At 61.5% G+C, this 55643-nt stretch carries 51 protein-coding genes, 4 tRNA genes and 1 pseudogene (1 of these 56 running past the window's edge); 28 read left to right on the top strand and 28 right to left on the bottom strand.

Going from position 1 to position 55643, the window contains the following annotated elements; genetic code table 11:
• From rluD to J4E53_RS30985, 9 genes and pseudogenes are all read left to right on the top strand, one after another.
• Positions 1-468, top strand: the 3' end of a protein-coding gene (gene rluD, locus J4E53_RS05015; RefSeq protein ID WP_060740571.1) for a 23S rRNA pseudouridine(1911/1915/1917) synthase RluD. Its footprint begins 495 nt before the window's first position; the window shows 468 of its 963 coding nt (coding positions 496-963); its start codon lies beyond the left edge, outside the window; the stop codon is at positions 466-468.
• On the top strand, positions 465-1190 hold the full coding sequence (gene pgeF, locus J4E53_RS05010; protein WP_103311060.1) for a peptidoglycan editing factor PgeF: 726 nt from the start codon (positions 465-467) through the stop codon (positions 1188-1190). The genes rluD and pgeF overlap by 4 nt, the downstream gene beginning before the upstream one ends.
• Positions 1191-1319: 129 nt before the next feature.
• Positions 1320-3884 (top strand): ATP-dependent chaperone ClpB, encoded by a 2565-nt coding sequence (clpB, locus tag J4E53_RS05005; RefSeq protein ID WP_053125348.1) that lies wholly within the window; start codon positions 1320-1322, stop codon positions 3882-3884.
• Positions 3885-4183: 299 nt separating this feature from the next.
• A tRNA-Asn gene (locus J4E53_RS05000) sits at positions 4184-4259 on the top strand.
• 7 nt (positions 4260-4266) lie between these two features.
• Positions 4267-4343, top strand: a tRNA-Pro gene (locus J4E53_RS04995).
• Positions 4344-4348: 5 nt separating this feature from the next.
• A tRNA-Lys gene (locus tag J4E53_RS04990) sits at positions 4349-4424 on the top strand.
• 93 nt (positions 4425-4517) lie between these two features.
• Positions 4518-4594, top strand: a tRNA-Pro gene (locus J4E53_RS04985).
• A gap of 147 nt (positions 4595-4741) precedes the next feature.
• A pseudogene (locus tag J4E53_RS30990) lies at positions 4742-5512 on the top strand (MCP four helix bundle domain-containing protein); the annotation flags it as partial.
• Positions 5504-6367, top strand: a complete 864-nt coding sequence (locus J4E53_RS30985) for a methyl-accepting chemotaxis protein (RefSeq protein WP_371915892.1) — start codon at positions 5504-5506, stop codon at positions 6365-6367. The pseudogene J4E53_RS30990 and the gene J4E53_RS30985, both read left to right, overlap by 9 nt.
• A 152-nt stretch (positions 6368-6519) precedes the next feature.
• Here J4E53_RS30985 and J4E53_RS04975 read toward each other — a convergent pair whose 3' ends face one another.
• The 4 genes from J4E53_RS04975 to J4E53_RS04960 are packed head-to-tail and all read right to left on the bottom strand — an operon-like array spanning position 6520 to position 9255.
• The gene (locus tag J4E53_RS04975; protein WP_103310596.1) at positions 6520-7818 is read right to left on the bottom strand and encodes an NAD(P)/FAD-dependent oxidoreductase; all 1299 of its coding nucleotides are present in this window, start codon (positions 7816-7818) and stop codon (positions 6520-6522) included.
• A gap of 60 nt (positions 7819-7878) precedes the next feature.
• Entirely contained in the window at positions 7879-8052 is a 174-nt protein-coding gene (locus J4E53_RS04970; protein ID WP_039593877.1) for a DUF3094 family protein, read from the bottom strand.
• A 52-nt stretch (positions 8053-8104) separates the two neighbouring features.
• Complete coding sequence (locus J4E53_RS04965; protein ID WP_060740575.1) at positions 8105-8632, bottom strand: MOSC domain-containing protein; 528 nt, start codon at positions 8630-8632, stop codon at positions 8105-8107.
• Positions 8629-9255, bottom strand: a complete 627-nt coding sequence (locus J4E53_RS04960) for a DUF1780 domain-containing protein (protein ID WP_025215531.1) — start codon at positions 9253-9255, stop codon at positions 8629-8631. Before J4E53_RS04960 ends, J4E53_RS04965 begins: the two co-directional genes overlap by 4 nt.
• A 133-nt stretch (positions 9256-9388) precedes the next feature.
• Here J4E53_RS04960 and J4E53_RS04955 point away from each other — a divergent pair, with 133 nt between their 5' ends.
• Both J4E53_RS04955 and J4E53_RS04950 read left to right on the top strand, forming a co-directional pair.
• Positions 9389-10075 carry an energy-coupling factor ABC transporter permease gene (locus tag J4E53_RS04955; RefSeq protein ID WP_060740576.1) on the top strand — a complete coding sequence of 229 codons (687 nt, stop codon included), beginning with the start codon at positions 9389-9391 and terminating at the stop codon, positions 10073-10075.
• Between the two features lie 63 nt (positions 10076-10138).
• Positions 10139-10354 carry a hypothetical protein gene (locus J4E53_RS04950; RefSeq protein WP_053125334.1) on the top strand — a complete coding sequence of 72 codons (216 nt, stop codon included), beginning with the start codon at positions 10139-10141 and terminating at the stop codon, positions 10352-10354.
• On the opposite strand, the gene yacG is transcribed toward J4E53_RS04950, so the two are convergent.
• Genes yacG through pilB form a run of 5 tightly spaced genes read right to left on the bottom strand, consistent with a single transcriptional unit; the run spans position 10351 to position 14977 of the window.
• Positions 10351-10557, bottom strand: coding sequence for a DNA gyrase inhibitor YacG (gene yacG / locus J4E53_RS04945; protein WP_057450865.1), 207 nt, complete (start codon positions 10555-10557; stop codon positions 10351-10353). The genes J4E53_RS04950 and yacG overlap by 4 nt on opposite strands.
• Complete coding sequence (coaE, locus tag J4E53_RS04940; RefSeq protein ID WP_060740577.1) at positions 10554-11177, bottom strand: dephospho-CoA kinase; 624 nt, start codon at positions 11175-11177, stop codon at positions 10554-10556. Before coaE ends, yacG begins: the two co-directional genes overlap by 4 nt.
• Positions 11177-12046 (bottom strand): A24 family peptidase, encoded by an 870-nt coding sequence (locus tag J4E53_RS04935; protein WP_060740578.1) that lies wholly within the window; start codon positions 12044-12046, stop codon positions 11177-11179. Before J4E53_RS04935 ends, coaE begins: the two co-directional genes overlap by 1 nt.
• A gap of 1 nt (position 12047) precedes the next feature.
• Positions 12048-13265 (bottom strand): type II secretion system F family protein, encoded by a 1218-nt coding sequence (locus tag J4E53_RS04930; RefSeq protein ID WP_060740579.1) that lies wholly within the window; start codon positions 13263-13265, stop codon positions 12048-12050.
• A 2-nt stretch (positions 13266-13267) separates the two neighbouring features.
• Complete coding sequence (gene pilB / locus J4E53_RS04925) at positions 13268-14977, bottom strand: type IV-A pilus assembly ATPase PilB (protein WP_103310594.1); 1710 nt, start codon at positions 14975-14977, stop codon at positions 13268-13270.
• Between the two features lie 223 nt (positions 14978-15200).
• Here pilB and J4E53_RS04920 point away from each other — a divergent pair, with 223 nt between their 5' ends.
• Entirely contained in the window at positions 15201-15611 is a 411-nt protein-coding gene (locus J4E53_RS04920) for a pilin (RefSeq protein WP_060743129.1), read from the top strand.
• Between the two features lie 269 nt (positions 15612-15880).
• Positions 15881-16234: a BON domain-containing protein gene (locus J4E53_RS04915; protein ID WP_103310593.1), complete on the top strand. Its 354-nt coding sequence runs from the start codon at positions 15881-15883 to the stop codon at positions 16232-16234.
• Positions 16235-16564: 330 nt separating this feature from the next.
• Here J4E53_RS04915 and J4E53_RS04910 read toward each other — a convergent pair whose 3' ends face one another.
• The 14 genes from J4E53_RS04910 to dksA form a co-directional block, all read right to left on the bottom strand.
• Positions 16565-16861, bottom strand: a complete 297-nt coding sequence (locus J4E53_RS04910; protein ID WP_060740581.1) for a DUF2845 domain-containing protein — start codon at positions 16859-16861, stop codon at positions 16565-16567.
• Position 16862: 1 nt separating this feature from the next.
• Positions 16863-19796, bottom strand: coding sequence for a DUF748 domain-containing protein (locus J4E53_RS04905; protein ID WP_177431739.1), 2934 nt, complete (start codon positions 19794-19796; stop codon positions 16863-16865).
• Between the two features lie 120 nt (positions 19797-19916).
• Entirely contained in the window at positions 19917-20933 is a 1017-nt protein-coding gene (locus J4E53_RS04900) for a class I SAM-dependent rRNA methyltransferase (protein WP_060740583.1), read from the bottom strand.
• A 158-nt stretch (positions 20934-21091) separates the two neighbouring features.
• Positions 21092-23029 carry an acetate--CoA ligase gene (acs, locus tag J4E53_RS04895; protein ID WP_060740584.1) on the bottom strand — a complete coding sequence of 646 codons (1938 nt, stop codon included), beginning with the start codon at positions 23027-23029 and terminating at the stop codon, positions 21092-21094.
• A gap of 200 nt (positions 23030-23229) precedes the next feature.
• The gene (gene pgi, locus J4E53_RS04890) at positions 23230-24894 is read right to left on the bottom strand and encodes a glucose-6-phosphate isomerase (protein WP_060740585.1); all 1665 of its coding nucleotides are present in this window, start codon (positions 24892-24894) and stop codon (positions 23230-23232) included.
• 327 nt (positions 24895-25221) lie between these two features.
• Positions 25222-26082: a pantoate--beta-alanine ligase gene (gene panC, locus J4E53_RS04885; RefSeq protein ID WP_103311352.1), complete on the bottom strand. Its 861-nt coding sequence runs from the start codon at positions 26080-26082 to the stop codon at positions 25222-25224.
• Positions 26079-26879, bottom strand: coding sequence for a 3-methyl-2-oxobutanoate hydroxymethyltransferase (gene panB, locus J4E53_RS04880; protein WP_060740587.1), 801 nt, complete (start codon positions 26877-26879; stop codon positions 26079-26081). Before panB ends, panC begins: the two co-directional genes overlap by 4 nt.
• A gap of 364 nt (positions 26880-27243) precedes the next feature.
• Entirely contained in the window at positions 27244-27729 is a 486-nt protein-coding gene (folK, locus tag J4E53_RS04875) for a 2-amino-4-hydroxy-6-hydroxymethyldihydropteridine diphosphokinase (RefSeq protein ID WP_060740588.1), read from the bottom strand.
• A gap of 3 nt (positions 27730-27732) precedes the next feature.
• Positions 27733-29130, bottom strand: coding sequence for a polynucleotide adenylyltransferase PcnB (locus J4E53_RS04870; protein ID WP_060740589.1), 1398 nt, complete (start codon positions 29128-29130; stop codon positions 27733-27735).
• Between the two features lie 789 nt (positions 29131-29919).
• Positions 29920-31353, bottom strand: coding sequence for a sigma-54 dependent transcriptional regulator (locus tag J4E53_RS04865; RefSeq protein WP_092172359.1), 1434 nt, complete (start codon positions 31351-31353; stop codon positions 29920-29922).
• A 22-nt stretch (positions 31354-31375) separates the two neighbouring features.
• A complete protein-coding gene (locus J4E53_RS04860; protein ID WP_162491245.1) occupies positions 31376-34330 on the bottom strand; it encodes a sensor histidine kinase in 2955 nt (984 codons plus the stop codon).
• Positions 34314-34490: a hypothetical protein gene (locus J4E53_RS04855; protein WP_003176118.1), complete on the bottom strand. Its 177-nt coding sequence runs from the start codon at positions 34488-34490 to the stop codon at positions 34314-34316. Before J4E53_RS04855 ends, J4E53_RS04860 begins: the two co-directional genes overlap by 17 nt.
• A gap of 77 nt (positions 34491-34567) precedes the next feature.
• Positions 34568-35449 carry a tRNA glutamyl-Q(34) synthetase GluQRS gene (gene gluQRS / locus J4E53_RS04850; RefSeq protein ID WP_103310723.1) on the bottom strand — a complete coding sequence of 294 codons (882 nt, stop codon included), beginning with the start codon at positions 35447-35449 and terminating at the stop codon, positions 34568-34570.
• A 233-nt stretch (positions 35450-35682) separates the two neighbouring features.
• Positions 35683-36126: an RNA polymerase-binding protein DksA gene (gene dksA, locus J4E53_RS04845; protein WP_003205639.1), complete on the bottom strand. Its 444-nt coding sequence runs from the start codon at positions 36124-36126 to the stop codon at positions 35683-35685.
• Positions 36127-36464: 338 nt separating this feature from the next.
• On the opposite strand from dksA, the gene J4E53_RS04840 reads away from it, so the two are divergent.
• Positions 36465-37637, top strand: coding sequence for a pyridoxal phosphate-dependent aminotransferase (locus tag J4E53_RS04840; protein ID WP_103310725.1), 1173 nt, complete (start codon positions 36465-36467; stop codon positions 37635-37637).
• Positions 37637-38392, top strand: a complete 756-nt coding sequence (gene sfsA / locus J4E53_RS04835) for a DNA/RNA nuclease SfsA (protein WP_103310726.1) — start codon at positions 37637-37639, stop codon at positions 38390-38392. The genes J4E53_RS04840 and sfsA overlap by 1 nt, the downstream gene beginning before the upstream one ends.
• On the opposite strand, the gene J4E53_RS04830 is transcribed toward sfsA, so the two are convergent.
• Positions 38348-38665, bottom strand: a complete 318-nt coding sequence (locus J4E53_RS04830; protein ID WP_103310728.1) for a Rieske (2Fe-2S) protein — start codon at positions 38663-38665, stop codon at positions 38348-38350. The genes sfsA and J4E53_RS04830 overlap by 45 nt on opposite strands.
• 257 nt (positions 38666-38922) lie before the next feature.
• Here J4E53_RS04830 and J4E53_RS04825 point away from each other — a divergent pair, with 257 nt between their 5' ends.
• The 4 genes from J4E53_RS04825 to J4E53_RS04810 are packed head-to-tail and all read left to right on the top strand — an operon-like array spanning position 38923 to position 42473.
• Entirely contained in the window at positions 38923-39801 is an 879-nt protein-coding gene (locus tag J4E53_RS04825; RefSeq protein ID WP_103310729.1) for a hemin ABC transporter substrate-binding protein, read from the top strand.
• A 50-nt stretch (positions 39802-39851) separates the two neighbouring features.
• Positions 39852-40835, top strand: a complete 984-nt coding sequence (locus J4E53_RS04820) for an iron ABC transporter permease (RefSeq protein ID WP_177431740.1) — start codon at positions 39852-39854, stop codon at positions 40833-40835.
• Positions 40835-41602 carry a heme ABC transporter ATP-binding protein gene (locus J4E53_RS04815; protein ID WP_103310732.1) on the top strand — a complete coding sequence of 256 codons (768 nt, stop codon included), beginning with the start codon at positions 40835-40837 and terminating at the stop codon, positions 41600-41602. The genes J4E53_RS04820 and J4E53_RS04815 overlap by 1 nt, the downstream gene beginning before the upstream one ends.
• Positions 41603-41624: 22 nt before the next feature.
• Positions 41625-42473: a ChaN family lipoprotein gene (locus tag J4E53_RS04810; protein WP_103310733.1), complete on the top strand. Its 849-nt coding sequence runs from the start codon at positions 41625-41627 to the stop codon at positions 42471-42473.
• 221 nt (positions 42474-42694) lie between these two features.
• On the opposite strand, the gene J4E53_RS04805 is transcribed toward J4E53_RS04810, so the two are convergent.
• From J4E53_RS04805 to J4E53_RS04795, 3 genes are all read right to left on the bottom strand, one after another.
• Complete coding sequence (locus tag J4E53_RS04805) at positions 42695-42967, bottom strand: TfoX/Sxy family protein (RefSeq protein WP_003205623.1); 273 nt, start codon at positions 42965-42967, stop codon at positions 42695-42697.
• A gap of 223 nt (positions 42968-43190) precedes the next feature.
• The gene (locus tag J4E53_RS04800; RefSeq protein ID WP_060740600.1) at positions 43191-43532 is read right to left on the bottom strand and encodes a pentapeptide repeat-containing protein; all 342 of its coding nucleotides are present in this window, start codon (positions 43530-43532) and stop codon (positions 43191-43193) included.
• 91 nt (positions 43533-43623) lie between these two features.
• Positions 43624-45180, bottom strand: coding sequence for a bifunctional aminoglycoside phosphotransferase/ATP-binding protein (locus J4E53_RS04795; RefSeq protein ID WP_060740601.1), 1557 nt, complete (start codon positions 45178-45180; stop codon positions 43624-43626).
• Positions 45181-45299: 119 nt separating this feature from the next.
• Here J4E53_RS04795 and mrcB point away from each other — a divergent pair, with 119 nt between their 5' ends.
• From mrcB to J4E53_RS04780, 3 genes are read left to right on the top strand one after another with little or no spacing between them, the layout of a single operon-like run.
• Positions 45300-47618, top strand: a complete 2319-nt coding sequence (gene mrcB / locus J4E53_RS04790) for a penicillin-binding protein 1B (RefSeq protein ID WP_060740602.1) — start codon at positions 45300-45302, stop codon at positions 47616-47618.
• 16 nt (positions 47619-47634) lie between these two features.
• Complete coding sequence (locus J4E53_RS04785; protein WP_060740603.1) at positions 47635-48354, top strand: M48 family metallopeptidase; 720 nt, start codon at positions 47635-47637, stop codon at positions 48352-48354.
• Positions 48354-48683 carry a YqcC family protein gene (locus J4E53_RS04780; RefSeq protein WP_060740604.1) on the top strand — a complete coding sequence of 110 codons (330 nt, stop codon included), beginning with the start codon at positions 48354-48356 and terminating at the stop codon, positions 48681-48683. The genes J4E53_RS04785 and J4E53_RS04780 overlap by 1 nt, the downstream gene beginning before the upstream one ends.
• Before the next feature lie 6 nt (positions 48684-48689).
• On the opposite strand, the gene J4E53_RS04775 is transcribed toward J4E53_RS04780, so the two are convergent.
• Complete coding sequence (locus J4E53_RS04775; protein WP_060740605.1) at positions 48690-49112, bottom strand: DUF4124 domain-containing protein; 423 nt, start codon at positions 49110-49112, stop codon at positions 48690-48692.
• A 401-nt stretch (positions 49113-49513) separates the two neighbouring features.
• Here J4E53_RS04775 and J4E53_RS04770 point away from each other — a divergent pair, with 401 nt between their 5' ends.
• The 6 genes from J4E53_RS04770 to msrQ all read left to right on the top strand — a co-directional run bounded on the left by J4E53_RS04770 (position 49514) and on the right by msrQ (position 55494).
• Positions 49514-51238 carry an acetolactate synthase 3 large subunit gene (locus J4E53_RS04770; protein ID WP_060743130.1) on the top strand — a complete coding sequence of 575 codons (1725 nt, stop codon included), beginning with the start codon at positions 49514-49516 and terminating at the stop codon, positions 51236-51238.
• Between the two features lie 2 nt (positions 51239-51240).
• Positions 51241-51732, top strand: coding sequence for an acetolactate synthase small subunit (gene ilvN / locus J4E53_RS04765; protein ID WP_003176102.1), 492 nt, complete (start codon positions 51241-51243; stop codon positions 51730-51732).
• Positions 51733-51777: 45 nt separating this feature from the next.
• The gene (gene ilvC, locus J4E53_RS04760) at positions 51778-52794 is read left to right on the top strand and encodes a ketol-acid reductoisomerase (RefSeq protein WP_003185459.1); all 1017 of its coding nucleotides are present in this window, start codon (positions 51778-51780) and stop codon (positions 52792-52794) included.
• 145 nt (positions 52795-52939) lie between these two features.
• The gene (gene pssA, locus J4E53_RS04755) at positions 52940-53785 is read left to right on the top strand and encodes a CDP-diacylglycerol--serine O-phosphatidyltransferase (protein WP_060740606.1); all 846 of its coding nucleotides are present in this window, start codon (positions 52940-52942) and stop codon (positions 53783-53785) included.
• Positions 53786-53860: 75 nt separating this feature from the next.
• Positions 53861-54874 (top strand): protein-methionine-sulfoxide reductase catalytic subunit MsrP, encoded by a 1014-nt coding sequence (msrP, locus tag J4E53_RS04750; RefSeq protein WP_060740607.1) that lies wholly within the window; start codon positions 53861-53863, stop codon positions 54872-54874.
• A complete protein-coding gene (gene msrQ, locus J4E53_RS04745) occupies positions 54874-55494 on the top strand; it encodes a protein-methionine-sulfoxide reductase heme-binding subunit MsrQ (protein ID WP_103311034.1) in 621 nt (206 codons plus the stop codon). Before msrP ends, msrQ begins: the two co-directional genes overlap by 1 nt.
• Positions 55495-55643 lie beyond the last annotated feature (149 nt).

Genomic DNA, 55643 nt, shown 5'->3' with positions numbered 1-55643 from the left:
GTCAGCCGCATCTATGAATGCATCGTGATCGGGGTCGTCACCGCCGGTGGCAAGATCAACGCCCCGATCGGTCGTCACGGCCAGCAGCGCCAGCGCATGGCGGTGATGGAAGGTGGCAAGCAGGCGGTCAGCCACTATCGTGTGCTGGAGCGTTTCCGTTCCCACACCCACGTGCGGGTCAAGCTGGAAACCGGTCGTACCCACCAGATCCGTGTGCACATGGCCCACATCAACTTCCCGTTGGTGGGCGACCCGGCTTATGGCGGTCGTTTCCGCATTCCGCCAGCCGCCAGCCAGACCATGGTCGAATCGCTGAAGAATTTCCCCCGCCAGGCACTGCACGCGCGTTTCCTGGAGCTTGATCATCCGACGACCGGCAAACGCATGAGCTGGGAGTCGCCGTTGCCGGATGATTTCGTCTGGCTGCTGACGTTGCTCAAGCAGGACCGCGAGGCGTTCGTCGGATGAGTGCCTGGCTGACGCCCGACTGGCCCGCGCCGGCCCGGGTCAAGGCCTGCGTCACCACCCGCGAGGGCGGCGTCAGCCTGGCGCCGTTCGACAGCCTCAACCTGGGCGACCATGTGGGCGACGACCCCACGGCGGTCGCTGAAAACCGCCGTCGTCTCACCGATCAATTCGTCATCACCCCGGCCTGGCTGCAGCAGGTCCACGGCATTGCCGTGGTCGAGGCTGACCCGACCCAGGTGGCGACCGCCGATGCCAGTTGGACCGCCACGCCGGGTATCGCTTGCACGGCGATGACCGCCGATTGCCTGCCGGTGTTGTTCTGCAACCGTGCCGGCACCCGCGTCGCGGCGGCCCATGCCGGTTGGCGTGGGCTGGCGAACGGTGTGCTGGAAGCCACCCTCGACAGCCTTGCCGTGCCCGCGAATGAAATCCTGGCCTGGCTCGGCCCGGCCATCGGGCCGCAAGCGTTCGAAGTCGGGCCGGAAGTGCGTGAAGCCTTCATCGCGCAACTGCCTGAGGCGGTAAAAGCCTTTGCCGCGAGCCCCAATGCCGGCAAATTCCTCGCCGACATCTATCAGTTGGCCCGCTTGCGGCTGGCGGCGCGCGGTGTCACCGCGGTGTACGGTGGGGGCCTCTGCACCGTGAACGACCCGCGTTTCTTCTCCTACCGGCGCAACCCGCGCACCGGCCGCTTTGCCTCGCTGATCTGGATCGAACGCTAGACTTCCCTGATCTGCATCAAGGCTGCGCTGCTTGAAACTTCCAGAATCGACCACATCTATAAGGGTATCTGGCAGGTTTCTTCATTCAGGATGTGTTTAGGTCCGGCCTGCTCAAAAGGAAGGTGACCCATGCGTATTGATCGTTTAACCAGCAAATTACAATTGGCCCTGTCCGATGCCCAGTCCCTGGCCGTCGGCCTGGACCACCCCGGTATCGAACCGGCGCATTTGATGCAGGCCATGCTTGAACAGCAGGGCGGCTCCATCAAGCCCCTGTTGATGCAGGTCGGCTTTGACGTCAACAGCCTGCGCAAAGAACTGGCCAAGGAGCTCGACCAGTTACCCAAGATCCAGAATCCGACCGGTGACGTGAACATGTCCCAGGATCTGGCGCGACTGCTCAACCAGGCCGACCGCCTGGCCCAGCAGAAGGGCGATCAGTTCATTTCCAGCGAATTGGTGCTGCTCGCCGCCATGGACGAGAACAGCAAGCTCGGCAAGCTGCTGCTCGGCCAAGGGGTGAGCAAGAAAGCATTGGAAAATGCCATCAACAACTTGCGTGGCGGCGAAGCGGTCAACGACGCCAATCACGAGGAGTCACGCCAGGCGCTGGACAAATACACCGTCGACCTGACCAAGCGCGCCGAGGAAGGCAAGCTCGACCCGGTGATCGGTCGTGACGATGAAATCCGCCGCACGATCCAGGTGCTGCAACGCCGCACCAAGAACAACCCGGTGCTGATCGGTGAGCCAGGCGTGGGTAAAACCGCCATCGCCGAGGGCCTGGCCCAGCGCATTATCAACGGCGAAGTGCCGGACGGCCTCAAGGGCAAGCGCCTGTTGTCCCTGGACATGGGGGCCTTGATCGCCGGTGCCAAGTACCGTGGCGAGTTCGAAGAACGGCTCAAGGCTTTGCTCAATGAACTGTCCAAGCAGGAAGGGCAGATCATCCTGTTCATCGACGAACTGCACACCATGGTCGGTGCGGGCAAGGGCGAGGGTTCGATGGACGCCGGCAACATGCTCAAGCCTGCGTTGGCCCGGGGCGAGTTGCACTGCGTCGGCGCGACCACGCTCAACGAGTACCGCCAATATATAGAGAAGGATGCGGCGCTGGAGCGGCGCTTCCAGAAAGTGCTGGTGGAGGAACCGAGCGAAGAAGACACCATCGCCATCCTGCGCGGCCTTAAAGAGCGCTATGAAGTTCACCACAAGGTGGCGATCACCGACGGCGCGATCATCGCCGCGGCCAAGCTCAGCCACCGCTACATCACCGACCGTCAATTGCCGGACAAGGCCATCGACCTGATCGACGAGGCGGCCAGCCGCATCCGCATGGAGATCGACTCCAAGCCGGAAGTGCTGGATCGCCTGGAGCGGCGCCTGATCCAGCTCAAGGTCGAGTCCCAGGCCCTGAAGAAAGAAAGCGACGAAGCGGCGAAGAAACGTCTGGAAAGGTTGCAGGAAGAAATCGTTCGTCACGAACGCGAGTATTCCGACCTCGAGGAAATCTGGAACTCGGAGAAAGCCGAGGTCCAGGGCTCGGCGCAGATCCAGCAAAAGATCGAACAGTCTCGCCAGGAACTGGAAGCGGCTCGCCGCAAAGGCGACCTCAACCGCATGGCCGAGCTGCAGTACGGGGTGATCCCGGACCTGGAGCGCAGCCTGCAGATGGTCGACCAGCACGGCAAGAGCGAAAACCAGTTGCTGCGCAGCAAGGTCACCGAGGAAGAAATCGCCGAGGTGGTGTCCAAGTGGACCGGCATTCCGGTCTCGAAAATGCTCGAGGGCGAGCGCGACAAGCTGCTGAAGATGGAAAGCCTGCTGCACCAGCGCGTGATTGGCCAGGAAGAAGCGGTAGTGGCGGTCTCCAACGCTGTGCGCCGGTCCCGCGCCGGGTTGTCGGACCCTAATCGTCCAAGTGGCTCGTTCATGTTCCTCGGCCCGACCGGCGTCGGTAAAACCGAGCTGTGCAAGGCGCTGGCCGAGTTCCTCTTCGACACCGAAGAGGCCATGGTGCGCATCGACATGTCCGAGTTCATGGAGAAGCATTCCGTGGCACGGCTGATCGGTGCGCCACCGGGTTATGTCGGCTATGAAGAGGGTGGTTACCTGACCGAGGCTGTGCGTCGCAAGCCGTACTCGGTGATCCTGCTCGATGAGGTCGAGAAGGCGCACCCGGATGTGTTCAATATCCTGCTGCAAGTGCTGGAGGATGGTCGTCTGACCGACAGCCACGGACGTACGGTGGACTTCCGCAACACGGTGATCGTGATGACCTCCAACCTGGGCTCGACACAGATCCAGGAGTTGGTGGGCGACCGTGAGGCGCAGCGCGCAGCGGTGATGGATGCGATTTCTACCCACTTCCGCCCGGAATTCATCAACCGGGTCGACGAGGTGGTGATCTTCGAGCCGTTGGCCCGGGATCAGATTGCCGGCATTACCGAGATCCAATTGGGTCGTCTGCGCAGCCGTCTCACCGAGCGCGAGCTCAAGCTGCAATTGAGCGACGAGGCCTTGGACAAGTTGATTGCGGTGGGTTACGACCCGGTCTATGGCGCGCGGCCGCTCAAACGAGCGATCCAGCGCTGGATCGAAAACCCGCTGGCGCAGTTGATTCTGTCCGGTCGCTTCATGCCGGGCGAAACCGTGACCGGTACGGTGGAGAACGACGAAATCGTCTTCAACTGAAGGCCGGCTCTGCCGACGATGGAAATGGCCTTGCCTTGCAAGGCCATTTTTTTCATCAGGCCGTTGAACTCAAAGGAAAAGGCTTGTAAAGTGCGCCCCGCAGTACGTCACCCCAAGGGCGACTTCTCACTGAGAAGGAATCCAAAATAAGTTGCAAATCATTGTCTTGAAAGCAATTTAAGGGGTTGACAGAGGTTTTGAAGATTGTAGAATAGCGCGCCTCAGACACACGAACGCAGCGATGCGTAAGGGTAGAAGAGGTTGAAGCTAGCTTCAACGTTGTAGCTTGAAATATCAGTTCCGTGATAGCTCAGTCGGTAGAGCAAATGACTGTTAATCATTGGGTCCCAGGTTCGAGTCCTGGTCACGGAGCCATTTCAATCGGGGTATAGCGCAGTCCGGTAGCGCGCCTGCTTTGGGAGCAGGATGTCAGGAGTTCGAATCCCCTTACCCCGACCATATTTGGGTCGTTAGCTCAGTTGGTAGAGCAGTTGGCTTTTAACCAATTGGTCGTAGGTTCGAATCCCACACGACCCACCATTTTTGAAACCAGTTCGCTGGAATCGAATCTTAAGATCAGAGGCCAAAAGCGCTGATCGAGAAGGCGACTTGCGAAGGTCGCCTTTTTTTTACCGGGGTATAGCGCAGTCCGGTAGCGCGCCTGCTTTGGGAGCAGGATGTCAGGAGTTCGAATCCCCTTACCCCGACCATATTGAAAATCCTCGTATCGAAAGATACGGGGATTTTTTTTTGCCCGTAATAAAGTGGACTGACTTAAGTCGTCGTACGACCTGCCGATAACCCAGCGACAGGGGCGTGGCCCCATCTCAGGCCAACAATAAAAAAAGGCACCCCTTATGGTTCTTCGTCAGTTGAATATTGCCCCGCGTGCCGCGTTGGGTTTTGCCTTGATTGCCGTGTTGGTGGCGTTGCTCGGGGTATTCGCGCTGGGGCAGATGTCGAGCATCCGTGACAGTGAAGTCGCCGTGGAAACCCAATGGCTGCCCAGCATCCGTGGAGGTGATGAGATTCGCGAGTGGATGCTGCGTATCCGCACGATTTCCCTGCGCATGGCCCTGGACCAGGACCCGAAGAATATCCCGGTGTACCGCGGACAAATGGACACCCGTGACAAAGAACTGGGCGAAAAAATCGCGGCTTACGAAAAGCTTGTCGTGACGCCTGAAGGCAGGGCCCTTTACGACCAATTCAAGCAGACCTTTGCCGCTTACCGTACCGGTATCGCGCAATCCTTCACCCTGGCGGAGCAGGGGCGTCGGGACGAGCTGATCAAGCTGTTGCTGGTGGACATGAAGACCGTGGTGGATGGTTCCGGCAAGCAGCTCAACGATCTGGCGGAGTTGTTCTCCAAGCAGGTGTCCATCGAGAGCCAGAAGTCCCAGGAGCACTACACCAACTCCCGGATGATCGTCAGCCTGTTCGTGGTGCTCGCGGCCCTGGCCACGGTCGTGCTGGCCATGCTGCTCACCCGCAGTATCGTCAAACCCTTGGGCGAGGCGCTGAATGCCGCTGAGAGCGTGGCCCGAGGTGACCTGACCCGACCGATCGAGACCCATGGCAACGACGAAGTGAGCCGCTTGCTCAAGGCGCTGGCGACCATGCAGCAGAACCTGCGGGAAACCCTGCAGGGCATCAGCGGCTCGGCTGCACAGCTGGCCACCGCCGCTGATGAGCTGAACGCCGTCACGCTCGACAGCACCCACAGCCTGCAACAACAGAATAATGAAATTGAACAAGCTGCCACGGCGGTCACTGAAATGACCACGGCCGTGGAAGAGGTCGCGCGCAATGCGGTTTCCACCTCCGATGCCACGCGTCAGTCCAGTGAATCGGCGTCCCTGGGGCAGCAGCGGGTCAGCGACACAGTCGATGCCATCGGTGCCCTTGCCAGCGATGTGCAGGTGACGGGTGGCCTGGTGCAATCGTTGGCCAACCAATCGCAGGATATCGGCAAGGTGCTGGACGTGATCCGCGCCATCGCCGAGCAGACCAACCTGCTGGCCCTCAACGCCGCCATTGAAGCGGCCCGGGCGGGTGAGAGCGGACGTGGGTTTGCGGTGGTGGCGGACGAAGTCCGGGCGCTGGCTTATCGCACGCAGCAATCGACCCAGGAAATCGAGCAAATGGTCCAGGGCATGCGCAGCGGTGCCACCCAGGCACTCGATTCCATGCAGGCCAGTTCCAGTCGCGCCGCCAGCACCCTGGCCATGGCGGAGCGGGCAGGGGACGCGCTGCAGACCATCACGGCCTCGGTCAATGAAATCCACGAACGCAACCTGGTCATCGCCAGCGCCGCCGAAGAACAGGCGCAAGTGGCCCGCGAGGTGGATCGCAACCTGGTGAACATTCGTGATTTGTCGGTGCGCTCGGCCTCCGGTGCGGACCAGACCAGTGCCTCCAGCCATGAGTTGTCGCAACTGGCGAATTCGCTGCGCACGATGGTGCAGCGGTTTCAGGTTTGATTGAGGGTTAAGCACTGGCTGTGCCGCCCTCATCGCGAGCAAGCTCGCTCCCACAGGATGACCGCGATCAACTGTGGGAGCGAGCTTGCTCGCGATTGCGATGGATCATTCAGCCTCGATATTGCTGATCCAGCGCAATCGTCAGTCAGGCCTCAGTGCAACTTCAGCCTAGGTTCGGTCCCGCGCCCGATCTTGCTGCCCAGCATCAGCATGGCCGTGCGGAACATCCCGTACAGCGCCATCTGGTGCATGCGGTACAGCGAGACGTAGAACATCCGCGCCAACCAGCCTTCGAGCATTACGCTGCCGGTCAGGTTGCCCATCAGGTTGCCCACCGCCGAGAACCGTGACAGCGAAATCAGCGAGCCGTAGTCGGTGTATTTGTAGTCGGGCAGGGCCTTGCCTTCGATTCGCAGCTTCAGGGATTTGGCCAGCAGCGAGGCCTGCTGGTGCGCGGCCTGGGCGCGGGGCGGAACATTGCGATCACTGCCGGGTTGCGGGCAGGCGGCGCAATCGCCGAAGGCGAAGATGTTCTCGTCGCGGGTGGTTTGTAGCGTCGGCAGCACTTGCAACTGGTTGATCCGGTTGGTCTCCAGTCCGTCGATGTCCTTGAGGAAGTCCGGGGCGCGAATCCCGGCGGCCCAGACTTTCAGGCTCGCGTCGATCACCTGGCCGTCCGCGGTAATCAGGCTGTCGGCGGTCACCTGGCTGACGGCGGCGTTGGTCATGACGTTGACCCCGAGTTTCTCCAGGGTCTTGTGCACCGGCCCGCCGATACGCTCCGGCAGCGCTGGCAAGACCCGTGGACCCGCCTCGATCAGGGTGATGTGCATGTTCTCCGGCTTGATCCGGTCCAGGCCATAGGCGTGCAGTTCGTGAGCGGCATTATGCAGTTCGGCCGCGAGTTCGACACCGGTCGCACCGGCGCCGACGATGGCGACGCTGATGCGCTCGACAATATCGGTCTGTCCGGCGTGGGCACGCAGATAGTGGTGGAGCAATTGCTGATGGAAGCGCTCGGCCTGCTTGCGCGTGTCGAGGAACAGGCAGTGCTGCGCCGCGCCTTCGGTACCGAAGTCATTGGTGGTGCTGCCGACGGCAATCACCAGGCTGTCGTAGCCCAATTCCCGAGCCGGCAACAGTTCGACGCCCGCCTCGTCATAGGTAGCGGCCAGCTGGATTCTCTTGCGCTCCCGGTCCAGGCCGCTCATGCGCCCAAGCTGGAACTCGAAATGGTTCCATTTTGCCTGGGCAACGTAATTGAGTTCGTCTTCGGAAGAGTTCAGGGAGCCGGCAGCCACTTCATGCAGCAGGGGTTTCCAGATGTGGGTCAGGTTCGCGTCGACCAGCATCACACTGGCCGTGCCACGCTTGCCCAGAGTCTTACCCAGACGGGTAGCCAACTCCAGACCGCCGGCGCCGCCGCCAACGATGACAATACGATGAGTCATGGGGATATCTCGCAAGGCTAAAGGAATTCGGTACCGTTACCCGAGCGAGCGCCAAGCGGCTCATAGCGTCAGGTAACTGATCAGTCGGCTCAACAGGCCCAGGCCAATCGTGATGGCCAGTACCACCACCAGGAGCATCCACGGCCGGAAAGGCCGGCGCTCGACTCGGTGCTGGGACAGTTGCAGGTACTCTTCGACATGCTTCTGGTCATCTGGGTTCAGGCGGCTGGTCATAAAGGCCTCGTCAGGTAGACGTTGCGAAAGGTGAAGGCGTTACAGCGTCCGGCTAGCCGGCATTGAAAGCAGCGTAGCCGCTCGCCGGCACAGGTTCGACGCTCAGGCTGTCGTCCAGGCGAATGATTCCACTTTTTAACACCCGGGCGGTGATTCCGCCATGGCCGCGTACGGCCTGGAACGTACCTTCGCCGAGGTTGCGCTCCAATCGGGCGCAAGGCTGGCACCAGCCGGTGGTTTCGAAGATGGCTTGGCCGATGCGAAAGCGCCGGCCCTTGAGGCTGAACAGATTGATGCCGCTGACCACTATATTGCGTCGCAGCTCCTGTGGCAGCACCGGCTGGTCCTCGGGGCGGCCCATCAGCGAGCCGATCACGGCCAGGTGTTCCCATTGGATCAACGTCACTTGTCGCGCATTGCGTACACCGGGGCGGGCATGATCGCCGGTCAGTCCGGCTTCCAGGCGGGCCTCCACGGCGTCCAGTTCGATCATCGGCGCGTGACCCTGGGGGCGCACGCCAATCCAGCGTACGCGGCCCTGCTGCGGCACGGCGGCGATCAGTTCCTGCAATGGGCTCACAGGCTGATCCCGACGTCGAACACGATGCTGCGCCCCAGGTTGCCTCGCAAAAAATCCGGCGCGTCGGGGTGGGCGAACAGCACCCGGGCAAACGTCGGCCCCACCAGCGACAGCGAGCGCCAGCCCTGGCGCAGGTATTCGGTCGGCGGTGGAAAGTGACTGTTGAGGTCCAACACTTCGCGCTTGAGGCTGGCGAAGGCGATGATGTCCAGGTCGCCCAGGTCCATGCCGCGTTCGGTGTAGTTGTGGGCTTTCTTGCGCAGGGTCGGGGCCAGGCGCATCAGGAATTCATTGGCCGGGATTCGCCGGGGCTTGGCCTCGCGGCGCACCAGCTGGCTCAGGGAAAAGGCGCTGCGGCGACGTTGCAGTTCATCGCGCCATTCGTCATTGAGACGGCGGCCCTCGTCGAGCACGAAAAACACCTCGAAATTGGCATCCCGAAACAGCACGTCCGGTGGCTCGCCGGCCGGGGCGAACTCGTCGGCGCGATAAGGCACGTTCAGCCCTTGCAGCAGACGCTGGCAGACCCAACGCTCACGCTCCCATTTGCGGGCATTGGAGAGAAAGGCGTTGGCTTGCTCGGCCGCGATGGTCAGCAGGCGTAAATAATCGGAATCATCCATGAGCCCAAGCTTAGCGTTCAATTGCGACAAGCTGAAAGCGTTGCGTGGATTAATGGACGTTATGGGTGGGGGTGTAGACTGCTGGTTTGAAGTAACCCCTGTTTGAGACAAGGGCAAGCGAAAGGAGTAGTCCATGATCGGTGCTGAACTGCTATCACCGCAAACCCTGGCGGTCGGTTGGCTGGTTTATGTGCCGGTGTTGGCCTGGGCTGTGGCGCGGGCACCGTGGGTCGAGCTGTTCACGGACAGCCGTCGCCAGCATTTGCTGTTCGGCACGGTGCTGGCGTTGTTCATGCTGTGGCTGGTGCGACGGGATTTCGATACGGGTGTCTCGTATCATTTCATTGGCATGACTGCCGTGACGCTGCTGCTGGACTGGCCATTGGCGATCCTGGGTGGCCTGTGCGCGCAGATGGCGCTGGTGCTGCTGGGGCGTCAGGACATGGCGGCGGTCGGAGTCAACGGTGCGCTGCTGATCCTGCTGCCGGTGCTGATCACTGAATGTTGCGCAATCCTGGTGGAGCGCGCCCAGCCGCGTAACCTGTTTGTGTATATCTTCTGTTCGGGGTTCCTGGCTGCCGCGCTTTCGGCATTGGCCTGCCTGCTGCTGGGGCTCGGTTTGCTCTGGTACGACGGCCTGTTTGCCATGCCTTACTGGCTGGAGGACTTCATCGGCTACCTCTGGCTGATCATTTTTCCCGAAGCGTTCATCAACGGCATGGTGATCAGTGCGTTGGTGGTGTTCAGCCCCGAATGGCTGGAGACCTTCAACCGCACGCGCTACCTGTCGGCACCGTGGAACGATGATGACAAGCCTTGATTCACGTCAAGGCTGCCCCACCGCACGCCCTGCATGCTCTGGAAAACTTCCAGGAGTACAACCATGAGTGTTTATGAGTGGGCCAGGCAAGAGATCAGGCGTAGCCACGATGCCGCGATGGAGATCGGTTTCGACCCGGGCTTGAGCCTGCGGGCCTTGCTCAGCGCGATCGTGCAGCAGAGCAAGACAGTGCGCAGCGCTGAAGACCTGGCCGACGAGTTGAGTTTCCTGGCGGAAAACCTCGACGACGAACAGGACTACGGTTTCATGCGGCCTTAGTGATGTGAGCGAGGCTCGAAATCTTCGCTGAACAGCTCATCCTCGGCGTCGGGGCTGACCGGGATCTTGTGTTCTTCCGACGCCCAGGCGCCGAGGTCGATCAGTTTGCAGCGATCAGAACAGAACGGCCGGAATGTGCTCTGCGGGCTCCATTCCACAGGGGCACCACAGGTTGGGCAATCAACGGTTGGGGTTTGGCTCATGAGTGGCCTCCACGCAAAGTAAGGTAAAAGTGATGCAGGCGCTCGACCTCGCTGTGCAGCCAGGCGAGGTCGCGATCATTGACCACCACGTCGTCGGCATGGCTCAGGCGATCCTGGCGGCTGGACTGGGCCTTGAGGATCGCCTGGACCTGCTGTTCGCTGGTCTGGTCGCGCTGCAACGTACGTTCGATCTGCAGTTGTTCCGGCGCATCGATCACCAGGATCCGCTGGGTCATGGCGTACTGCCCTGACTCGATCAGCAGCGGCGACACCAGGATCGCGTAGGGCGATTGTGCCTGAGCCAGGTGATGGGCGATTTCCTCGGCGATCAGCGGATGCAGCAGTGCTTCGAGCCAGCGGCGTTCATCGGCATGCTCGAAAATCAGCTTGCGCAGCGCCGCCCGGTCCAGGGCACCGTCGGCCTGCAATACGCCAGGGCCGAAGTGCTCGGCGATTTTCGCCAGCGCCGGGCGCCCGGGTTCGACCACCCAGCGTGCCGCATGATCGGCGTCGATGACGTGCACACCCAGATCGATGAAATGCTGGGCCGCCGCGCTCTTGCCGCTGCCGATGCCACCGGTCAGGCCGAGAATCCAGGGTTTTTCCAGAGGGGTATTCATTAGAAACCGACAGACTGCCAATAGAAGTCGGTTATTTGACCACCCCAGAGCAAGGCAATCCAGCCGGCAATGGCCAGATAAGGTCCGAAGGGGATCTGCGTCGACCCGGGCGCATCACGCAAGCGCAGCACAATGACCCCGATAACGGCGCCCACCAGCGACGACAACAGCAGCGTCAGCGGCAGGACCTGCCAGCCGCCCCAGGCGCCCAGCATCGCCAGCAGCTTGAAATCCCCGTAGCCCATGCCTTCCTTGCCGGTGATCAGCTTGAACACCCAGAATACCGACCACAGCGCCAGGTAGCCGGCCACCGCGCCCCACATCGCCTGGTCCAGGGAAACGAACAGCCCGAAGCTGTTGACGATCAAGCCCAGCCACAACAACGGCAACACCAGGGTATCGGGCAGCAGTTGATGCTCGGCGTCGATCAGGCTCATGGCCAGCAGGCCCCAGGTCAACACCATCACCATCGCGGCGTGCCAGCCAAAGCCGAAATGCCAGGCGACGAACGCCGACAACGCGCCGCAGGCCACTTCGGTCAGGGGGTAACGCTTGCCGATGGGCGCGGCGCAGCTCGAACAGCGGCCACGCAGCATCAGGTAGCTCAACAGCGGGATGTTCTCCCAGGCGCGGATGCGATGGCCGCAATGTGGGCATTGGGAATGGGGCAGCATGAGGTTGTAGACCGGGCCCGGGGTTTCGGCCGGCAGGCCCAACAGGTCGTGGGCTTGCAGGCGCCATTCGCGGTTGAGCATCTTCGGCAGGCGCCACACCACCACGTTGAGGAAGCTGCCGACGATCAGGCCGAGCAATGCCGCAACAAGCACGAAAGCCACGGGATACAGCACGAGAAATTCGCTCAGGGGCATGTCAGATCGCAGAGCCGAGTTGAAAGATGGGCAGGTACATGGCGACCACCAGGCCACCGACGACGACCCCCAGGATCACCATGATGAAGGGTTCCATCAGGCTGGTGAGGTTGTCCACCAGATTGTCCACTTCGGCCTCATAAAAACTCGCCACTTTGTCGAGCATGTCGTCCAGCGCGCCGGATTCCTCGCCGATGGCGGTCATCTGGATGGCCAGGTTCGGAAAGATCCCCGACGCGCGCATGGAAAAATTCAACTGCATGCCAGTGGAGACGTCCTGGCGGATGCGCTGCACGGCGCGCTTGAACACCACGTTGCCGGTGGCGCCCGATACCGAGTCGAGGGCTTCGACCAGCGGCACGCCGGCGGCGAATGTCGTCGAGAGCGTGCGGGCGTAGCGGGCCACGGCGGACTTGTACATCAAGGCGCCTATCAGCGGTAGCTTGAGTAGCCACTTATCGCGCCAGTCACGAAAGCGCTCGGAACGCCTGAGGGCGTATTTCACGCCAAAAAATGTCCCCACAAGCCCGCCAAGCACCACCCACCACCAATCCTGCAAGAATTCCGACAGGCCGATGACCATCACCGTGAAAGCTGGCAACTGCGCTCCGAACCCGGAGAAGACCGATTCGAACTGCGGCACCACCTTGACCAGCAGGATGCCGGTGACCACCGCAGCGACGAGTATCACCGCCGTCGGGTAGGTCATGGCTTTCTTGATCTTGGCCTTGAGCGCTTCGCTCTTTTCCTTGTAGGTCGCGACCCGATCCAGCAGCGTATCCAGGGCACCGGCCTGTTCACCGGCATCCACCAGGTTGCAGTACAAATCGTCGAAGTACTGCGGGCATTTGCGCAGCGAGGCGGCGAAGCTGTTGCCGGCGGCGACTTCCTGTTTCACCTGGTCCACCAGCTTGCGCATGTTGGCGTTGTCGAAGCCTTCGCCGATGATGTCGAACGCCTGCAACAGCGGCACGCCAGCCTTGAGCATCGTTGCCATCTGGCGGGTGAAGAGGGCGATATCCAGCGGCTTGATGCGCTTGCCCTTGCTGAATATCGAGGTGGATTTCTTGCGCACCTTCTCCGGGTTGATGCCTTGTTTGCGCAGTTGTGCCTTGACCAGGGCCGGGCTCTGTCCCGTCAGTTCTCCGGTCATTTTCGCGCCTTTGCGGTCTTTGCCTTCCCACGTATAGACGTCGGTTTTTACTGCCTTGACCGCCATGCTCAATCCTTGGTGACCCGGTTGATTTCCTCGAGGCTGGTGACGCCCTGCATCACTTTGAGCAGCCCCGATGTGCGCAGGTCATTGAAGCCGTCCTTGCGCATTTGCAGATCGATTTCCAGCGAGTTGCCCTCGGCCATGATCAACCGTTGCAGCTCGGGCGTGTTCTTGACCACTTCGTAAACCCCCACGCGCCCTTTGTAACCGTGGTTGCACTGTTGGCAACCGACCGGCTCATAGATCATGAATGTGCCGATGCGTTCCCGGGGGAAACCTTCCTTGAGCAGGGTTTCCTCGGGAATCTCGATGGCTTTCTTGCAGTGGGCACAGAGCTTGCGCGCCAACCGTTGGGCGATGATCAGGTGCACGGCGGTGGCGATGTTGAACCCTGGAATGCCCATGTTCTGCAAGCGGATCAGGGTTTCGGCGGCGCTGTTGGTGTGCAGTGTGGAGAGCACCAGGTGGCCGGTCTGGGCGGCCTTGATGGCGATTTCGGCGGTTTCCAGGTCGCGGATCTCGCCGACCATGATCACGTCCGGGTCCTGGCGCAGGAATGAGCGCAGGGCCTGGGCGAAGTCCAGCCCCTGGCGCGGGTTCACGTTGACCTGGTTGATGCCTTCCATGTTGATCTCCACCGGGTCTTCGGCGGTGGAGATGTTGATGTCCACGGTATTGAGGATATTCAGCCCGGTGTACAGCGACACGGTCTTGCCCGAGCCGGTCGGGCCGGTGACCAGGATCAGCCCTTGTGGCTGTTTGAGGGCGGCCATGTACAGGTCTTTCTGATCCGGCTCGTAGCCCAGGGCATCGATGCCCATTTGCGCACTGGAGGGGTCGAGGATCCGGATCACCACTTTTTCGCCCCAGAGCGTCGGCAGGGTGTTGACCCGGAAGTCGATGGACTTGGTTTTCGACAGGCGCATTTTCAGCCGGCCGTCCTGGGGTTTGCGCCGTTCGGAAATATCGAGGCTGGCCATGACTTTCAGGCGGGCGGCGATACGGGTCGCCAGTTGGATCGGCGGCCGGGCCACTTCCCGCAGCATGCCGTCGGTGCGCACCCGCACCCGGTAGATTTTTTCGTAAGGCTCGAAGTGCAGGTCGGAAGAGCCGCCCTTGATCGCGTCCAGCAGCATCTTGTTGACGAAACGCACCACGGGCGCGTCGTCGGCGTCCTGGTTGCCGATGGAATCCTGCTTGGTGTCGTCGATCGATTCGATGTCCAGACCGTCCAGACCGTCCAGGTCGACATCGCCCATGCCTTCCAGGCCCGTGCTATTGGATTCGAAAAACTTTTCGATGGCGTCGCTGAGCTTGTCGTCTTCTACCAGGATGGCTTCGGTGGTCAGGCCGGTACTGAATTGAATGTCATTGATGGCTTGGTGATTGGTGGGGTCGGAGATGCCCACGAACAACTTGTTGCCGCGTCGCCACAGCGGCAGGACGTGATGTTGGCGCACCAGTTTTTCGCTGACCAGGCCCGTGGGTTGGGTGTCCTTGTCCAGGCTGTTGAGGTCCAGCAGGGCGACGCCGAAATGCTCCGAGGCGATCTCCGCGACCTGGCGGCTCTGGACCAGTTTGTTCTGCACCAGGTAGCTGACCAGGGGGATGCGACTGCGTTGGGCCTGTTGATACGCCTGTTGCGCACTTTGCTCGGTGAGCAGTTCAGCCAGCACCAATTGCTTGGTCAGGCCGCTGAGGGCGATGTCATTCATGGGGATTCCGGCGGCGGACAGTTCATGACTTATAGCCTAGTCAAGCATCGACGCCAAACCAGCGAGCCAGGGTGACAAAAAACGTCAGATAGTGCGGTTGTTGAGGTAGGACGTCGCCGTTGTGCGGGCTCAACCCCTTTATCGATGGCGCTTCAGGGTTGGCATGTGCCCTGCAATGGCTGTTTCAGGTCATGAGATTTCGACTCATGCACGGGAGATGTCTATGAATAAGCAAACGGGCTTTACGCTGATCGAGCTGCTGATCGTCGTGGCGATCATTGGCATTCTGGCGACCTTTGCGTTGCCGCAATATTCCAAATATCAGGCACGGGCCAAGGCTACGGCCGGGCTGGGGGAAATTTCTGCGTTGAAGGTACCGTACGAGGACATGATGAATCAGGGGACCAGCCCGACGGCGGCCAACATGAACATCACGACACCTACCAGCAACTGCGCAATCGCAGTCACGGGCACTGCCGCGGCAGGCACGGGGACCATCGTTTGTACCCTCTCGAATGCTCCTGCTGCCGTAGCGGGTAAGACAATCACCCTTAGTCGTGATGCCGCCGGCGTCTGGACATGCGCATCTAACGCTGCCAAGGAATTCCTGCCGGCTGGCTGCCCTGGCGTCTGATTTTCAGTATTGGGAGGGGGGCGCGTGCCCTCTCCACATAAATCCTCCGAAATTCATAAGCTTAGCAACCGCTCAAAACCCGCAAGTTGCATGTCCAGAATCAACGCTTCGTGCATTTTGCATGATCATGAAAAATACCGCTTCGCTTAACTTGCTGATTTATAAGAAATTTATAAATTTTTCAAAACTGGCACAGCCTTCGCACTACTCCTGTTAACCCTGCCGGGATGCACCTCCGGCAGTTTCTGAGAAAAACAGGAGTTACTCGTATGAAGAAGTTCGCTATCACTGCCGCCGCTGCTACCGCACTGACCCTGACCATGGCTAGCGCATTCGCCGAGACCACTCAAGCAACTCAGGCTCCTATGATGCTGGCCGCAGGCGAGGTGACAGAGGCCAAGGAAGCCACCTCCGATACCTGGATCACCACCAAAGTCAAAGCTGACCTGGTCACCGAAAAAGGCATTCCAGGTACCGACATCAAAGTCGAAACCAACAAAGGCGTTGTGTCGCTGTCGTCCACTGTTGCCGTGACCGACGCCCAGAAAACCACCGCCGTGGCAATCGCCAAGAAAATCAAAGGCGTCAAGGCCGTATCGGCTGACGGCCTGAAAGCCGAGTAAGGCTAAGACTTCTCGCCTGGACTGGGAGAGGGCACGGCAAGCGGGCTTAGTCATACGCTTGCCGTTGCTTTGGAGTTCATGCGAAAGGCCACAGGGACGTGGCCATTACAGGCCCCCGGCATTCGTGCCAGGGGCCTGTTCTATTCTGGGGAGAAAAAATGTGCGGTCCGGCCGGGGAAATCGAGTTGCCCTTATCGCGAGCAAGCTCGCTCCCACAGGGATCGAGTTCCTTCAGAAAAAGTGATCAAGCTGTTCCACAGGGATCGAGTTCTGCCAGAAGGAATGCGGTCAAATGTGGGAGCGAGCTTGCTCGCGATGGCGGCGGCACATTCACCGTCCCCGCTTGCTGGTGATCTGCACCAGCCGATTCCCCTCGAAGCGCAGGTACTGATACATGCCGCTGTTGGGCCCGTAGGTCCATTCCTCCACCGGGTATTCTTCCCGGCGATTGACACTGCGTTTGTAGCCCAGGTCATCCCGCGCCACAGGCTGCCCGCACTTTTGCAGCACTTCGCTGGAGCGGTCGCCGACGCTGATCAACTGGCTGCCGCAGCGCAGCGTATCGGCCGCCGACGCTTGGCCGGCGGCGAGCAATAGACCCAGGCTGAGCCCGTACACACACTTCATGTCATTCAGCATCCAGGTGCAGAGGAGTGATTACGCGACCGTCGCTTTCGGCCTGGCCGAGGCTGGCGTCGATGAAATACACGCGGTCGTCGGCCAATTGGCCTTTGTCCACCAGGAAGTCCTTGATGCTGCTGGCCCGTTCCTGCCCCAGTTGACGCAATAGCACGTCGCTGCCGCTCCAGAACTTGATCACGCTTTCGCGCAGTTTCTCGATGCGCGCCTTTTTATCCAGTTGCGTCCATTCGGCAGGCGGTTGAGTCTTGAGGCGCGTGCGGTAGATGCCTTCGAGCAGGGGGGGCTTTTCATCCTCGGGCACCTGTATCAGCGAGGCCTGGGCCGGTACTTTGTCGCCCCGGCGTTGCAGCATCTTGTAGTAGTTGTACTGGTATTCGCGTTCCAGGCGCTGGGCGGCGAGCAATGGACCGTCGCTGCTTTCGGCGGCGGTGCCTTCGATCTCCAGGCGCAGCTCCGGTCGTTTGCCCAGGGCTTCGGAGAGTTTGAGCAGCGTGCTTTCGTTGTCCTTGCTCAGGTCGCTGGAGCCTGGCGCAAACGCCACGCTGCCCAGGTCTTCCGAGCCGCCCCCGGCCACCAGCCCGCCGATGAGCTTGAAGGGCGCCTGGGCCGCGCGGACCACCAGGTTGCGCAGGGTCTGCCAGACGATCGGCATGACACTGAACTGCGGGTCGTTGAGGTTGCCGCTGACTGGCAGTTCGATGGAAATCCTGCCCTCGGAGTCCTTGAGCAAGGCGACGGCCAGCTTCAGCGGCAGGCTGACGGCGTCCGGGCTGTCGACTTTTTCTCCCAGCTGCAATTGTTCGACCACCACCTTGTTCTCCGCCTGGAGCTGGCCCTTGGTGATTCGGTAATGCAGGTCGAGATTGAGCCGGCCCTTGCGGATGCGATAGCCGGCGAACTTGCCGGAGTAGGGCGTCAGGGTCGTCAGCTCGACCCGTTTGAAACTGGTGGCGATGTCGAGGCTGGCCATCGGATCGAAGGGGTTTACCGCCCCTTTGATGGTGACCGGTGCGTAACGGTCGACCTTGCCCTTGACGTCCACGCTGGCCGGTTGGGCCTGGCGGCTGTCGATGGTGCCGATCTGGCCATTGAGCTGTTGGATGGCCGTGGCGAAATTGGGCGTCAGGCTGAAGTCGGCGAAGTTGGCCGAACCGTCGTTGATGGCGATGCCGCCGATGTGGATGCCCAGCGGTTTTTCCTGGGACTTCGGTTTTGTCGCGGTGCTCTTCGTGCCGCTGTCGGCCGGTTGCGGGATCAGCAGGTCATCGACGTTGGTGGTGCGGTCGTCGTTGATCATGAAGCGCGCGTAAGGCTGGAACAGGTTGACCTTGTCGATGGACAGGCTGTCACCGTGCTGATAGTTCAGGCCTTCGAGGATCAGTTTCTGCCATTTGAGGAAATCACGGGTCTTGAGGGTGTCGAGGGTGTGCAACTGCTCGACCTGGGCGCGGCCGGTGACGGCGAATGCCAGTGGCTCGGTGCTCTTGAGGTCGACCGCCAGGTCACTGCCGAGCATCCCGGAGCGCAGCTCCAGGCGAATGAACGGGTTGATATACGACTGGGCGACGCGCAGGTCGATGTCCTGGGTCTTGACCTTGAGCCTGGCGCTGATCGGGTTCAGGTTGACCTCGCCATCGGCCAGGATCTTGCCCTGTTTGCCCAACCCGGTGTCCAGCTTGAGGGTAAAGGGCGAGCCGTTGAGGGTGTCGTAGTTCTGCAGGTCGAGGTTCAGCGGGCCGACCTCCAGGGCCACGGCGGGCTGCGCCTGGCGGTCGGCCAGATGCACCTGGTAGTCGCGCAGTTGCACGTCCTTCAAGATCACTTGCCACGGTTTGCTGGGCGGTGTCGGTTCAGGTTTTGGCGAGTCGGCCGCCGCCGGGGCGGATGCCGGTTCCGCCTTGACCTGCGGTTTGGCTGGCTGGCTGGCGAAGAGCTTCTGCCAGTCCAGTTGCCCGTCCGCCTCGCGAGCGGCCCAGGTTTCCAGCTTCTGGCTGCGGATCTTGCCGACCACCACTTGCTGCTTGGCCAGGTCCACCGTGGTTTCGCTCACGTCCAGGCGTTCGAGTTTCACCAGTGGGCGGCCATCGGGGGCCTTGATGGCAAAGGGCGCGACGCTGAGCGCGACGTTGTTGAGCAGCAGTTCGGTGCCCTTGGCCAGGTTGAGCTTGTAGTCGGTGCTGAGGTTCAGGACACCGTTTTCCAGCACCAGCGGTACGGCGTCGCGCACATAGGGCCACCAGGCTTTCATCTGGCCGCCAGTGACTTTGAGCGTGCCTTGGGAGGCAATCGGTGTGAGACTGAAATTACCGGTCCAGTCGACCTGTCCGCCTTCGGGACCAGCGGCCACCAGGGTCATGTCGGCATTGTCGTCGGGCAGGGTGCTGAGGTTCTTCAGCTCGAAATCGAGGGTGTCGTAGAGAAACTCGATGGGCTCACTGGGCCGCAGGTCCTGGAAATGCACGTAGCCGCCGGCCAACTTGATTCGATCGACCCGCAGGGGGAACGGCTTGGCCTCGGGATCGGCGGGCGTCGGCTCGCTGGCCGGCAGCTTGAACAGGCCCAGCAGGTTCAACTGGCCGTCCTTGGCGAACACCACTTCGGTCTTGGGCTTGTCCATCTCGATGTCGACCAGGTGCAGGGCGCCAGACCACAAGCTGTCGAGTTGCAAATTGGCGTACAGCCGTTCGAAGCCGAGCTGCTCCTTGCCTGGCTCGCCGATATTCAGGCCCCAGAGGGTGACTTCAAGGCTGAAGGGATTGAGTTCCACACGCTGGATCTGCGCCGGCACTGTCGCATGGGCGGCCAATTGCTGGTTGGCGATGCGCAAGGCGATGCCTGGCAAAATCAGAAAACCCAACAGGCTGTAGAGGGCCAGTGCGGTCAACAGGGCGCCGAAAGCGCGAATCAATCCTTTGGGCATGTGCGGCTTCATCTAGTGTGAATTCGGAGTGCCTTGGAGTATGGCATGCGTTTACGGTTCCGAAGCCACTGTGATTTATGAGAATTGTCTGGTTTTCTCGGTGAAAATTCCGACACGGGCCTAGAACTGGAGGATCAACGTCTTGAGCGGTGGCTGCCGGTCCAGGGAAGGGAAATCGCTGCCGGGCGTCAGCACGCTCCACTCGCGCACCGGGCGGCCGGCTTTTTCCGCGCAACGCAAGACCTGATCGCGCCAGTCGTCCATGGACACTTTTGCCAGGTTGTTGCAGCAGATCAGCACGCCGTTGTCGGCGGTGGTGAGCAATGCCGGCTTCAGCAGGCTTTGGTAGTCGCGCAACAGGTCGACGGTGCCGAACGCGCTTTTGGCCCAGGCCGGTGGATCGAGCAGCACCAGGTCGTACTGGCGTTGTTCCAGGCGCACGTAGCTGGGCAGTTTTTGCCCACGGCGCTGGCTGATGGGCAGGCCGGCCAGTTGGCGAATCGCCGGGAAGTAATCCGACTGCACGAACGCCATCGGCGGCAAATCTGGGTTGAGCAGGCCGTTTTCGCGACCCACCGCCAGGTTGCCTTCGGCGAAGTCCAGGTTGCACACCTCCCGCGCGCCACCGGCCGCTGCGCTCAGGCCGACGCCGCAGGTGTAGGCGAACAGGTTCAACACGCTTTTGCCGCGGCTGTGTGCCTTGACCCAGCCCCGGGCGTTGCGCAGGTCGAGAAACAGCAGTGGATCCTGCCCGGCATGGCGGCCGCGAACGCGATAATTCAAGCCCCATTCATGCCCGACCAGGTCTTGCAGGGCGGCTTCGTCAGCCTGATAGACCGTGTCCTGGCGGTCGACGCGCGAATTGCCCCGGGCGCGGTCGTTGTAGACCAACAGGGTTTCCAGGCCCAGCCGTTCGTTGACGATACCGTGCAGTTGCAGCAGGTCGTCCCGCTCCAGTGACTGATGGAAGCTCTGCACCAGCAGTTGCGGGCCGTAGCGGTCGAGGGTCAGGCCGGGCGCGCCTTCCTGGCTGCCGTGGAACAGGCGATAGCAGTCGGTGCCTTGCTGATGCAGTTGGCCGAGCAGCTCCTGACGCTGGTCGAGGGCGGCGCGCAGCGCCTGATTCAAGGAAGACATGCCGGGCGCGCCTTAGAGAAATGAGGCGCGGGAGTTTAGCAGTTATGGCTGGCGTGGTCCCTGTGGGAGCGAGCTTGCTCGCGATGGTGGTCTTGCATTCAACATCGATGCAGACTGACAGGGCCCCATCGCGAGCAAGCTCGCTCCCACAGGAAACATCAGCGATTCAGGCGCTTGTCGATCAGCCCCTCCACCACGCTCGGATCGGCCAGGGTCGAGGTGTCGCCGAGGCTGTCGAGTTCGTTGCAGGCGATCTTGCGCAGGATGCGCCGCATGATCTTGCCCGAACGGGTCTTGGGCAGCGCGGGCGCCCACTGGATCAGTTCCGGCTTGGCGAAGCTGCCGATTTCCTTGCTGACGTGGGCCAGCAATTCCTTCTTCAACTCGTCATTGGCCTCCACACCGTTCATCGGCGTGACAAAGGCATAGATACCCTGGCCCTTGAGGTCGTGGGGATAGCCGACAACGGCCGCTTCGGCGATGTTGTCGTGCAGCACCAGGGCGCTCTCCACCTCGGCGGTGCCGATGCGATGCCCGGAGACGTTGATTACATCGTCGATGCGCCCGGTGATCCAGTAATCGCCGTCTTCGTCGCGGCGCGCGCCGTCGCCGGTGAAGTAATAGCCGGGGTAGGGCTTGAAGTATGTGTCCACCATGCGTTGGTGGTCGCCATAAACACTGCGAATCTGCCCAGGCCAACTGGATTTGATCGCCAGTACACCGCTGCCGGCGCCGCTGATTTCCTTGCCCACCTCATCCAGCAAGACCGGTTGTACACCGAACATCGGCCGGGTGGCGCAGCCCGGTTTGAGCCGTGGGGCACTGACCAACGGGCTGAGCATGATGCCGCCGGTTTCGGTCTGCCACCAGGTATCGACAATCGGGCAGCGCTGTTCGCCTACCACGTTGAAATACCATTCCCACGCCTCCGGGTTGATCGGCTCACCGACGCTGCCGAGCAATCGCAGGCTTTTGCGGGACGTTTCCTGCAACGGTCCGGCCCCTTCGCGCATCAACGCGCGCAGGGCGGTCGGTGCGGTGTAGAAGATGTTGACCTGATGCTTGTCGATCACCTGCCAGAAGCGCGAACTGCTGGGGTGGCTCGGCACGCCCTCGAAGATCAGCGTGGTGGCGCCGTTGGCCAGCGGGCCGTAGACGATGTAGCTATGGCCGGTGACCCAACCGACGTCGGCGGTGCACCAGAACACTTCGTTGTCGCGGTAGTCCAGCACGTACTTGAACGTCATCGCCGCTTGCAGCAGGTAACCGCCCGTGGTGTGCAGCACGCCCTTGGGTTTGCCGGTACTGCCGGAGGTGTAGAGGATGAACAGCGGGTCTTCGGCGTCCATCGGTTCGGGTGGACAGTCGTCGCTCATGTCGTGCATGGCCTGGTGATACCAGAGGTCACGGCCTTCAACCCAGCCCACCTCACCCTGGGTGCGCTCGACTACCAGCACGGTGCTGACGTTCGGGCAGCTTTCCAGGGCCTTGTCGACGTTGCGCTTGAGCGGTATGAAGCGCCCGCCACGCACGCCTTCGTCAGCCGTGATCACGGTGCGGCAATCGGCATCGAGAATCCGGTCGCGCAGGGAGTCCGGCGAGAAACCGCCGAACACCACCGAATGCACCGCGCCGATGCGGGTGCAGGCGAGCATGGCGTAGGCGGCCTCGGGAATCATCGGCATGTAGATGCAGACCCGGTCGCCTTTCTTCACGCCGCGGCTTTTCAGCACGTTGGCCAGGCGGCACACATGGTTGTGCAGTTTCTTGTAGGTGATTTGCGCCGATTCGGCGGGGTTGTCGCCTTCCCAGATGATCGCGACCTGTTCGCCACGAGTGTCCAGGTGACGGTCGATGCAATTGGCGCTGACGTTCAGCTTGCCGCCGGCGAACCAGGTCGCGTCGCCGTTCTTGAGGTCATAGCGCTGGACGGTTTGCCAGGGCGTCATCCAGTCGAGAAAGCGTGTGGCCTGCTCGGCCCAGAAGGCGCTGGGGTGTTCGATGGATTCTTTGTAGAGCCGCTTGTACTCGTCCTGACTCAGTTGCGCAGCCCGGCGGACGGCATCGGCGTGGGGGTACTGGCTGATATCGAACATGACGGTTCCTTATTCTTGTTTTTGCGACAAGTCATAAAGATGCGCCGAGTAGCGGGAGGGTTCAAGTCATGCACAAACAACTGTGGGAGCGAGCTTGCTCGCGATGGCGGTGTGTCAGTCAACATGAGTGTCAACTGATCCACCGCCATCGCGAGCAAGCTCGCTCCCACAAAGGTCAGTACTTGGAGTGCGACCTACGATCAGCCGCGGTGACGCCCGCGGAAGTAGTTGATCAAGCCTTGGGTCGAGGCATCTTCGGCCGGGTTCTCTTCGCTGCCCACCAGGCGGTTGTAGACGCCCTTGCCCAGTTCCTTGCCCAGCTCCACGCCCCATTGGTCGAAGGCGTTGATGCCCCAGACCACGCTCTGCACGAACACTTTGTGCTCATACAACGCCACCAGTGCGCCGAGGCGCCGTGGGCTGATGCGTTCGACCACCAGGGTGTTGCTCGGACGGTTGCCCGGGATCACCTTGTGGGACGCCAGTTTCTGCACCTCTTCTTCGCTGGCGCCCTTGTCCCGCAGCTCGGCTTCGGCCTCGGCGCGGGTCTTGCCCAGCATCAGCGCCTGGCTCTGGGACAGGCAGTTGGCGTACAGCCACTGGTGATGGTCGGAAACCGGGTTGAAGCTGACGATCGGCACGATGAAGTCGGCCGGGATCAACTGGGTGCCCTGGTGCAGCAACTGGTGGTAGGCGTGCTGGCCGTTGCAGCCGACGCCGCCCCAGATCACCGGGCCCGTGTCGGTCGACACCGGGGTACCGTCCTGGCGCACGCTCTTGCCGTTGGATTCCATGTCCAATTGCTGCAAATGCTTGGTGATGTTACGCAGGTAGTGGTCGTACGGCAGGATCGCATGGCTCTGCGCACCCCAGAAGTTGCCGTACCACACGCCCAGCAGCGCCAGCAGCACCGGCATGTTCTGCTCGAACGGGGCGCTCTGGAAGTGCTGGTCCATGGAATAGGCGCCGGAGAGCAATTCCTTGAAGTTCGACATGCCGATGGCCAGGGCGATCGGCAGGCCGATGGCCGACCACAGCGAGTAACGCCCGCCGACCCAGTCCCACATCGGGAAGATGTTCTCTTCACGGATGCCGAAGGCCACGGCGGCGGCGTTGTTGCTCGACACGGCGATGAAGTGGCGATACAGCTCCGCTTCGGAACCACCCTGGGCCAGGTACCAGGCACGGGCGGCCTGGGCGTTCTTCAGGGTTTCAAGGGTGTTGAAGGATTTCGACGAGACGATGAACAGCGTGGTCTCGGCGCGCAGCTTCATGGTCAGTTCATGGAACTCGCTGCCGTCGATGTTCGCCAGATAGTGGCAGCGAACGCCTTTTTGCGCGTAGGACAACAGCGCTTCGGACACCAGTTCCGGGCCGAGGAAAGAGCCACCGATGCCGATGTTCACCACGTCGGTGATGGGCTTTTCGGTGTAGCCGCGCCACAGGCCGTCGTGAATGCGGCCGACCAGGTCAGTGATCTGGTTCAGCACTTTATGCACGTCTGGCATCACGTTGACGCCGTTGACCAGCAACTTGTCGCCCACCGGCCGACGCAGGGCAGTGTGCAAGGCCGGGCGATTTTCCGAGGCGTTGACGATTTCGCCCTCGAACAGCGACTTGATCGCGCCCTTGAGGTCGACTTCGTTGGCCAGGCCCACCAGCAGGTCGCGGGTCTGGGCGTTGATCAGGTTTTTCGAGTAGTCGAGAAACAGGCCGCAGCTCGACAGGGTGAATTGAGTGAAACGCTGCGGATCGGCATTGAACGCTTCGCGCATGCTGAAATCCTGCATGGCTTTGCGGTGGTCATTCAGCGCTTGCCAGGCTGGCAGAGCGGTCACGTCATGAGGGGTTCGGTAATACGCCATCGCTGCGGGTTTCCTTTTTACTTGAACGACCTTTTGTACACTAAAAATTCCGGCGCGGCTCGAGGTGGGCATCCGGACACTGCATCGACATGATCGCCAGACGCAGGGCGACTACAGTAAACCTCGCGTTGCAATCTGTCTTGACTTTGTCTGACCGGTTCCCGGTACTTTTTTATACAACGGGATGGGAAGGGTCCGACAGACGGAACGCAGATGACTCTCTGTGGGAGCGAGCTTGCTCGCGATGGCGTCAGGTCAGCCGACATCGATGTCGACTGATGCATCGCTATCGCGAGCAAGCTCGCTCCCACAGGTTTTTGTGATGTTTCAGGCGGGGGTGTCGAGGTCCAGATGCAGGTTGTCGATCAGGCGCGTGGTGCCGAGGAAGGCGGCCACCAGAATCACCAGGTCGCGGTCCTCGCTCAACGCCGGGCGCAGGGTCTTGGCGTGACGGATTTCCAGGTAATCGGGACGCAGGCCGGCAGCTTCCAGTTGCTTGAGCTGTTCGCCGATCAACGCCGGGAAATCCCGCTGGCCCTGTTTGATTGACTCGGCGATCTGGCTCAGGACGCGATAGACCACGGGCGCGACGGCACGTTGCTCCGGGCTGAGGAAGCCATTGCGCGACGACAGCGCCAGGCCATCCTCGGCGCGGACGGTCGGCTCGCCGATGATCTGGATCGGCATGTTCAAGTCATGGACCAGGGCGCGGATCACCGCCAGTTGCTGGAAGTCTTTCTGGCCAAACACCGCCAGGTCAGGCTGGACCATGTTGAACAGCTTGCTGACCACTGTCGCCACACCCTCGAAATGCCCTGGACGGCTGGCGCCGCACAAGCCTTCGGACAATTGCGGGACGCTGACCCGGGTCTGTCCGGCCATGCCGTCGGGGTACATTTCTTCGACGCTGGGGGCGAACAGCAGATGGCAGCCGGCCTGGAGCAGTTTTTCCTGGTCGGCTGCCAGGGTGCGGGGGTATTTGTCCAGGTCTTCGCCGGCGCCGAATTGCAGCGGATTGACGAAAATGCTCGCCACCACGAAGTCGGCCCGTTGTGCGGCCTTGGTGACCAGCGCCACATGACCGCTGTGCAGGTTGCCCATGGTCGGCACGAAGGCGATGCGTTTGCCTTCGCCGCGGGCACGGGCCACGGCGGCGCGCAGTTCGCGTACGGTTTTGACGGTGTTCATGCAGAAAATCCGTGTTCGGCACCCGGGAACGTCGCGGCCTTGACTTCAGCGACGTAGGTGCTCAAGGCGCCCTGGATGGAGGTTTGCCCGGCCATGAAGTTCTTCACGAACTTGGGCACGCGACCGGTGATCGACAGCCCGAGCATGTCGTGGAGCACCAGCACCTGGCCATCGGTGGCGTTGCCGGCGCCGATCCCGATCACCGGGATCTTCACCGCCTGGGTGATTTCTTCAGCCAGCTCGCTGGGTACGCATTCGAGCAGCAGCATCGCCGCGCCCGCCTGCTCCAGCGCAATCGCATCGGCACGCATCTGCCGCGCCTGGTTCTCATTGCGGCCCTGGACCTTGTAGCCGCCGAGAATATTCACCGCTTGAGGGGTCAGGCCCAGGTGCGCGCACACTGGAATGCCCCGTTCGGCCAGCAGCCGAATCGAATCGGCCAGCCACAACGCGCCTTCGACCTTGATCATGTGGGCACCGGCCTGCATCAGCATGGCGCTGTTGGTCATGGTTTGTTCGAGGGTGGCGTAGGCCATGAACGGCAGGTCGGCGAGGATCAGCGCATCGGTGTTACCGCGTTTGACGGCGGCCACATGGTAGGCCATCTCGGCGGTGGTCACCGGCAGCGTGCTGTCGTGACCTTGCAGCACCATGCCGAGGGAATCGCCCACCAGCAGCACTTCGACACCGGCCTCATTGCAGGCATGGGCGAAGGTTGCGTCATAGCAGGTCAGCATGGTGATTTTCTCACCTTTTTGCTTGAGACCTTGCAGCGTGGTCAGGGTAATAGCTGGCATGAAAAAGTCCTCATTAGGCGCTCGTGAATGACTGCGAGTAACGCGCATGATTCGTTATCTATACAGGCGCACCTTCTATGCGTGGTGCTTGTAAGGCCTGGATTGCGCCCTTTAGTGCCGCGTTGGCGGCAGCGGGACGCCTATAGTCGTGAGGAGCAATCGGGAAGTCAATTGGATGTGTTACCGGCGGGTGTTACCGGGGTTACTGATGCGTTTCAGCGTAGAGGCGTGTTTCGAATCTGACTGCCGGGTCCCGAAACCTGTGGGAGCGAGCTTGCTCGCGATGGCGGTGTGTCAGTCACCCCGGATGCTGGATGTGCCGACGCTATCGCGAGCAAGCTTCCTCCCACAGGGGATGTCTTCGTCAGTGGGCGGGCAAGCGTTCCAGGCCGGCAAACGGGCACGCGGCAAGCAGGTCCTTGAGCAAGCGCCCATCGGCCAGGCGCAGGTCGGCGGGGGCCAGTTCGGCCAGTGGGTACAGGACAAAGGCCCGGGCCTGCATGTGGTAGTGGGGGACCTTGAGGCGGGGCTCGTCGATCAGGCGCTCGCCGAACAGCAGGATGTCCAGGTCCAGGGTGCGCGGCCCCCAGCGTTCGAGGCGTTCGCGACCCTGTCCGGTTTCGATGGCTTGCAGCGCATCGAGCAGGTCCAGCGGTGCCAGGTGGCTGTCCAGCGCCGCCACCGCATTGGTGTAGCGCGGCTGGCCGGGTAGCAGGGAATCGCTTTGATAAAATGCCGAGACACCCACCAGTTGGGTATCGGGCAATTGCGCCAGCGCCTGGACGGCACTGCGCAATTGTTCGGCGGGTTCGGCCAGGTTGCTGCCCATGCCGATGTAGATGCGTTCCATCGATTACTCGCCCGATGCGCTCGGTACACCGGCACGCTTGCGCTTGGCACCGCTGCTGCGGCGGCGCTTGCGTGGGCCGCTGGCACCGTCATCCTTGCCGCTGAGCTCACGAATCATATCGCGGCGCTCGCTGTCGTTGGCGTCCTGGTAATCGGTCCACCATTCGCCCAGGCCATCGGTCTGCTCGCCCGCGCTTTCACGCAGCAGCAGGAAATCGTAGCCGGCGCGGAAACGCGGGTTGTCCAGCAGCAGGTCGGCACGTTTGCCGCTGCGCCGTGGCAGGCGCTCCTGCATGTCCCAGATCTCGCGGATCGGCATCGTGAAGCGTTTTGGAATGGCGATGCGCTGGCACTGTTCGGCGATCAGCTCGTGGGCGGCTTCCTGCATCGCCGGGATCGGCGGCATGCCACGGTCTTGCAGGCGCAGCACCCGGGCCGGCAGGGCAGGCCAGAGCAAGGCGGCGAACAGGAACGCCGGGGTCACCGGCTTGTTCTGCTTGATGCGCAGGTCGGTGTTGATCAGTGCTTCGCTGATCAAGGTGTGGGTATAGGTCGGGTTGTGCTCCAGGGCCTCGGCGCTGGCGGGGAACAGCGGATCGAACAGCTGCAGGTCCACCAGCATCTCGAAGGTGTCTGCCGCGTTGCCTGACAGGAACAGTTTGAGCACTTCCTCGAACAGGCGCGCCGAGGGGATCTCCCGCAGCATGGGCGCCAGTTCGCGAATCGGCATGGCGCTGTGTTTTTCGATGCCGAAATCCAGCTTGGCGGCGAAACGCACGGCACGCAGCATCCGCACCGGGTCTTCCTGGTAGCGCTGCTTCGGATCGCCGATCAGGCGGATCAGACGATTGCGAATGTCGTGTACGCCGTTGGCGTAATCGAGGATGCGTTCGCTGACCGGATCGTAATACAGGGCGTTGATGGTGAAGTCGCGGCGTTGCGCGTCTTCTTCCAACGTGCCGTAGACGTTATCGCGCAGGATACGTCCGCTCTCGTTGCGGGAAGACTGGTTGCTGTCTTCCTCTTCATCGTTTTGCGGATGATTGGCGCGGAAGGTTGCCACTTCGATGATCTCGCGGCCGAAGTGGATATGGACCAGCTTGAAGCGCCGGCCAATGATCCGCGCATTGCGAAACTCGGCCCGTATCTGTTCCGGCGTGGCGCTGGTGGCGACGTCGAAATCCTTGGGGGTGATGTTGAGCAGCATGTCGCGCACGCAGCCACCGACCAGGTAGGCCTGGTAGCCGGCGTTCTGCAAACGTTCGACGATGTTCACCGCATAACGGCTGAACTGGGCCTTTTGCAGCGAATGCTGGCCGCTGTTGAGCACTTCAGGCGTGCTGCGAATGTGTTGCGTACGACGCAAGGGAGAACGGAATGACTGGAACAGCTTCTTCAGCATGGGATGCACTGTTTGAAGGAATATTCGGCCAAAAACGAAGAATGACCGCATGATGGGCGGGGATTCTAGCATTTAGTCGAGGGATGGTGTAGGACGCAGCAGTTTTGAGCTGCAAGCTGCAAGCGACAAGCTTTGTAGGCTTCAAGGAAGGGAAATGACAGAAACCACAAGGGGAGCCGAAGCTCCCCCAGAATTAGTTGCGTGCTCTGTTTTTATTATTGGTTTCGGGCTTCTTGTTTTTGTTGAGTGCCCGCGCCACGAGGTTTTCCCTTCGTGACCCTCCCAATCGGGAGCCAAGAGCAAACGGATTGCTTTGGTCGCTGTGTTGCAGTGATCAATCGATCCAACCAGTTCAGGCACCTGTCTTGAGACAGTTTTTATTGTTCTCGGCCTGGTTGTGGGGCAAGCCCCAAATACAACGCCTCTCCAAAAGAATCAGTTAGCTGCGCCTCTCGCCGTCTTGTTTTTATTGTGCGTGAGTCGATTCGTCTTATTTTTATTGTCTTTTGCATTGCTTGTTATTGTTCTTGTACCAAAGCTATAGCAGGGTGCGTGCCAACTTTTGCGAACCCCAGATAAATCGGGGGTTCTATGGTTATAGCCATTTTTCCGAGGCGAAAAAAAGCCGGGGTTTCGTTACCGTAAACCCCGGCTTCTGTTACGTGAAAAGGACTGAGGTAACAGTTTTTTCACATTCTCTGTGGGAGCGAGCTTGCTCGCGATGGGGGATCAGCTTGCCTATGGCGCGACTGACACACCGCTATCGCGAGCAAGCTCGCTCCCACACAGTCAGCTTTCGCTGGTCGCCCCGGTCTTGCGCCGTGGAATGCCCAGGCGCTGGCGCCGTTCCCACAGGCACTTGCGGCTGACGCCCAGCTTGCGTGCCAGTTCGGTCTCGGTCATGTGGTCCTGGTGCTCGAGGACGAAATGCTGGAAGTAGTCCTCCAGGGACAGGTCTTCGGTGGGTTCGTGGCTGGTGTTGTTGGCAGCGCCGCCCTGTTGCGGGGCCAGGCCGATGAACTCTTCGTCGTCCAGGTCACTCAGTTCGATGTCGATGCCCAACAGGTCGGCAGAGATTTCCGGGCTCTCGCACAGGATCACCGCCCGCTCGACCGCGTTTTCCAGCTCCCGAACGTTACCCGGCCAGGCGTAATGACGAATGGCCTGTTCGGCGTCCGGGGCGAACTTGAGGTCGGTGCGGTTGACCCGCGCGCTCTGGCGGGCCAAAAACGCCTGGGCGATTTCATTGACGTCCGCGCCGCGCTCGCGCAGGGCAGGGAGCTTCAAGGCGATCACGTGCAAGCGGTAATACAAGTCTTCGCGAAACTGGCCGATTTTCGCCAGGCTCTTGAGATCACGGTGGGTGGCCGCGATCAGGCGGACATCGACCTTCTGCGACTGCACCGAGCCGACCCGGCGGATCTCGCCTTCCTGAAGTACCCGCAGCAAGCGCGCCTGGGCCTCCAGTGGCAGCTCGCCGATTTCATCGAGGAACAACGTGCCGCCGTCCGCCGCTTCCACCAGCCCGGCACGCCCGGCGCTGGCGCCGGTGAACGCACCTTTCTCGTGACCGAACAGTTCGGACTCGATCAGGCTCTCCGGAATTGCCGCGCAGTTCACCGAGATCATCGGTGCCTTGGCTCGGCGTGACAGGTTGTGCAGGGCACGGGCCACCAGTTCCTTGCCGGTGCCGGACTCGCCCTGGACCAGGACATTGGAGTCGGTCGGCGCCACTTTGCGGATCTTGCTGTAAAGGTCCTGCATGGGCGGGCAGGAACCGATGATGCCGATCTCGCCATTGCTGTTGCTGGCCCCGACTTTCGCGGAGGCGCTGGCCTTGCCGACGGGTTCCGCCGGGTTGCTGGTCGCCGCCTGTCGGTCACGCAGGATGCGGGCCACGGCCTGGAGCATCTCGTCGTGGTCGAACGGTTTGGCGATGTAGTCCACGGCGCCCATTTTCATGGAGTCGACCGCCGAGCGCAGGCTGGCGTAGCTGGTCATGATCAGCACCGGCGTGCCCTGGCCGAGCTTGATCAACTCGGTCCCTGGGGCGCCAGGCAGGCGCAGGTCGCTGACAATCAGGTCGAACGTGGGGATGCTGAAACGTTCTTGTGCTTCCTGCACTGAACCGGCTTCGCTGACCTGGTACTGGTTGCGTTCCAGCAGGCGGCGCAAGGCGGAGCGGATAATTGTTTCGTCTTCGACGATCAAAATGTGCGGCATTGATTCGATTCTCTCGACGGTCTCAGTTCACAGCGGACGTCGCTTCGACATGACGCGGCAAGGTCACCCGGATACGGGTGCCGCGCTGGCTCTGAACATCGGCCGGGCTGTCGATGGTGATTTGTCCATAATGCTCTTCAACGATGGAATAGACCAGTGCGAGGCCCAGACCGGTGCCTTCGCCAGGATCCTTGGTGGTGAAGAAGGGTTCGAACAATCGGTCCATGATGTTCTGTGGGATACCGCTGCCTTCGTCTTCGACGATCAGGTCGACCGTGTGTTCGAAAGCTTCGCTCTTGACCCGCACCGCGCTGCCGGCCGGTGAGGCGTCCCGCGCGTTGGAGAGCAGGTTGATCAACACCTGGGCGAGCCGCTGGGGGTCGCCGTCGACCCAATGGTCCGGGTCGCACAGGTTGAAAAATTGCACCTCGAAATTGCGCCGGTTGAGGGCCAGCAGACCAATGGCATCCTGGGCCACTTCGGCCAGGCAGACGGGCTCGTCATTGTGCTGGTGACCGCCGGCATGGGCGAAGCTCATCAGCGATTGGACGATGCGCGACACGCGCTTGGTCTGTTCGAGGATCTGGCCGCTGATTTCCGTCAACTCACCATCGTCCTCGCGCTCTTCGCGCAGGTTCTGCGCCAGGCAGGCGATGCCGGTGATCGGGTTGCCGATTTCGTGGGCCACCCCGGCGGCCAGCCGGCCAATGCTTGCCAGTCGTTCGGAGTGGACCAGCTTGTCTTCGAGCATCTGGGTGTCGGTCAGGTCTTCCACCAGCAGCACCAGGCCGCTGTTGCCCGGTGCCAACGGCTCGTCGATCGCCGCCTTGTGCAGGTTCAGCCAACGGGTCTGGCCGTCGAGGGCCAGGTGCTGTTTGTGCAGGTGCTCGTCAGGCAGGTCGATGAAGCCTTGCAGCAAGCCTTTCCATGGCTCGCCCAGGGTGCTCAGGCGGGAACCGACCACGCGCTGGGCGGCGATTCCGGTCAGTTCTTCCATGGCCTTGTTCCACATCAGGATTTCCTGGTCCTTGGCCAGGGAACACACGCCCATCGGCAGTTCCTGCAGGGTCTGGCGGTGGTAACGGCGCAAGGCGTCCAGTTCGGCGGCCAGGCCGGTGAGGCGCGAGTGGTAATCCTCGAGGCGGCTTTCGATGAAGTGGATGTCTTCGGTGACATAGTTCTCGCCGCCGGCCTTGTAGGGCAGGAACGTCTCGACCATGTCCTGGGCCACGCTGGGGCCCATCAGGCCGGACAGGTTGGCCTCGATCCGGTCCCGCAGGCGACGCAAGGCATACGGGCGGCGTTCATCGAAGGGCAGGTAAAGGTCACGCAGGGCCTGTTCGACTTCCTTTTGCGCGGCTTTGGCGCCCAGGGGCTTGGCCAGTTGGGTGGCGAACTCCTGGGGCGAGGCGGCGTGGAGTTCACGGCGCTGCGGACGACGAACATTGTCGACCGCACAGGCTTCGGCGGCGCTGGCCTCTTCGCTGCTGGCGTTGGTGAACAGCGAGATCAGGGTGAACATCAGCACGTTCGCTGCCAGGGAAGCGATGGCCGCCATATGCCAACTGGTGTCGTCGAGCACGTAGATCATGTTCAGCAGCGGAATATAGAAACCCTGCAAGTTACCCATCAGCGGCAGCAGCATCGCCACCAGCCACACCAGGATCCCCGCCAGCAGGCCGGCGATGAAGCCGCGGCGGTTGGCGGTCGGCCAATACAGTACCGACAGCACGCCGGGCAGGAACTGCAAGGTGGCGACGAAGGCGACGATGCCCAGGTTGGCCAGGTCCTGCCCGTCGCCCAGCATCAAGTAGAAACCGTAGCCGGCCATGATGATCGCGACGATCAGCGCCCGCCGGGTCCATTTCAGCCAGCGGTAGATGTTGCCTTCGGCCGGTGGCTGGTAGAGCGGCAGCACCAGGTGGTTGAGGGCCATGCCCGACAAGGCCAGCGTGGTGACGATGATCAGGCCGCTGGCCGCCGACAGGCCGCCGACGTAGGCCAGCAACGCCAGGGCCTTGCTGTTGGCGGCGATGCCGATGCCCAGGGTGAAATATTCCGGGTTGGTGCTGGCGCCCAGCTTCAGGCCGGCCCAGAGGATCAGCGGCACCGCCAGGCTCATCAGCAGCAGGAACAGCGGCAGGCCCCAACTGGCGCTCACCAGCGAGCGCGGGTTGAGGTTCTCGGTAAAGGTCATGTGGTACATGTGCGGCATCACGATGGCCGAGGCGAAGAACACCAGCAACAGCGTGCGCCACGGGCCTTCCTGCAAGGGCGTGTGCAAGGCGGCGAGGGCGGTCTGGTTCTGCAGCAGCCACACTTCCAGCTGTTGCGGGCCGTCGAACACGCCGTACAGGGCATAGAGACCGACGCCGCCGATGGCGATCAGCTTGATCACCGACTCGAAGGCGATCGCGAACACCAGGCCTTCGTGTTTCTCCCGCGTGGCGATGTGCCGGGAACCGAAGAAAATCGTGAACAGGATGATCAGCACACAGAAACTCAATGCCACCCGGTGCTGCACCGGTTCGCGGGTCAGGATGCTGATGGAGTCGGCCACGGCCTGTATTTGCAGGGCCAGCAACGGTAACACCCCGACCAGCATGAAAATCGTGGTCAGGGCGCCGGCCCAGGTGCTGCGAAAGCGAAAGGCGAACAGGTCGGCCAGGGAGGACAGTTGGTAGGTGCGGGTGATTTTCAGGATCGGGTAGAGCAACACCGGCGCCAGCAGGAACGCGCCCGATACACCGAGGTAACTGGAGAGGAAACCATAGCCGTACTGATAGGCCAGCCCGACCGTGCCATAGAACGCCCACGCACTGGCATAGACACCCAGCGACAGGGTGTAGGTCAGCGGGTGGCGGATGATCGCCCGGGGAATCATGCCCCGTTCGCTGATCCAGGCCACGCCGAACAGCACCGCCAGGTAGGCGGCGCTGATCAGGATCATCTGGGTCAGGCTAAAGCTCATCGGCATCTTTTTGGCTCTGCAGGATGAAGGTCACGACAATCAGGATCAGCCAGAGCAGATACGGCCGATACCAGGCACCCGTGGCATCGATCCACCAATCCATGATGGCCGGGGAGAACAAGTAAATCCCCACTACCAGGAGCAGGACCAAGCGATAGATATACATCCCGGCCTCTCTAATTTATGCGCGTGCCCGAAAACGTGCGGCGATGGTAACGGATGGGCGCCAAGCTGCAAGGGCCGTCAACGTATTTGCGCTTCGGGCAGGCTCAGTGTGCGCGGGATCTTGCCCGCGTCCCAGTGGCGAATGCCCCAGGCCAGCAGTTCCCGTGGGCTGGCGTCGTCCAGTTCGAGGCCCGGTTGCTGGCCCAGCGCGCGCAACGCCCGTAGCAGCAGCGGTGTGGCCTGGTCGGCCGCCAGTGGCGGTGAACGGTAGGACTTGCCGAGCTTGTGCCCGTCGGGCTGGGTGATCAACGGCACGTGCAGGTAACGCGGTTGTGGCAACCCGAGCAGTTCTTGCAGGTAGAGCTGGCGCGGCGTGGAGTCCAGCAGGTCGGCGCCGCGCACGATATCGGTCACCCCTTGCCAGGCGTCGTCCAGGACCACGGCCAATTGATAGGCATGGAGTCCGTCGCGGCGGCGGATCACGAAGTCACCGACTTCACGGCCCAGGTGCTGGCGGAATTCGCCCTGGACCCGGTCGGTGAAGTGGTACTCGAGCTCGGGGACGCGCAGGCGGATGGCAGCGTCCTCGGTGCCGTGCCCGGCATTGCGGCACAGGCCCGGATAAATGCCCTGGTACGCCTCCAGTTGCTTGCGCGAACAGGTGCAGGCATAGGCCAGGCCTTGGCTGAACAGCCGGTTGATGACTTGGTCGTAGGCGTCATGGCGCTCGCTTTGGCGAACCATTTCGCCGTCCCATTCAAACCCGTAGCTTTCCAGTGCCTTGAGAATCGCCGCTTGCGCGCCCGGTTCTTCCCGGGGCGGGTCGAGGTCTTCCATGCGCAGCAACCAGCGCCCGTCCACGGCCCGGGCATCCAGGTACGATGCCAGTGCGGCGACCAGCGAACCGAAATGCAGGTGGCCGCTGGGGGTGGGGGCGAAGCGTCCGATGTAGGCAGTCATAGGGTGAATGTTACTGGGTCCGGGCGGTGGGCATGCAATCTCGACAACAAAACATATCCCCTTGTGGGAGCGAGCTTGCTCGCGATAGCGGCCTGTCAGCCACATCACTGCTGGCTGATCCACTGCTATCGCGAGCAAGCTCGCTCCCACAGGGGGGCATCGAAGCTTGGAGAAAATATCGGAAACAAAAAACGGAGCGTATGAACGCTCCGTTTCGGTAACAGCCCCGGCGATTACTTGCCGACCTGTTTTTCCTTGATTTCCGCCAGGGTCTTGCAGTCGATGCACAGGTCGGCGGTCGGTCGGGCTTCCAGGCGACGAATGCCGATCTCGATGCCGCAGGACTCGCACCAACCGTATTCTTCGTCTTCGATCAGTTGCAGGGTCTTGTCGATTTTCTTGATGAGCTTGCGCTCACGGTCACGGGCGCGCAGTTCGAGGCTGAACTCTTCTTCCTGACTGGCACGGTCGGCCGGGTCGGGGAAGTTGGCCGCTTCGTCTTTCATGTGGTCCACGGTGCGGTCGACTTCCTGCATCAAGTCCTGTTTCCACTTGTTCAGGATCTTGGTGAAGTGCGCGCGCATGGGGGCGCCCATATACTCTTCGCCAGCTTGCGGGACGTAAGGCTCAAACCCGCTGAGCGACTGATTTTGATTTTGCTTTGCTTGGGTGGGCATGAATGGACCGCCTCTACTCTTGTAATCCACTACGCAGGATTGCTCCATCACCGACACCTGCCGGCCCTGCGGCTGCAAGCGGGCGAACTTACCAGATCAAATCGGGCCGCGCTACTCCCGGTTGTCGAGCCTGCGGCGGCCGGGGTCTGTAAAACGTGGCCGGGTTCGCTTCGGTGGGGATCTAAACCTGCTCAATGCTTGATTCTAGTCAAGCCTGGGCCAATCGCGGGAGTCATTTCCTGCAATTCGAGGGCTCAGACCGCTTTGGTCTCGCGCGTGTTCCCGCAGTTGTTCCCGAGTTGGGTAGAATCGGTTCTTTTTCCCTTGAAGGAAGGCCAATGGCTCAGCCCTACAGTGCGCGCAGCCGCGCCATCGAACCTTTCCATGTGATGGCGCTGTTGGCTCGCGCCAACGAACTGCAAGCCGCCGGGCATGACGTCATCCACCTGGAGATCGGCGAGCCGGACTTCACCACCGCCGAACCGATCATCCAGGCCGGCCAGGCCGCGCTGGCGGCGGGTAAGACCCGTTACACCGCGGCCCGTGGCATTCCCGAGCTGCGCGAAGCCATCTCGGGTTTCTATGGCCAGCGCTACGGGGTGGACATCGATCCTCGACGGATCATGATCACGCCGGGCGGTTCCGGCGCGTTGCTGCTGACCAGCGCCTTGCTGGTGGACCCGGGCAAGCATTGGCTGTTGGCCGACCCCGGCTATCCGTGCAACCGTCATTTCCTGCGCCTGGTGGAAGGCGCGGCGCAATTGGTGCCCGTGGGGCCGGATGTGCGCTATCAATTGACGCCGGACCTGGTGGATCGTCATTGGGACCAGGACAGCGTCGGTGCGTTGGTGGCCTCGCCAGCCAACCCGACCGGGACGATTCTCACCCGGGACGAGTTGGCAGGGTTGTCCAAGGCCATCAAGGGCCACAACGGCCATCTGGTGGTGGACGAGATCTATCACGGCCTGACCTATGGCACCGACGCCGCCAGTGTGCTGGAAGTCGACGACGACGCCTTTGTCCTTAATAGTTTTTCCAAGTATTTCGGCATGACCGGCTGGCGGCTGGGCTGGTTGGTGGCCCCTTCGGCGGCCATCGGCGAGCTGGAAAAACTTGCGCAGAACCTCTACATCAGTGCGCCGAGCATGGCCCAGTACGCCGCCCTGGCCTGTTTCGAGCCCGCCACCATCGAAATCTTCGAGCAGCGGCGGGCCGAGTTCGCGCTGCGCCGCGACTTTCTGCTGCCGGCCTTGCGTGAACTGGGCTTCGGTATCGCGGTGGAGCCGCAAGGGGCGTTTTACCTCTATGCCGATATCAGCACCTTCGGCGGCGATGCCTTTGCGTTCTGCCAGCATTTCCTGGAAACCGAACACGTGGCCTTCACCCCGGGTCTGGATTTCGGCCGTCATCAGGCCAGCCACCATGTGCGGTTCGCCTATACACAGAGCTTGCCGCGGCTACAGGAAGCGGTGGCGCGAATCGAACGTGGACTGCGGAGCTGGCAAGGCTGATGCGTTTTTCCCCTGCGTTGGAAGAAGGTCGTCTGATTCGACGTTACAAGCGTTTTCTCGCTGATATCGAGACCGTTCACGGCGAACTCCTCACTATTCACTGCCCCAACACCGGCTCGATGCTCAACTGCATGGCTGAAGGCGCGCGCGTCTGGTTCAGTCGCTCCAGCGACCCCAAGCGCAAGTTGCCCGGCACCTGGGAAATCGGCGAAACCCCTCAAGGGCGGCTGGCCTGCATCAATACCGCGAGGGCCAACGCCTTGGTCGAAGAAGCCTTGCGCGCCGGGGTCATCAGTGAACTGAACGGGTTCACCGGGCTCAAGCGTGAAGTGGCTTATGGCGTGGAAAACAGCCGCATCGATTTTCGCCTGGACTACGCCCAAGGCTCGGCCTGGGTCGAAGTCAAAAGTGTCACGTTGGGTTTCGATGGCACCCAGGTGGCGGCGTTTCCCGATGCGGTCACGCTGCGCGGAGCCAAACACCTGAGGGAGCTCGCCGGCCTGGCCCGGGAAGGTGTGCGGGCGGTGCAGCTGTATTGCGTGAACCTGAGTGGCATCGAGGCCGTGCGCCCGGCACACGAGATCGACCCGGTATACGCCGCAGCCCTGCGTGATGCGGTGGCGGCGGGGGTGGAAGTGTTGGCCTACGGAGTGACGTTGACGCCCGAGCAGATGTGGGTGGACCGTGCGTTGCCAGTGTTGCTCGAACCGCTACTGTTCGACCCAGATGCCTTGCTCGACCTCCCGGCTGTCTAGCGCGGCCAGGAACTGACCGGCGCAGGGGCCGGCCACGCATTCACCGCTCTCGATCAGGAACAGCGCGCCGTGAGTGGCGCACTGGATCAGGCTGGCGCTGGGGTCGAGGAACTGGTCGGGTTGCCATTCCAGCGGCACGCCCCGGTGCGGGCAGCGGTTGATATAGGCATATACCTGGCCAGCGCGTCGCACGGCCAGCACCTTGCGCCCATCGAGGTCGAAACCGCGACTGCCGTTGTCGGGCAGTTCGGCGGCGGAGCAAAGAAACTTCATGTGTGTCTCTATATGTCTGTCGGAGTGAGCGTCTGTGGGAGCGAGCTTGCTCGCGATAGTGGTCGATCAGCCAACATTAAGGTGACTGGTACACCGCTATCGCGAGCAAGCTCGCTCCCACAGGGGCTTCATGTAGCAAAAGATCCACGCTTGACGGTCAAATGAAAACAATTATCAAATGGCGCCTCCTTCGCAAGTGGCTGAGGATACTTGGCCCGGCCCGGTCCTGCGAAAAACTTCTTTGAGGAAGCTGCCCGATGCGCCTGAACATCCGCGTTGTTGCGCTCTGTGTCGCTCTGTTGGTCAACCAGGGGGCCAGCGCGGCTGAATCGCCGCAGCGTTGGGTCAGCGCCGGCGGCGCCTTGTCCGAGTGGGTCAGTGCACTGGGGGGCGAATCGAAACTGGTGGGCGTGGACACCACCAGCCAGCATCCTGAATCCTTGCGGGCCCTGCCCAGCATTGGCTATCAGCGACAACTGTCCGCAGAGGGCGTATTGAGCCTGCGTCCGCAGATCCTGGTGGGTACCGAGGAGATGGGGCCGCCACCTGTGCTGGCGCAAATCCGCAGCGCCGGCGTAAAGGTCGAATTGTTCTCGACCACGCCAGACCTTCCAACCCTGCAAGGCAATTTGCAGCACCTGGGGCAGTTGCTGGGGGCGCAGGCCATGGCGGCCCGGCTGTTCGACCGTTATCAGGAACAGCTCGCCCAGCAACATGCCCGGGTGACCGAGGCCCAGCTCAAGCAAAAGGCTCCCGGCGTATTGCTGTTGGTGGGCAGTTCCGGCGGCAAGCCGCTGGTCGCTGGTCTGGGTACGGCCGCCGATTGGCTGTTACAGCAGGCCGGCGGTCGCAACCTGGCAACCCACAGCGGCTATAAATCCTTTTCAGTGGAAACCCTGGCCAGCCTGAATCCTGACGTGCTGGTCTTCGCCGACCGTGTCTTGAGTGGTGAAGAAGCCCGTGCGGCGCTGTTCAGGGAAAATCCGATTCTTTCCTCGACTCGGGCCGCCAGGGACGGGCGCATCATGGAGCTTGACCCCACGCTGTTGGTGGGCGGATTGGGCCCGCGATTGCCGCAAAGCCTGGTGAAACTGACGGCAGGCTTTTATCCGGCTGAGCCGGCTGCGGCGCCATGACTTCGTTGGTCAAGCCTCGCACCTTGTTTATCGGCCTGGGCCTGCTGTGTTTGCTGGCGACCTGGCTGTCGCTGGCCCTGGGGCCGGTGAGCCTGCCGCTGCTGGACACCTTGCGCGCCGCTTTGCGCCTGTTGGGCCTGCCGGTGGCCGCCGATGGCCTGGAACAGGCCGAACTGATCCTCGGCCAGATCCGTTTGCCACGCACCCTGCTAGGCTTGGCGGTGGGCGGGGTGTTGGCGTTGTCCGGCGTGGCGATGCAGGGGCTGTTCCGTAACCCGCTGGCAGACCCGGGGTTGGTGGGTGTGTCCAGCGGTGCCGCTTTGGGCGCAGCCGTCGCCATTGTCGGTGGCTCGGCGCTGGGTGGGTTGCCCGAAGCCTTCGGCCCTTACGTGTTGTCGTTGTGTGCGTTCCTTGGCGGGCTCGGCGTTACGGCGCTGGTCTATCGTCTCGGTCGCCGCAATGGCCAGACCCATGTCGCGACCATGCTCCTGGCCGGCATCGCCCTGACCGCGCTGTCCGGTTCCGCCGTCGGCCTGTTCACCTACCTGGCGGACGACGCGACCCTGCGCACCCTGACGTTCTGGAACCTGGGCAGTCTCAACGGCGCCAGCTACGCGAGGTTGTGGCCGCTGTTGCTGGTCAGCGCCAGCGTGGCGCTCTGGCTGCCACGCCGAGCCCGGGAGCTCAATGCGCTGTTGCTGGGCGAGTCCGAGGCAGCCCATTTGGGCGTCAACGTCGAAGCCCTCAAGCGTGAGCTGGTGTTTTGTACGGCCCTGGGGGTTGGCGCGGCGGTGGCGGCGGCGGGCATGATCGGTTTCGTCGGGCTGGTGGTGCCGCATCTGGTGCGCCTGGTGGCCGGCCCCGACCACCGTGTGTTGCTGCCCGCTTCAGTGCTGGCGGGAGCAAGTCTTTTGCTGCTCGCCGACCTGGTGGCACGCTTGGCGCTGGCCCCTGCGGAATTGCCGATCGGCATCGTCACGGCCTTCATCGGCGCGCCGTTCTTCCTCTATCTATTGGTACGAGGGCGCGCCTGATGTTGCGAGCACAAAACCTGCACATTCAGCGTGGCCGCAACACCGTGCTGGCGGACATCGATCTGCTGCTCAACCCCGGCGAAGTACTCGGTGTGCTCGGGCCTAACGGTGCGGGCAAAAGTACCTTGCTGGCGGGCCTGTGTGGTGAGTTGCGGCCGAGCCAGGGGCAGGTCTGGCTCGAAGACCGTCCACTGGCCCAATGGCAGGGTGCCGAGCGCGCCCGTCGCCTGGCGGTCTTGCCGCAGTCCTCGACCCTGGATTTTGCCTTTCGCGTCGAGGAAGTCGTCGGCATGGGGCGCCTGCCGCATCAGAGTGGTCGGCTGCGCGACGAGCAAATCGTCGTCGCGGCGCTGCAAGCGGCAGACGCCGCGCATCTGCACGGTCGCAGTTACCTGGCGTTGTCCGGCGGCGAACGCCAGCGGGTGCATCTGGCGCGGGTGTTGGCGCAGTTGTGGCCGGGTGAAGCGGGGCAGACCCTGTTACTGGACGAGCCAACCTCGATGCTCGATCCGCTGCATCAGCACACCATTCTCCAGGCGGTGCGTGAATTCGCCGGTCGCGGCGCCGCCGTGCTGGTTATCCTGCATGACCTGAACCTGGCGGCGCGTTACTGTGATCGCCTGTTGCTGCTCGCGTCCGGTCGGCCGGTGGCCCTGGACACGCCCCGGCACGTACTGCGCCCGGAACCGCTCAAGGCGGTGTTTGGCCTGGATGTGCTGGTGCAAGACCATCCGGAGCGCGGGCATCCATTGATCATTGCCCGCTGAGGGCGCCCTGGAGGATACGGACGTGCGCCTGCTCCTGATTCTGGCATTGAGTGTACTGACGGCGTGCCAGAGCATCGCTCCGCCCCCGCTCGACGGACGGATCCGTGATTTGCACAACGGCCAGGCCGTGACGCCACAGGCACTGGTCGAGCGCCTGGCAAAGGCGCCTCGGGTGGTGGTGGGGGAGCGGCACGACAATCCTGACCACCACGCGCTGCAGCTATGGCTGCTCCAGGCCTTGGCCGGCCAGCGGGCCCAGGGCAGCCTGTTGCTGGAAATGCTCACCCCCTCCCAACAGCCACGCGTTGATTCGGTCCGCCAACTGCCCGCCTTGCCCAAGGACCTGCCCGACGCGTTGGCCTGGTCCCCCGGTTGGGATTGGAGTCTGTATGGGCCCGTCGTCGAGTTTGCCCTGGCGCAACGCTATCCGTTGCTGGCCGCCAATCTGGACGCCGCCGAGATCCAGCGTTTCTATCGGCAAGCGCCCAGCTTGACGGGCGCTCGCACCAATGCCGCCACGGTGAAGGACGCGTTGTTGGGGCAGATCCGTGAATCCCACTGTGGTTTGCTGCCGGAGTCGCAAATGCCGCCGATGCTGGCCGTGCAGCAACAGCGTGACCGGCGCATGGCCGAACGCCTGCTGCAAGCGCCGACACCGGCATTGTTGTTCGCAGGCGCCTGGCATGGGCGAAAAGATGTCGGCGTGCCGCTGCATGCGTTGGACCTTGGCGCCAGCGAGGCACCGATCGTCCTGATGTTGGCCGAGGAGGGCAGTGACGTGACGTCGGCCATGGCGGACTACGTGTGGTACACCCCGGCCATGCCGCCCCAGGATTATTGCGCGCAGATGCGTGAACACATCGGTAAGTGATATCGCAGGCAAAAAAAGACCCGGCAAGAGCCGGGTCAAATAACCGTGATTAGCCTGATGAGGAGATATCTGAGAGTCCGAACCAAGGGCTGTTCAAATATCGACCAGTCTCGCGACTGGATGTGGTAATCATAGCGATTCTCATTACCATGTCAAACATTGTTTTTGCGATTCCTCGAAATAATCTCGCGGCCAGGGTTCGCACTGGAAAAGAAAGGGCATCAGGCTTTGTGACGCGTCGAAATGGCGTCCAGCTGTTTATTCAGGGCTTCCTTGCGTTCAGCGGGAATGTCGTTCCAATGCACATCCATCAACGCCCCCTCAATGGCGTACAGCAACACCTTGGACGCCCGGAAACCGCGCGTGCGCACGGCGCGATAGGCGTCTACCGCCCCGAGCCGGCGTAAATCGGAAGCGCTGTGGATACCCACGGCGTGCAGCCACTGGGCCGATGTCTTGCCCAGATTCTTCAGGTGTTGCAGTTCATCATTCATCGAGCCTCCTTGCGACGGCCGACTGGTGCGGTGGGCAAGCTTCTGAGCAGTGTAGCGGTCAGTAGGAAAAGCGTGATTCTTTGGTGGGATTAGATGCAAAAGCTTCTAATGCATTACGCACGATGAGGAGGGAAAAGACTGCATTCTCCAGCGCAAGCGGGGGCGCTGGAGGTCCGTTCGGTCGTGGCAGGTCCGCGCGTTGGCCGGCGCGGTTCAGGCACTGTCAGCGGGTGCGGTAGCGCAGCCGGGTGCCGAAGTTCATCGACATCAAGATTTCATCCGCAGACAGCTCGGGCGGAAAGTAGGCGCCGGATATCTGCGCATGGGCCAGGCTCGCGCCCTCTAGTGACGACTTGCGAAAATCGATGCCGCGCAAATCGGCGGAGCGGAAGTAGGCGTCGCTGAAGTCAACGTCGTCCGCGTTCAGTTCCCGCAGATCAAGCCCTCGAAAATCGCCGCCGCGCATGTCGACCGGACCTTGTGGGCGTTCGCTGTTGAACCCGGCGATATCATCTTTGCGCAGCAAGGCATAAAGCGGGGTACCGAGAAGTTTGGGAAGGCTCATTTCATATCACCTGATGGTTTTATGACGCCAGTATAGTGCCACTATTTGGCGGCCGTGAAGCCGGACATCGCTTCACGGCCGAAATAGTGATCTACAGGCCTGGCAGGCGCTGGCGGATCTGCGCGACCACGATGTCGAGCGTACCGCTTTCGTTGGTTTGGACCCGCTTGCTGCAGAGAATTTCCGCCGGGGTCAGGGCTTCACGGCTGGACTGTTGTGCGGCGATGACTGCCAGGTTCGCATCGGAGGGGTCTTGTTGATCGGCCTGGCGCTGTGCCAGCCGGCTTTCGATGACCGCTTGCGGCGCGTCGCAATCGAGGATCAGGAACGGAGCGCCAGTGGCCTCGGCGACTTTTGCCGCGGCGTCGCGCTGATCGTGTTTGAGGTAGGTGGCGTCGATCACTACTGGGAATCCGGCGCGCAGGATCGCCGCGGCGACTTCATGCAGGCGGGCGTAGGTGGCGCTGCTGGCGTCGCTGCTGTAGATGCCGGCTTGTGGATCGTTGGGGACCTGTTGCTGGCCGAACAGGCGCTTGCGCTCCACGTCCGAACGCAGGCGAATGGCGCCCAGTGCCTCTACCAGGCGCATCGCGACATGGCTTTTGCCAACGGCCGAAACACCGTGGGTGATGGCCAGGAAAGGCGAAGGGATGGTGCTGTAGCTTTCGGCCAGGTTGGCGTAGTTGCGGTATTGGCGCAGGGTGGTGGCGCGCTGCACCGGATCGGCTTCGGCCGGCATGCTGAACAGCGCGACTTTTGCCCGGACGAGGGCGCGGTAGGCTTTATAGAAGTTCAGCAGTTCCAGGCCCTGGTAGTCGCCGGTCAGTTCCAGGTACTGGCTGACGAAACGCCGCGCCAGGGACTTGAGACCACGGTCCTCCAGGTCCATCGCCAGGAAGCCGGTGTCGGCGTAAACGTCGGTGAAACGGAACGGTTCGTTGAATTCGATGCAGTCGAAAATCACCACCTTGCCGTCGATCACGGTGGCGTTGCCCAGGTGGATATCACCGTGGCATTCACGGATGAAGCCTTCGGCCTTGCGCTGGGTGAGCAGCGGCTTGAGGCGTTCGAAACTGCTTTCGGCCCAGGCTTGCAACGCTTCGAGTTGCAGCAGGTCGGCCTTGTCGCTGAGGAATGGACGGATCTGTTCGAAGTTCTGCAGCACCGGTGCCATCACGCTTTGCGGAGTACCGGCGTCGTTTTCGGCGGGCACCTTGGGCGTGGAGAGGTGGAACTGGGCGATCTGGGCGGCCATCTCGTCGATGTGCGCGGTGGTCAGTTCGCCGTTGGCTTGCAACGTGCTGAGCAATTGGCTCTGTGGGAACTGACGCATCTTCAGGGCGTACTCGATGGCCGGGCCGTCGCCACCCAGTTGTGGCGCTTCGACGCTACCGGTAATCGGCAGGACGTCCAGGTACAGGTCTTGGGTCAGGCGCTGGTTCAGGCGCAACTCTTCGCCGCAGAAATGCTGGCGCGCCTCGAGGCTGGTGAAATCGAGGAAGCCGAAGTTGACCGGCTTTTTGAATTTGTAGGCGTATGGCCCAGTGAGCAATACCCAGGAAATGTGGGTTTCGATGACCTGGAACGCTTCGACGGGATGCGGGTAGAGGGCCGGGTTTTGCAAGGCGGCGATCAGGGATTGGCTCACGGGCGGTCCTTCAGAGTCTGAGAAAATTCAAGGCCGTCATTATGGCGGCAAGCCGCGCTAACGCAAACCGCGTGGCGGGCTCATGTTGAACCGCGGCAAAGTGCGTATAATCCGCCGCCATGACTCGTACCCGATCCCCCCGTACCCCCAAGAAACCACCCGCCAGTCGCCTGCGGCCCTGGCTGGGCTGGGCCCTTAAACTCAGCCTGGTGGGCCTCGTCGTGCTCGCCGGTTTTGCGGTCTATCTCGATGCCGTGGTCCAGGAGAAATTCTCCGGCAAGCGCTGGACCATCCCGGCCAAGGTCTATGCCCGGCCGTTGGAGCTGTTCGTCGGACAAAAGCTGAGCAAGGACGACTTCCTGACCGAACTCGACGCCTTGGGTTATCGCCGTGAAAGCGTGGCCAATGGTCCGGGCGCGGCCTCGGTCAATGGCAATACCATCGACCTCAACACCCGTGGTTTCCAGTTCTATGAAGGCATGGAACAGGCGCAACCGGTGCGGGTGCGTTTTTCCGGTGACTATGTGGCAGCGCTGACCGGCGCCAACAACGCGAGCCTGTCGGTGGTGCGCCTTGAGCCGCTGCTCATTGGTGGCCTGTACCCCAAGAACCTCGAAGACCGGATCCTGATCAAGATCGACCAGGTACCGCCGTTCCTGCTCGACACGCTGATCGCCGTCGAAGACCGCGACTTCTATCATCACTTCGGCGTCTCGCCCAAGTCGATCGCCCGGGCTATCTGGGTCAACACGTCCTCCGGGCATATGCGCCAGGGCGGCAGTACCCTGACCCAGCAGTTGGTCAAGAACTTCTACCTGACCAATGAGCGCAGCCTGACCCGCAAGCTCACTGAAGCGATGATGGCGCTGTTGCTGGAGCTGCACTACGACAAGCAGGAGATTCTGGAGGCGTACCTCAACGAGGTCTTCGTCGGCCAGGACGGCCAGCGGGCGGTGCACGGTTTCGGCCTTGCCAGCCAGTTCTTCTTCAGCCAGCCGCTGTCCGAGCTCAAGCTGCATCAGGTGGCGTTGCTGGTGGGCATGGTCAAGGGACCGTCTTCCTACAACCCGCGTCGTAATCCGGAACGTGCCCTCGAACGGCGCAACCTGGTGCTCGACCTGCTGCAACAACAAGGTGTGGCGACGGCCGAGCAAGTTGAAGCCGCGAAAAAGATGCCGTTGGGCGTGACCAAGCGTGGCAGCCTGGCGGACAGTTCGTTCCCCGGCTTCATGGACCTGGTCAAGCGTCAGCTACGGGAAGACTACCGCGACGAAGACTTGACCGAAGAAGGCCTGCGCATCTTCACCAGTTTCGACCCGATCCTGCAGATGAAGGCCGAAGCCTCGGTCGAGGACACCTTCAAACGGCTGGGCGGACGCAAGGGCGCCGACGAAGTCGAAGCGGCCATGGTGGTGACCAACCCGGAAACCGGTGAAGTCCAAGCCATGATCGGCAGCCGCCAGGCCAGTTTCGCCGGCTTCAACCGGGCCCTGGATGCGGTGCGTCCGATTGGTTCGCTGATCAAGCCGGCGGTGTACCTCACCGCCTTGGAAAAACCGAGCCAGTACACGCTGACCAGTTGGCTGTCGGACGAGACGTTCTCGGTCAAGGGCGCGGACGGCCAGGTCTGGAAACCGCAGAACTATGATCGTCGTTCCCACGGCACGGTGTTCCTCTATCAGGGGTTGGCGCATTCCTACAACCTGTCGACGGCTCGCCTCGGGCTGGAAGTCGGCGTGCCGAACGTACTCAAGACCCTGGCGCGGCTGGGGGTGAGTCGCGAGTTCCCGGCCTTCCCATCGATGTTGCTGGGGGCGGGTGGCCTGACGCCGATCGAGGTGGCCGCCATGTACCAGACGCTGGCCAACGGCGGCTTCAACACGCCGATGCGCGGAATCCGCAGCGTGCTGACCGCCGATGGCGAGCCGCTCAAGCGTTATCCGTTCCAGATCCAGCAGCGCTTCGATCCGGCCTCCATTTATCTGATCCAGAGCGCGATGCAGCGGGTCATGCGTGAAGGCACCGGCAGTTCGGTTTATAACGTGCTGCCCCGGACCCTGACCCTGGCGGGCAAGACGGGGACCAGTAACGACTCGCGCGACAGCTGGTTCGCCGGTTTCAGCCAGGACTTGTTGGCGGTGGTCTGGCTCGGACGTGATGACAACGGCAAGACCCCGTTCACCGGCGCCACTGGCGCGTTGCAGGTCTGGACCAGTTTCATGCGCAAGGCCGACCCTTTGCCGCTGGACATGCCGCAACCGGACAACATCGTCCAGGCCTGGGTCGATTCGCGTACTGGCCAAGGCTCCGACGCCAATTGCCCGGGTGCCGTACAGATGCCGTATATTCGCGGCAGCGAACCGCCACCCGGTGCAGCCTGTGGCGGCACGAATCCCGCCGAATCGGTGATGGATTGGGTCAAGGACTGGATGAATTAAGCAAAGAGGGTTTCAAGTGAACAAGTGGTTGATTCCAGCGGTAACGGCCGTGGCTTTGCTCAGTGGTTGCTCTACCGTACAACGCGGTTCGATTCCGGTCGTCGACTCCGGCACGGCTGTGTCCAACAGCGAGCGGGTTTCGGCCAACGGCGGTTTCCGTCAAACGACGGTGAAGCGGCCGGCGCAGGGCCAGGTCCAGGCCATCCCGCAGGGCGACACCGGTGTCGTCGTGATGGTGCCCGGCGGTGGTGCGACAACCTCGGCGCCGATCAGCAGCACGCCGATCACGCCGGGCCCGATCACGCCAGGGCCTATCGAAACTTCGCCGATCGATCAGGGCAGCTACAGCATGCCTTCGACGCCGAGCAGCGTCCCGTCGGCAAGTTCCGGCGGTTTGTCCGCCGATGAACAACTGGACGGCCCAGTGTTGGCCCTGCTGACCACGGCACAACAGCAACAGGCTGGCGGTGACCTCAACGGTGCGTCCTCCAGCCTGGAGCGTGCCCAGCGTGTCGCGCCGCGCGAACCGCAGGTGCTTTATCGCCTGGCCCAGGTGCGCATGGCCCAGGGCGATGCGCCGCAAGCTGAACAACTGGCTCGCCGTGGCCTGACATTCTCCAATGGTCGCCCGGCACTTCAGGCCAGCCTGTGGGAATTGATCGCCCAGGCCCGTGAGAAACAAGGCGACTCCGCTGGCGCGGCGTTGGCCCGTCAGAAGGCCAAGGTTTCGCTCTGATGGATACGCGTTTTCCCCAAATCGCCGATCAGTTGCTGCTGATCGAGCGGGAGCTGCGGGTCCAGGGTTGGTGGAGCGAGGTATCGCCTTCGGCCGAGGCGCTGGCCAGCGTAGAGCCGTTCGCGGTCGATACCTTGGATTTCGAGCAGTGGCTGCAATGGATTTTCCTGCCCAGGATGAAAGCCATCCTGGAAAACGACCTGCCGCTGCCCAACGCCTCGGGCATCCTGGCCATGGCCGAGATGGTCTATGCCCAGCGACCCGGGCAGGGCGTGGGATTGCAGCGGCTGTTGGCGCAGTTCGATCAGATGATCAGCAACGTCGGCTGACCGACGTTACTGGCAGTGCTCATCGATCTGCTTGCGGGTTTCCTCGATGCGCTGGCGCCGCTCTTCGTCATTGAGGCGGCGCATTTCCCCTTCTACGTCCTCACGTACCCGCGGGTTGTTCTGCAACTGCGCCAGGTTGGTCCTGGCCTGCTCGCAAAATGCCTTGAGCTGGGCTTCCTGCTCGGCCACCTGCTTCTTGACCTCTTTATCGATCGCCTTCTGGTCGCCAATGACGCCGCCGGAAGGCGGCGCGGGCGGTTTGGCGACGGATGGCGAGGACTTGATCACGGTGGTGGCCTCTGCGTCCTGGGGCGGCTGGGATCCGAAGTGGGTGACACCTTGGGCATCCACCCATTTGTAGACCTGGGCGGCCATGCACATCGGGCTCAGGCCAACCAGCAGGCTGGCCGTCAAGAAGAACATTCGCATGCTGTTTCCTTGTCTTGGGTTGCGCAATTGAAGCTAACACAGTTGCCGTTTAAGGGTTTTTTCTTGCGTTCTCATGCGCTTACTTCGAATAAAGCACATAGACGACTTGACTTGAAGGAGGCGAAACAGAAGAATCCAAAGTCCGCTGTAGAGGGACTGCCAGAAGCAGACCCACTCGGCAGATCATGAGGCGCACATCCGCGCCGACCTGTTACACCCGCAACGCGTTACCTCGCGCTGGGTGGGAAAGGCCCGCAACACTTGGGACGATCCCAATACTTGCTCAGTCAGTGCTGACGTAGTCGGCGACCACCGTCGCTCATGCTCTGCCGAGAAGTAAACCTATTAAGACCCGTCCCCTTTTTGTGGGTCGGTATTCTGGCGTTTTAGAGGTGAACAACGTGGAGCTTTTATCTGGCGGTGAGATGCTCGTCCGCTTTTTGCGTGACGAAGGCGTCAAATATATCTACGGGTACCCCGGTGGTGCTCTTCTTCATGTCTATGATGCCCTGTTCAAAGAACCGGAAGTGACCCACATCCTGGTTCGTCACGAGCAGGCGGCCACCCATATGGCTGATGGTTATGCCCGTGCTACCGGCAAGGCCGGCGTGGTCCTGGTGACTTCCGGTCCTGGCGCCACGAACGCCATCACCGGTATCGCCACCGCGTACATGGACTCCATCCCGATGGTGATCATCTCCGGCCAGGTGCCCAGCACCATGGTAGGCACCGATGCGTTCCAGGAAACCGACATGATCGGTATCTCCCGGCCGATCGTGAAGCACAGCTTCATGATCAAGCACGCGTCGGAAATCCCGGAAGTCATGAAGAAGGCCTTCTACCTGGCTGAATCCGGTCGTCCGGGCCCGGTCGTGGTCGATGTCCCGAAAGACATGACCAACCCGGCCGAGAAGTTCGAATACATCTTCCCGAAAAAAGCCAAGCTGCGTTCCTACAGCCCGGCGGTCCGTGGTCACTCCGGGCAAATCCGCAAGGCAGCCGAAATGCTGCTGGCGGCCAAGCGCCCTGTGTTGTACTCCGGTGGTGGCGTGATCCTCGGCGGTGGCTCCGCGCCGCTGACCGAACTGGCGAAAATGCTCAACCTGCCGGTCACCAATACACTGATGGGCCTGGGCGCGTTCCCAGGCACCGACCGTCAGTTCATCGGCATGCTCGGCATGCACGGCAGCTACACCGCCAACCTGGCGATGCACCACGCCGATGTGATCCTGGCGGTCGGCGCGCGTTTCGACGACCGTGTGATCAACGGCCCGGCGAAGTTCTGCCCGAACGCCAAAATCATCCATATCGACATCGACCCGGCGTCCATCTCCAAGACCATCAAGGCAGACGTGCCGATCGTCGGTCCTGTCGAGAGCGTGCTGACCGAAATGGTCGCCATTCTCAAGGAAATCGGCGAGGTTCCGAACAAGGAGTCCGTGGCCAGCTGGTGGAAGCAGGTCGATGAATGGCGCGGCGATCGCGGCCTGTTCCCTTATGACAAGGGCGACGGCAGTGTGATCAAGCCGCAGACCGTGATCGAAACCCTGTGCGAAGTGACCAAGGGCGATGCCTTTGTGACCTCCGACGTGGGTCAGCACCAGATGTTCGCGGCGCAGTACTACAAGTTCGACAAACCCAACCGCTGGATCAACTCCGGTGGCCTGGGCACCATGGGCTTCGGTTTCCCGGCGGCCATGGGTATCAAGTTGAGCTTCCCGGATGCCGACGTCGCCTGCGTCACCGGCGAAGGCAGCATCCAGATGAACATCCAGGAGCTGTCCACCTGCCTGCAATACGGTTTGCCGGTGAAGATCGTGATCCTGAACAACGGTGTGTTGGGGATGGTTCGCCAGTGGCAAGATATGAGCTACGGCAGCCGTCACTCGCACTCCTACATGGAATCGCTGCCTGATTTCGTCAAGCTGGCGGAGGCCTACGGTCACGTTGGCGTGCGCATCACCGAATCGAAGGATCTGAAGTCGAAGATGGAGGAAGCGTTCGCCATGAAGGATCGCCTGGTGGTGATCGATATTGCGGTCGACACCAGCGAGCACGTCTACCCGATGCAGATCAAAGACGGCTCCATGCGCGATATGTGGCTGAGCAAGACGGAGCGTACCTAATCATGCGACACATTATTTCCTTGCTTCTGGAAAACGAACCGGGTGCGCTGTCTCGTGTTGTAGGCCTGTTCTCGCAGCGCAACTACAACATTGAAAGCCTGACCGTGGCGCCAACCGAAGACCCGACCCTGTCGCGTCTGACGCTGACTACCGTGGGGCACGATGAAGTCATCGAGCAGATCACCAAGAACCTGAACAAGCTGATCGAGGTGGTCAAGCTGGTGGACCTGTCGGAAAGCGCTCACATCGAGCGTGAACTGATGCTGGTCAAGGTCAAGGCCACCGGCGCCCAGCGCGCCGAGATCAAACGTACTACCGATATTTATCGTGGGCAGATCGTCGATGTCAGCGCCAGCGTCTATACCGTTCAGTTGACCGGTACCAGCGACAAGCTCGACAGCTTCATTCAATCGATCGGTACTGCCTCGATTCTGGAAACCGTACGCAGTGGCGTCACCGGGATTGCCCGTGGCGACAAAGTACTCAGCATTTAAACCAAATTAGCGAATGGCCTGAATGGCCGGATATAGGGGAAATTCATGAAAGTTTTCTACGATAAAGACTGCGACCTGTCGATCATCCAGGGCAAGAAAGTCGCCATCATCGGTTACGGTTCCCAAGGTCACGCCCAGGCGTGCAACCTGAAAGATTCCGGCGTTGACGTGACTGTCGGCCTGCGTAAAGGCTCGGCCACCGTTGCCAAGGCCGAGGCCCACGGCCTGAAAGTGACCGACGTGGCTTCTGCCGTTGCCGCAGCCGACCTGGTCATGATCCTGACTCCGGACGAGTTCCAATCGGCGCTGTACAAGAACGAAATCGAGCCGAACATCAAGAAAGGCGCCACCCTGGCCTTCTCCCACGGCTTCGCGATCCACTACAACCAGGTTGTGCCACGTGCCGACCTCGACGTGATCATGATCGCGCCGAAAGCCCCGGGCCACACCGTGCGTTCCGAGTTCGTGAAGGGCGGCGGTATCCCTGACCTGATCGCGATCTACCAGGATGCGTCCGGCAACGCCAAGAACGTGGCCCTGTCCTACGCTGCTGGCGTGGGTGGCGGTCGTACCGGCATCATCGAAACCACTTTCAAGGACGAGACCGAAACCGACCTGTTCGGCGAGCAAGCCGTTCTGTGTGGCGGTACCGTCGAGCTGGTCAAGGCCGGTTTCGAAACCCTGGTTGAAGCCGGCTACGCGCCAGAAATGGCCTACTTCGAGTGCCTGCACGAACTGAAGCTGATCGTTGACCTCATGTACGAAGGCGGTATCGCCAACATGAACTACTCGATCTCCAACAACGCCGAATACGGCGAGTACGTGACCGGTCCGGAAGTCATCAACGCCGAGTCCCGTCAGGCCATGCGCAACGCCCTGAAACGTATTCAGGACGGCGAATACGCCAAGATGTTCATCAGCGAAGGCGCCACCGGCTATCCTTCGATGACCGCCAAGCGTCGCAACAACGCCGCCCACGGTATCGAAATCATCGGCGAGCAGCTGCGCTCGATGATGCCGTGGATCGGTGCCAACAAGATCGTCGACAAAGCCAAGAACTAAGTCGCGAACTTGAGTCGAAAAACGCGGCCTTGGCCGCGTTTTTTCGTTTGGGCGATGGCTTCTGGTATAAAGCTGCATCGTTTGCGGCCGAACCGTCGTCCCAGACATCTGTCGAATTTTTTCACACCGTTGCAAGGTATTGCCCATGAGCGAACGTCCCGACGAGCCAAACCAGGCTCCTGACGCCGAAAGCCTGTTGCCCATCGATGAGCACGTCGAAGAAGGCCATGACGCTGAAGGCCGTAAGGTCCGGCATCGTGGCATCTATCTGCTGCCGAATCTGTTCACCACCGCGAACCTGTTCGCCGGTTTCTATTCCATCATCAGCTCCATGAGTGCCCAGGCTGCCTTGAGCGCCGGTGATAGCGCTGGGGCAAGCCGTTACTTCGCCTCCGCCGCCATTGCCATCTTCGTCGCCATGGTGCTCGATGGCCTGGACGGGCGCGTCGCCCGCATGACCAATACCCAGAGCGCGTTCGGCGCCGAGTACGATTCACTGTCCGACATGGTCGCTTTTGGCGTGGCTCCCGCCTTGCTGGCGTTCGGCTGGGCGCTGGGGGACATGGGCAAGGTCGGCTGGATGGTTGCCTTCATCTATGTGGCGGGTGCGGCGTTGCGCCTGGCTCGTTTCAACACCCAGGTCGGCAAGGCTGACAAACGTTACTTCATCGGTCTGGCCAGTCCGGCGGCGGCGGGTGTCGTGGCCGGTGTTGTCTGGGCATTCAGCGACTACGGCATCCAGGGTTCGAAAATGTCGTTCCTGGTAGCGCTGCTGGTTGCCGCGGCCGGGATGCTGATGGTCAGCAACATCAAGTACAACAGCTTCAAGGAGCTGGATCTGAAGGGCCGTGTGCCATTTGTGGCGATTTTGGCAGTGGTGCTGGTATTCGCGGTGGTGTTCAGTGATCCGCCCCGTATCCTGCTGCTGGTATTCCTCGCCTATGCCGCTTCGGGCCCGGTGCAATACTTGTTGCGTCTTCGCCGACGCTAAACGTTGCCTTAATGTAATTTCCCCCATACTCCGCAGTCTATTGGTGCATCTGCCCTCCAATACTGCGGAGTTGTCATGCTGATCAAGATCCCCAAGTCGTCCGACTGCCGTGAATCGGACGTCACGCCCGAATCCCTCTATCTATCCCGTCGTCAGATGCTCGGTGCAACCATGGCGGGTCTCGCCGTGAGCGGCTTGCCGCGATGGGCCAGCGCTGCCGACGCGGCGCGTTATGCCGAGGTCGAGCCGGGCAAGGCGCCGTCCTGGTTTGCCGAGAAATTGCCCTCCGTCCAATGGGAGGCGGTCACGGTCAAGAACGAGTCCATCACACCGTTCAAGGACGCGACCCATTACAACAACTTCTATGAGTTCGGGACCGACAAAGGGGACCCGGCAGCCAATGCCGGCTCCTTGAAGACCGAACCCTGGAGCGTGGTAGTGGACGGGGAGGTGGGTAAGCCGGGGCGCTATGGGTTGGAAGACTTCATGAAGCCTTATCAGCTGGAAGAGCGGATTTATCGACTGCGCTGTGTCGAGGCCTGGTCGATGGTCATTCCGTGGATCGGTTTTCCCATCTCGGCATTGCTCAAGCAGGTCGAGCCGACCTCCAAGGCCAAGTACATCCGCTTCGAAACCTTGCAGGACCCCAAAGTCATGCCGGGGCAGCGTTCCGGTTTCGCCTTGATCGACTGGCCGTATGTGGAAGGCTTGCGATTGGACGAGGCGATGAACCCGTTGGCCATCCTCGCGGTTGGGATGTACGGGCGGGAGTTGCCGAATCAGAACGGCGCGCCGCTGCGTTTGGTCGTTCCGTGGAAGTACGGTTTCAAAAGTGTGAAGTCCATCGTGCGCATCAGCCTGGTGAGCGAGCAGCCAAAGACCACCTGGCAAAGCATTGCGTCTGACGAGTACGGCTTTTATGCCAACGTCAATCCAACGGTCGATCATCCGCGCTGGACCCAGGCACGTGAACGTCGTTTGCCGAGCGGGCTGTTCAGTCCCAATGTACGGGATACGCTGATGTTCAACGGCTATCAGGATGAGGTCGCTTCTTTATATGCAGGGATGGACCTGAGGAAGGACTACTGATGCGTTTTCCAGTCTGGCGAATGAGCGTCTTCATCGCCGCGGCAGTCTGGCCGTTGCTCTGGCTTTACGAAGCCTTGATGAATGCGTTGGGCCCCGACCCGGGCAAGGTGCTGGTGGATCGGCTCGGGTTGGGGGCGCTGATTTTGCTGTTGATCACCTTGAGCATGACGCCGTTGCAAAAAATGACGGGGTGGGCGGGGTGGATTGCGGTCAGGCGCCAGTTGGGGTTGTGGTGCTTTGCTTATGTGGTGCTGCATTTAAGCGGGTATGCGGCGTTCATACTGGGGTTCGACTGGTCGCAGTTGGGCGTCGAGTTGAGCAAGCGGCCTTACATTATTGTTGGGGCGCTTGGGTTTCTCGGCCTGCTGGCGCTGGCTGTCACGTCCAATCGCTACAGCCAGCGGCGACTGGGCGTGCGCTGGAAGAAATTGCATCGCCTGGTGTATCTGATTCTGGGGCTTGGGCTGCTGCATATGCTGTGGATCGTGCGGGCAGATTTGAAGGAGTGGTCGATATACGCCTTTATTGGGGCCGTACTGTTGATGCTGAGAATCCCGCCGGTTATGCGTCGGATCCCGCGTTTGCTGGGTAGGAAAGTCCCTTCTGCAACAAAAGCGTAATTAAGGGTTGACGGCAGATTCTGGACGTCTATAATTCGCCCCACTTCCGGCGCAGTCGAAACGGAAAACTCCTTGAGATTCAATGAGTTAAGTAGGTTTCGAAGGCGCAGGGCTTCAGTTCATCGAAGCCCGGAAGGAGCAGGTAGAGC

Source organism: Pseudomonas sp. FW305-28 (assembly GCF_017351395.1).
Taxonomy (GTDB): Bacteria; Pseudomonadota; Gammaproteobacteria; order Pseudomonadales; family Pseudomonadaceae; genus Aquipseudomonas; species Aquipseudomonas fluorescens_AA.
Note: the sequence above shows the minus strand (reverse complement) of the source record. Positions and strands in the feature narration are given on the sequence as shown.

Coding starts and splice junctions, on each gene's coding strand:
- J4E53_RS04905 (WP_177431739.1), bottom strand. CDS start 19,796: ATGCCCAAAGGATTGATTCGCGCTTTCGGCGCCCTGTTGACCGCACTG.
- folK (WP_060740588.1), bottom strand. CDS start 27,729: ATGGAACGCATCTACATCGGCATGGGCAGCAACCTGGCCGAACCCGCC.
- J4E53_RS04840 (WP_103310725.1), top strand. CDS start 36,465: ATGGCTCAGCCCTACAGTGCGCGCAGCCGCGCCATCGAACCTTTCCAT.
- dksA (WP_003205639.1), bottom strand. CDS start 36,126: ATGCCCACCCAAGCAAAGCAAAATCAAAATCAGTCGCTCAGCGGGTTT.
- J4E53_RS04830 (WP_103310728.1), bottom strand. CDS start 38,665: ATGAAGTTTCTTTGCTCCGCCGCCGAACTGCCCGACAACGGCAGTCGC.
- J4E53_RS04935 (WP_060740578.1), bottom strand. CDS start 12,046: ATGCCCCTGAGCGAATTTCTCGTGCTGTATCCCGTGGCTTTCGTGCTT.
- panC (WP_103311352.1), bottom strand. CDS start 26,082: ATGAACACCGTCAAAACCGTACGCGAACTGCGCGCCGCCGTGGCCCGT.
- coaE (WP_060740577.1), bottom strand. CDS start 11,177: ATGAATACCCCTCTGGAAAAACCCTGGATTCTCGGCCTGACCGGTGGC.
- J4E53_RS04920 (WP_060743129.1), top strand. CDS start 15,201: ATGAATAAGCAAACGGGCTTTACGCTGATCGAGCTGCTGATCGTCGTG.
- ilvC (WP_003185459.1), top strand. CDS start 51,778: ATGAAAGTTTTCTACGATAAAGACTGCGACCTGTCGATCATCCAGGGC.
- J4E53_RS04955 (WP_060740576.1), top strand. CDS start 9,389: ATGATCGGTGCTGAACTGCTATCACCGCAAACCCTGGCGGTCGGTTGG.
- J4E53_RS04870 (WP_060740589.1), bottom strand. CDS start 29,130: ATGCTGAAGAAGCTGTTCCAGTCATTCCGTTCTCCCTTGCGTCGTACG.
- J4E53_RS04780 (WP_060740604.1), top strand. CDS start 48,354: ATGGATACGCGTTTTCCCCAAATCGCCGATCAGTTGCTGCTGATCGAG.
- J4E53_RS04865 (WP_092172359.1), bottom strand. CDS start 31,353: ATGCCGCACATTTTGATCGTCGAAGACGAAACAATTATCCGCTCCGCC.
- J4E53_RS04825 (WP_103310729.1), top strand. CDS start 38,923: ATGCGCCTGAACATCCGCGTTGTTGCGCTCTGTGTCGCTCTGTTGGTC.
- J4E53_RS30985 (WP_371915892.1), top strand. CDS start 5,504: ATGCAGCAGAACCTGCGGGAAACCCTGCAGGGCATCAGCGGCTCGGCT.
- J4E53_RS04915 (WP_103310593.1), top strand. CDS start 15,881: ATGAAGAAGTTCGCTATCACTGCCGCCGCTGCTACCGCACTGACCCTG.
- J4E53_RS04975 (WP_103310596.1), bottom strand. CDS start 7,818: ATGACTCATCGTATTGTCATCGTTGGCGGCGGCGCCGGCGGTCTGGAG.
- msrP (WP_060740607.1), top strand. CDS start 53,861: ATGCTGATCAAGATCCCCAAGTCGTCCGACTGCCGTGAATCGGACGTC.
- J4E53_RS04950 (WP_053125334.1), top strand. CDS start 10,139: ATGAGTGTTTATGAGTGGGCCAGGCAAGAGATCAGGCGTAGCCACGAT.
- J4E53_RS04805 (WP_003205623.1), bottom strand. CDS start 42,967: ATGAATGATGAACTGCAACACCTGAAGAATCTGGGCAAGACATCGGCC.
- sfsA (WP_103310726.1), top strand. CDS start 37,637: ATGCGTTTTTCCCCTGCGTTGGAAGAAGGTCGTCTGATTCGACGTTAC.
- acs (WP_060740584.1), bottom strand. CDS start 23,029: ATGTTCGATATCAGCCAGTACCCCCACGCCGATGCCGTCCGCCGGGCT.
- gluQRS (WP_103310723.1), bottom strand. CDS start 35,449: ATGACTGCCTACATCGGACGCTTCGCCCCCACCCCCAGCGGCCACCTG.
- J4E53_RS04775 (WP_060740605.1), bottom strand. CDS start 49,112: ATGCGAATGTTCTTCTTGACGGCCAGCCTGCTGGTTGGCCTGAGCCCG.
- ilvN (WP_003176102.1), top strand. CDS start 51,241: ATGCGACACATTATTTCCTTGCTTCTGGAAAACGAACCGGGTGCGCTG.
- J4E53_RS04855 (WP_003176118.1), bottom strand. CDS start 34,490: ATGTATATCTATCGCTTGGTCCTGCTCCTGGTAGTGGGGATTTACTTG.
- J4E53_RS04910 (WP_060740581.1), bottom strand. CDS start 16,861: ATGAAGTGTGTGTACGGGCTCAGCCTGGGTCTATTGCTCGCCGCCGGC.
- pssA (WP_060740606.1), top strand. CDS start 52,940: ATGAGCGAACGTCCCGACGAGCCAAACCAGGCTCCTGACGCCGAAAGC.
- pgi (WP_060740585.1), bottom strand. CDS start 24,894: ATGGCGTATTACCGAACCCCTCATGACGTGACCGCTCTGCCAGCCTGG.
- J4E53_RS04930 (WP_060740579.1), bottom strand. CDS start 13,265: ATGGCGGTCAAGGCAGTAAAAACCGACGTCTATACGTGGGAAGGCAAA.
- J4E53_RS04970 (WP_039593877.1), bottom strand. CDS start 8,052: ATGACCAGCCGCCTGAACCCAGATGACCAGAAGCATGTCGAAGAGTAC.
- pgeF (WP_103311060.1), top strand. CDS start 465: ATGAGTGCCTGGCTGACGCCCGACTGGCCCGCGCCGGCCCGGGTCAAG.
- J4E53_RS04800 (WP_060740600.1), bottom strand. CDS start 43,532: ATGAGCCTTCCCAAACTTCTCGGTACCCCGCTTTATGCCTTGCTGCGC.
- clpB (WP_053125348.1), top strand. CDS start 1,320: ATGCGTATTGATCGTTTAACCAGCAAATTACAATTGGCCCTGTCCGAT.
- J4E53_RS04860 (WP_162491245.1), bottom strand. CDS start 34,330: ATGCCGATGAGCTTTAGCCTGACCCAGATGATCCTGATCAGCGCCGCC.
- panB (WP_060740587.1), bottom strand. CDS start 26,879: ATGCCAGCTATTACCCTGACCACGCTGCAAGGTCTCAAGCAAAAAGGT.
- J4E53_RS04900 (WP_060740583.1), bottom strand. CDS start 20,933: ATGTCTTCCTTGAATCAGGCGCTGCGCGCCGCCCTCGACCAGCGTCAG.
- pilB (WP_103310594.1), bottom strand. CDS start 14,977: ATGAATGACATCGCCCTCAGCGGCCTGACCAAGCAATTGGTGCTGGCT.
- yacG (WP_057450865.1), bottom strand. CDS start 10,557: ATGAGCCAAACCCCAACCGTTGATTGCCCAACCTGTGGTGCCCCTGTG.
- J4E53_RS04815 (WP_103310732.1), top strand. CDS start 40,835: ATGTTGCGAGCACAAAACCTGCACATTCAGCGTGGCCGCAACACCGTG.
- J4E53_RS04960 (WP_025215531.1), bottom strand. CDS start 9,255: ATGGATGATTCCGATTATTTACGCCTGCTGACCATCGCGGCCGAGCAA.
- msrQ (WP_103311034.1), top strand. CDS start 54,874: ATGCGTTTTCCAGTCTGGCGAATGAGCGTCTTCATCGCCGCGGCAGTC.
- mrcB (WP_060740602.1), top strand. CDS start 45,300: ATGACTCGTACCCGATCCCCCCGTACCCCCAAGAAACCACCCGCCAGT.